Below are 57,613 nucleotides of genomic sequence, written 5' to 3'. Positions count from 1 at the left end.
AAGGTGGGTCACTTCTCGATGAAAACCCCGGGTCACTTCTCAACGGCAATCAACAACCAATCCTATTCCACAACAGGTCATCGAACGAATGGGACAGCTCAAGCGACGGGTCCGCAGCCCACGGGCGGCGCGCGTAAAGACGGCGCTTCCTGCGCATGTGTTTTTTGACGGTGCACAATATCCGGTCGTCGTGCGCAACATCTCGGTCGGCGGCTTGATGATGACCAGCGACCAGCCCGTTCAAAAAGGCAAGCGAAAGCCGATCCGCACCGGGCAGGCACTGATGATTGAGATTGCCGACCTTCTGCCGATCGGCGGCCATGTACGGTGGTCCTGCGGCTCGCAATATGGCGTAATGCTTTCTAAATTTCTGTCGGTTGCCATAGCCGAGGAAATTGGCCGAATGGGTAACCTCAATCCCGCGTGGATCGATGATGTGCGCCTCGCTCACATTGAAGCCGGCACATCTGCAGCGGTCCCGCCACGCTCTTGATTTCAGATCATGGGTGAAACAATTAAGGGTCCGCTTTAGCCGGCGGCGGGTTCACCGCTCAGATCGCGTTGCACATCAACTGGGGCCGAACGGGTGAAGCTCCGGCTTACGAGATAGAGACTGGTACAAGGAGTAATTGAAGTGCCCGCCGCTCCCCGTCCTCATAACGAAGTTGATCGCATTGCCGCGTTGCAGTCCTACGAGATACTGGACACGGCATGTGAGGACGCATTCGATAATATCGCCCATCTCGCGGCCGAACTTACTTCAAGTCCGATCTCGCTTGTCAGCCTGATCGACTCTGATCGCCAGTGGTTCAAGGCACGCGTAGGGCTGGAGGAGACTGAAACTCCTAGAGAACATGCTTTTTGCGCCCATGCGATTTTGAACCCGGATCAGCCGCTGGTTGTGAATGACGCACGTCAGGACGAGCGATTCAGGGACAATCCGCTCGTCCTGGGTGCGCCGGACATTCGCTTTTATGCTGGGATGCCGTTGGTAAATCAGGAAGGAGCGGCGCTTGGCACATTATGCGTGATCGACAGGGAGCCCCGCCAACTGGGAGATAATGAGCTACGCGTCTTGCGCAGACTTGCGGAAACGGTGGTGACGACGCTCGAGCTACGGCGCGCCATGATCAAAATTCGCGAACTTTCTCTCGTCGATCCGCTTACCGGCATAGCCAATCGACCAGCGCTCATGGATGCGTTGGAACGTATTATAGCGCAGCAAATTCGGCATGGTGGCGTGTTTGGGCTATTATATATAGACTTGGACGGCTTCAAAAGGGTCAACGACGAGTTTGGACACGCCGCTGGAGACGAGGTGTTGCGTGTCGTGGCTAGCTCGCTCACGGCCACGCTTCGCCGAGAAGATATCGTCGCCCGGATTGGGGGCGACGAATTTGCAGCGATCCTTGTGGCAGATGAAGGGCAAACCACCTCTGCCGCAGAGCGGGTCCGAAGTGCGATCGAACTTAGCATGCGCGACCGTGGTTGGCAGGTTACTGCTTCGATTGGAGCCGTTTCCTTCCCTTGCCCACCCGGGAATGCTGACGAGGCTTTGGCACGCGCAGACAGATTGATGTATGCCGCCAAACGGCTCGGCAAAAATGCCGTGCAGTATGCCGCCTTGTCCGCCGTCGATGGTGGGGCTGCATGAGGTGAAAACAGAATAGCCAAATTTGTGTCGGTATTCAGCGCGCGCTTTGCATCGACATTCTCAAGCGGGAAAGCCGCTAGGCTCAGCCTGACCGATGTCGCCACGGCGATCGGGCGTGCAAGCATGATCCGCGGCGTGGGCCGGATCGAGGACCGGCATCGCCTCTATCTGGTGCTGGTCGAGAATCGGGCGACGTCAATCGACGATATCGGGAGACTTCCGGTCAAGGCGGCAACCGCATTCCCGGGGTGCCCCGAATCCTCTGCCGAGCCAACCGACCCCTCCGCCGTCGGCCTCGGTGGTAACCCTCGGCCAAATCGCCTCCATCCACCCCCCGACCGCGCCGAACTTCACCCGCGTCACCTCGGGCGGGCACGATGCGGTGCTGATCAACATCCGCCAGTCGCCGACCGGGGACAGCGTCGCGATCGTGACGGCGGTAAACGCGCGTCTGAAGCAGATCCAGCTGCCACGGAGCGTGTCGGTGAGGGCCTTCTACGACCAGTCGGAGCTGGTTACCGGCGCAGCCAACGCGGTGCGCGACGCGATCCTGCTGGGCGCGCTTCTCGCAGGCCTGGTGCTGTTCCTGTTCCTGCGCTCGTTCCGGCTGATGGTGATCACCGGAGTCGCGCTACCCGCCACTCTCGCCGCCACCTGCCTGGTCTTGCTGGCGCTCACATGGGGTTCAACATGATGACCCTGGGCGGCATGGCCGCCGCGGTCGGCCTTGTCGTCGACGACGCCGTCGTGATGCTCGAGCACATGATGCGTCGCATGCAGGAGGGCGCGGCGAAGGACCGCGACAGCTTGCTCGCTGCGGCTGCGGAAATGGGCAAGCCGCTCTACGGCTCGAGCCTTGCAACGATCATCATTTTCCTGCCGCTCGCCTTCGTCAGCGGCGTTACGGGCGGTTTCTTCAAGGCACTCGCGCTCACCATGGCGGCGGCGCTGATCCTGTCGCTGTTCTATGCGCGCTTCGTGATCCCGCTGCTCGCGGCCTCGTGGCTGCGCGACAAGGACGTCGAAGCCGCGGGCAAGGCGGATCGGCTGATGCACCGTCTTCAGGATGGTCACGAATGGACCGAGCGGCGGATGCTCGACAGGCCAGGTCTGTTCGTGCTTGTCACCGCAGTCGCGATGGCTGGACTCGGCTATCTGGCTTGGAGCAACGTGCCGTCGGGGTTCATGCCGGCCATGGACGAAGGCGGTTTCGTCCTCGACTACAAGGCCCAGCCCGGCGCAGCGCTTGCGGACACTGATCGCATCCTGCGACAGGTTGAGCAGATCATCACGGCCACGCCCGAAGTCGCCAGCTATTCGCGGCGGACCGGGGTTCAACTCGGTGGCGGCCTCACCGAAGCCGACGAAGGCGATTACTTCATCCGCCTGAAAAGCGGATCGCGCCGCCCGATCGAAGAGGTGATGACGGATATTCGCACCCGGGTCGAGAAGGAGGTTCCAGGCCTGCAGATCGAGACAATCCAGCTGATGGAGGATTTGATCGGCGATTTGACCGCAGTGCCGCAGCCGATCGAGGTCAAACTGTTCGGCGACGATCCCATCGCACTCAACAAGGCAGCGCAGCAGGTCGGCGCCGCGATCGGCAGGATATCTGGGGTGGTCGAGGTCGTGAATGGCCTTCGTGTTGCCGGCGACGCGATCGACATCCGTGTCCGCCCCGGTGCGCTCGCGCAGCAGGGCCTCGAGGCCGACGCCTTCGCATCGCAGATCGAGGGACTGATCGGCGGAACCGAGGCGACCAAGATGCGCGCGGGAGAGCAATTGGTCTCGATCCGGGTCCGCGCGCCAGCGGACCTGCGCCAACGCGCCGCGCAGATTGCGCGGCTGCCGCTGGTCGCACCGGATGGCCATGGCCTGACGGTGGGGCAGGTTGCCGACGTGGCGGTGCAGGCTGGACAGCAGCAACTAACACGCGAGGACCTGGCTCCGTTTGTCGCGGTCACTGCCCGCCTCGAAGGACGCGATCTCGGTTCCGGAATGCAGGATGTCCGCAAGACCGTGACCGGCCTGAATCTGCCGCACGGCATCCGCGTCGAGTATGGTGGCCTATATGCCGAGCAGCAGAAGAGCTTTGCTGACCTCAGCATGGTATTCGCATCGGCATTGCTGCTGACCGCGCTGCTGCTGACCATCCTGTTCGAGCGGATGGCCTGGACTGTCGCCGCAGTCCTGACGGTGCTGCTGTCCGCCGCGGCCGTGCTGGTCGGGCTATGGATCACCGGCATCGAACTCAACATCTCGGCGTTGATGGGCCTGACGATGGTCGTCGGCATGGTGACGGAACTGGTCATCTTCTACCTGGCCGAACTCGATCCGAAAGTTGGGGTTGGGGAGGAGTCCCTGCGCGCCGCCGGCAGCAAGCGGTTACGGCCGATCCTTATGTCGGCAATGATCGCCATCTTCACGCTAAGTCCGCTGGCACTTGGCTTCAGCCGAGGTGCCGGCCTGCAGCAGCCGCTCGCGACCGCGATCATTTTTGGTCTTACGGCAGCGGTGCCACTCGTGTTGCTGTTCCTCCCCGCTGCCCTGCTGCTGTTCTCCGGTAACGAGAAGCGCGCGAAGATGCCGAGATTAATGCAGTAGGTCGGAAGATCTGCAAACAGCCCCGTTGGCCTTTGAGTTCGCTGGTCCAGCTCTTCACATAGCGCATCTACAGATCGCGTTTTTAACATCCTCCGCTGGGCCAAGGACCTCCTGATGAACTCGGCACGTTCAGACGCGGATGGCTCGCTTGCGCATCGGCTCCGGCAGTCGCACTTTGTGAAGCCTCGATCTTGCGCCTACGCTGCAAGCTGCGCGCCAGCAAAGAACAGGTTGCCGCCCAGCTCGCGCCAATGCACCAACCAGCCAGAACGTCGCTTGGCCAATGCACGCCCAAATAGACCCGAGAGGTGCCGATTGCCAAAGTGAGGAGAATAGCAACCGTGATAATGTAGATCCTGACCCGTCGGTCTTTCTCGGCGCGGGCCAGTAATGCTCCCAACGTAAGATAGGTTATCGCGGAGTTCATGGCGTGGCCGCTGGGGAAGCTGGTCGTATGGACTTCGACCAGATGCGCCACCAGATCCGGGCGGGACCGCGCATAGCCGAATTTGAGCAGGCTGCTAGCCAGAGCGCCTCCGGCTATGGCCAGTAGCAGGAACAACGCCGTGCCGATCCTTCGCGATGCCATCAGATAGCCGGTGATGATGACGGTCAGGAGCGTAAGAATCGTTATACCGCCAAGCGCCGTCACATCGATCATCGTGGTCTGGAGCCAGGCGGGGCCTACCGGTATCGCCGGATCGGTTCCCCGACGTAGGCCTTGGAGGATAAGCCGATCGAGCGCGAACTGATCGCCTTCCATGACTTCCGCTCCCAATTTTAGGAACACAAATCCGCCGACGGCGAGGACCAAAAACACGATCAGGATGCGGCTGTCCATGCGATGTCTGGTGAGCGGGCGGGTAAAGGCGATGGGCATGGACGGGCTCGCTGGTATGTGGACTGGTTGTGAGCAAAACGCGCTAACGGGCTAGAGGATGCCTCTTCGAGCACTGCCAGTCATCCACGCCCGGGTGGGATCTCTGTCTTTGTCCGTGGAGATGCGATAGCGGGCCGCAGCTCGCGACGAAAGGACATTTGGGAGGCGTAGGCTCCCCGCTAATTCCATACAGCCAGTCCCGGACATTCACGGCGACATCGTAAACGACGTGCTTTGGGGCGGAGGGTGGCCTCTGCCAAAGGCAGCTATCTCCGTATCTCGGCTCCTGACCGGACATTCGCCTAGCGGCGCGTTTGTGGCTTGAATTCGTGGCCTGAGGACCGACTAATGAGCGTCGCGTTCTGGCGATGGACCTGCCGTTGGACAGGCCACGCGGGAATGCCCGTAAAGTCCCAAGCGCCCGTGTCCAGCTCTCTACTGGAAACGGGCGCCAAGGGTTCAGATCTCAGTGTTTTCGGCGAGGACAAGCGCGTCCTCCACGTCGATCCCGAGATAGCGCACGGTATTCTCGATCTTGCTGTGGCCGAGAAGGATCTGGACAGCCCGTAGATTGCCAGTCGCCCTGTAGATAATCGATGCCTTCGTTCGCCGAAGCGAGTGGGTGCCATACTCGCTTCGCATCAAGCCGACACCTGTCACCCATTCATCGACGAGCCGAGCATACTGGCGAGTGCTGAGATGCCCATTATGATCAACTCGGCTCGGGAACACATAATCTTCCACCGTGCCGCCCCGGCGTTCGAGCCATGCCAGCAAGCTCGCTCGAGCATCTGGCAGCAATTCGAACTGAACGGGCCGACCGGTTTTCTGCTGCATCATAATCGCGCGTGTTCGGATCTGCCCGGCGCTGACAAGGTCGCCGATTTTCATCCGGACGAGGTCGCAACCGCGTAGCTTGCTGTCGATCGCGAGATCGAACAGCGCCCGATCTCGCAGGCGGCGGCGCTGATTAAGGTAGAAACGGATTTCCCAAATCTGCTTCGGTTTCAGAGCCCGCTTTGCACCTACGGTCCTTCCGGCATTCCAAACTGGGCGCCTGGTGGCGGTGAGTTCTGTTTCAGGCATCTCCATGATCGTTCTCCTATGGCCACATTGGCCATCTGGAGAACGCTTGCCGACGAGGATGCGCAGGATTTGCTATGGGGCTCGTGCCGACCAAACCACGTCGTTCGCGGGAGGCGGTTCGGACGTCCGCATCTGACACAAGCGGTCGTCCGCTCACCATGAACCTGCCGGCCGACAGTCGCTCGAAGCCGGTGATCGCCATGACATTTTGCCTATCTTGGCGGCGAACAATTCGACGCGGACTTCTGAAACCTGCACGCCCTTGCAAATGCTGAACCGGGATACTGGTGTCACAATCGACCGGCTTTGACACCGTTCGGTAGCAGGTGACAGTCTCGGCATATGCCAATCAGACAATTTCGGAGACGGCGCTGACGGGAGACGAGTTGGCCCTCAGGTTAACGCCGTCCTGGCCCGGCGGCTTGCCGAACATCCGGCGATATTCGCGGCTAAAATGCGACGGGCTGTCATATCCAACGGCGAACGCGACCTCGGCGATGTCTTCCCGCATCGCTATCAAGCGTGCGCGCGCCGCCTGGAGGCGGAGCTGCTTCTGGTATTGTATTGGGGTCAGCGAGGTGACGATCCGAAAATGCCGGTGGAGCGACGTGACGCTCATCTGCGCAACTGCCGCCAGTTCCTCAATCCGGATCGTCTCAGCGAAATGGCTGCGCAACCAGCGAACCGCCCGCCCAACCTGCGACATGCGGCTGTCGGCAAGGCCGATCTGGCGCACCATTGCGCCCTGCGGGCTGTTAATCAGGCGCCACAAAATCTCGCGCTCGATCGCCGGGGCCAGGACTGCTATATCGGAGGGCCGATCGAGCAGGCGCAGCAGGCGCACGACGGAATCCACCAAGTCGTCGGTCAGGTCGCTAACCGCGATGCCTGGCCTTTCGTCGCCGAAGGTGCGCGGGCCGCCGGTTTCCAGCAATAGACTGGCGATCGCTTCCGGTCGCAGCGTCAGACCACATCCGAGATGGGGACGCTCGGGCGTCGCCTCGACCACCCAGGCAACGGCCGGCAGATCGACCGACACGACCAGAAATTGCCCCATGCCATAATCAAATGACTGCGACCCGACCTCGATGCGCTTAGCGCCTTGCGCCACGAGCGAGAAAACCGGCTCTACGACTGTCTGGCACGGCTGCGTCGGCTCGGGCCGGGTGGCCAGATATAAATTCGGAATCCGGGGCGACGAGGCGTCGGCATGCGCCTCGATCAGCCCGCTCAATTCGGTGAGGGAAACGGTTGTCATTATGAAATCATCGCACGATTGCGCTTGGTTGTCACATGCTGGCTTATGGAAGGATTGGCAGGATCGGGCATTGATTTGGTAGGATGCGACTACCGCCGCGAATACCATCTGGGGCATTGGGGCTTCTTGTCGTGTCAGACGGACGGCGGGCGGACAATCACCGTTCGCGCAACGCCCTGTCGAATGTCGGCTTGCCTAACTTTCAACGTCGTCAACGCGCTGCGCCCTTGACTGCCTTTCGATGAAGGAAACCACGATGCCGCTTGATCACTATGTCACACTCGGTCGCTCGGGCCTGCGCGTCAGTCCGCTCTGCCTCGGCACGATGACGTTCGGCGAAAGCCGCGGATGGGGTTCCCCCGTCGAGGAATGCCAGGACATCATGGACCGCTTCATCGATGCGGGCGGAAATTTCATCGACACAGCAAACGGCTATACGGCGAGCCAGTCGGAAGCGATTATCGGCGATCATATCGGCCATGATTCCGCGAAGCGCGATCGCCTGGTCCTTGCCACCAAGTTCAGCAACAATCTCTATCTTGGCGATCCCAACGGCGGCGGTTCGGGGCGCAAGGCCATCATCGGTCAGTGCGAACAGTCGCTGCGACGCCTCAAGACCGACTATATCGATCTCTACTGGCTGCATAACTGGGACATCCACACCCCGATCGATGAAACGATGGCGGCGCTGGAAGACCTGATCCGCTCCGGCAAGGTGCGTTATATCGGAGTATCGGATACGCCGGCGTGGAAAGTGGTGGAAGCGAACCTGATTGCGCGCTTCCGTGGCTGGTCGCAATTCATCGGATTGCAGATCGAATATTCGCTGCTGCAACGCACTGTCGAAGCGGAACTGGTGCCGATGGCGCAGGAGATGGGCCTTGGCATCACGCCATGGGGACCCCTCAAAAGTGGTGCGCTAAGCGGCAAATATACCCGCAAAAATGACGGAGACATCAAAGCCGATCGCGGCGCGATGGTCCCGCTCAACGAGCAGACCTATGCGTTGATCGATGAGCTGGAGAAGATCGCCGAGGGGCATGGCAGCACGGTCGCCCGCATCGCGCTTGCCTGGGTGCGCCTGCGGTCTGGCGTGACGTCCACTATCATCGGCGCGCGTAGTGTGAGCCAGCTCGACGACAATATCAAATCGACCGAGATTGCGCTCAGCGCCGAGGAGTTGATCCACCTTGACGAACTGACCAAGCCCGCGCTGCCGTTTCCGCAGAGCATGCTGACCATGTTCCCCGCGCTCCACAACGGCGGAACGACGATCAACGGCGTCGCAGGTGGCCCGTCGATGATCATCAAGCCGGGCGAAAAACCGTATTGAGATGCCGAATCTCGGCGCCGTTGCGGCTGTTCGACCACGTTCGGCCGTTCGGCGGTCCATGCCTGAACGGCTACATACGTCGGAAGCGGTCATTCGCGTCTTGGAATGCGGCGCGGCAACAGTACCCTCAGTCTTGCCGTTCCAGCTTGGTTGGGCGCAATCCGGAAAGCGGCCATTTGTCATCCAGCCCGAAGCGACGGCGGGACCCGCGGGATTGGGACTTCGCGACGGTCTGCTCCGGAGCGCCACTAGGGCGAATCTAGACTTCGCCCGGGGGGCAACGCACTGTCCGGCGGTGCCCACATTGCTGCCGTCCGCAGGCATAAGTCACTCGGGTCGAATACATCGCTGACCCTTTTTCCGCGCCTATTTCCCCTCTCTCGATCCTAAAGAGTGCATTCAGAAGGGCGGCGAGCCGCGGATCGGTTCCGTACCAGTTGGGGTTAAGCATTCTATTTGGCGTATAGGAAACGCCCAGGCGGCGCGCCGGATCGGCAAAAGCCGTGCTGCCCCCAAAGCCGCAGTGACCAAAGGATGCCGAGTTTGATCCGTACCTCGTTTGATCGAGACGAAATCCTGCTGCGTATCGGCCTAGTTCGCCATGAGTCTGGTTTAAGCCGGCTACGCGCGCGCGGGTGGCCTGCTGTAGCGCGGACTTGCTGATCAGCGGCATCCCGTCCGCCTGGTCGACGCGAACGAGATGAGCATAGAGTTTAGCGAGATTGCGGGCATTTGACGTGGCGCCTCCTGCGGGCAAGCCATATGCGCGACCTTGGGCTTGATCTGGTCCCCACAGGCTTGCGCCCTTAATGGCCGAAGCTGCCAACGCTTCCGGATTGGGAGAGTCGAAGCTCAGGCCGTTGGGGTCCATCGCCGACACCATCGTGGCGGCGCGGTGCTCTTCTGTCGCTGGAAGGCCCATGAAGGCGTCGATTCCGACCTTCGACGCCACCTGCTCTGCAAAGAATCGGCTGACCGTTCGACCATCGGTTCGCCGGACCAACTCATCGGCAAGCGTTCCAAAGGTTAATGAATGATAGCCAAAGACGCCGGGTCGAAAGAATGGCTCTTGTGCGGCAAGCCTGGCTGCAAGGGCTTTGTGCTCGTGAAAATCCTCAACCGTCGCCGAACTGCGAGGTCCCGTAAGCCCTGCCTGATGCGACATGAGTTCCCCGACGGTTACTGTCCCCTTGCCATGTGCTGCGAACTCGGGCCAATATTTCGCCACCGGCGCTTCGTAGTCGAGCTTGCCCCTGTCCACCAGCATTGCGACGCATATCGAGGTCAGGCCCTTGGTCGTCGACATCAGCGTGTAGAGCGTATTTTCGGCGATCGGGACCGAGCCAGCTTCGTCCGCGCTCCCGCCCCACAGGTCGACGAGCGGCACCCCATCCCGATACACGGCGAAATGGGCGCCAAGCTCCTTGCCTGACGCGAAGTTGCCTTCGAAAGCGGTGCGGACGGCTTATATCCTGGCGCAACAGTTCCATGGATCGTCCCGCTCAGGCCCCGGCTGTCGGCAACGCGTTCCGGCGAAGGAGCAGCCATGGCCACGCCGGCCAACTGCAGCCCGGCTGCGCCGACGATCACATCCCTGCGAGACAGAAAAGCCGATCCCATATTACTCTCCTCACATCTATACTGATCAATCCAGAACTACCGACATCACGCCGTGCCGATTTCCCGCGCCAAGGTTTCGAATCGCTGCTTTTGATTGCGCACCGCGAAGATCATCAGCACGGAGCACAGGGATGCAATGACGAGGATGCTCGCAGTGAGCAGGAAGGGCAGCCCATATCCACCAGCGCGATCGAACAGGAAGCCGATCAATGGCGCGAAGCTGAAAATGAAAGGCAAGGTAATCGCGTAGCTGATCCCCATCGCCCGACTGATGCTCGCCGGTCCCACCAGCATGCTGAGTGCGGCGCCGTGCATCGTCGTCACGGGGACGACACATATTCCAATCAGGGCGGCGAGCGCGAACAAAGGAAAGCCTGCCACATGCAAAAGGCCCCACCACAGCAGCGCTTGGCCTAAGGTGGCGAGCGCGAGCGCTGAAGGAGGGCCGATGCGATCTGTTATCCAGCCAATCAGCAAGGTGCCGATAATTCCGGCGCCCGCATAGACGGAAAGTAGCCCGGATGCCATTTGCAGGGACAGGTCCCGCTCCATGCCGAAGGGAACGATATGGACGAGGAACGCCGTGCCCGATCCCGATATCACGCCGATCACGATCGATACCAACCAAAAAGGCAGGCTGGCCAGGATTTCGCGCGTCGACAACGGACGATCCTTGATTGCCACCTGCGCACCGGTGCCAGCTAAATCGATATTTGCCCCGCGAGGGACCTGACCGATCCGGTCAGGATGTTCCACGATCAGCATCAGGACGGGGATCAACAGGAGGAAGATTGTCGCGATCCCGCCGAGAACCACGAGCCTGCCATATGCCGGCAGAAGTTCAGCGATGATGAAGGGCGTCAAAAACAGCGCGATTGGCAGGTTGACGACGCTCAGAACCTTGCCCTGCCCGGAGGCAAACCACCGGCTGATCAGCGTCAGCGGACCCAGTATCGCTAACAGGCTCACGCCCGTCCCAATCAGGGCGAACATCACGAGGGCGAGGCCAAAGGACGGCAGAAGGGCGAGACCCAGATAGCCAAGCGCACTGAGCGACGCGCCGCCGATCATTGCGCTTCGCGCCGAGACTTTTTGCAGCAGCCCGCCCAGAAAGGGAGACAGGCCCCCGATCGCCAGCATGATCAGGCTCATTCCCGTTGCCGCTACTGCGCGGGCCACGCCGAAATGCTGCTCTGTACTGGCGAGCAGCGGTCCGAACGATCCGAATGCAAAGCCGGCCGAGAGGGTTTGCGCGAGAAAGCACGGCAGTACCACTCTCCACCCCAAAAATGGGCGAACTGATCGTGTGTGCATCGGAATCCTCTCGATGTTCGGCAGCTACGTAAAGCTCACATGTTTGCGGTGCTGCTCTGATGTAACGGCTAGTCTAGCTGCGAATTCGCCGAAGCATAACGTGCTCAGGTGCCAGTCCTATTGCGGTTTCCAGCATGAAAAGACACAGCGCCCGACTGAATAGGAAGCTATTGAGGGTCGCCCCCCCACGCGGCCGACCAGCATATATGTTCAACATGGCTCATAAAGCTTACATGAAGACGGCCCGGTTCAGTGGAACTAGGAAGTCGGTATCGGGATTGCTTTTCGCGTCGCCGACGCGCTCATGCGCCACTGCGGCGACCAATTCGCGACGGATGGGAAGACGCGCTTTCTCTGCTCGAGGCAGCGCTACCGCCATCTCCGCTGTCGTGAGATCGGTGCAATAGACTGGCGATCCAGGCTGCTGACGCCAGGACTCCGCAATCGACCCCGCATCAAACGGATTGAAACCGGTCTCGTCGACCAGACGCATCGTCACGTCCCGATCGACCGGCCGATCGGCGGCGACGGGAATGGCGATGCGGCCGGGACTGCCCGGCGCCTTGCCATAGACATCGAAAGAGCGGGCGCCAATCGCGTTCCACGCCTTGGCGATCGGCCGGCCCAATTGCTCGACTACCCAAAGGCTTTCGACCTGACCTGCTTCCACAGCGTCGATTGCGCCGTCCCGGGCCGGGTAATAGTTGGAAGTGTCGATCACCACCGTATCTTCAGGCACCCCTGCGAGAACGGGCTTGACCGTCGACAGGCGCTGGAACGGAATAGAGAGGATGATGACATCCACCTCTTTCACCGCGTCCTCAGCCGTTGTCGCCTGCGCGCGGGAGGCAAGTATCTGCGCGTCGATTGTCTCGGGTCCACGCGAGTTCGCGACTTTGATCTCATGACCCGCTTTGGTCAGTTCGCGGACCAACGTCTTTCCGATGTTGCCTGTACCCAGAATTGCTATCTTCATGCTCTTATTCCTGTCGCTCGAATATTGGAATCTGTGGTCGCACGATCTCTACTTCAGGCGTGGATGTAAACATATCCCATTTTTCGCGTCTGCGGAGCGGTAACGGCGCCTGGATCTCGCGCGTAACTAACACATAGGGCGGTTTCACGGCCCGGCCGGGGCCGGGGCGTTGGCGAAGGCGCCCGCGCGATGGATTTTGGCTGAGCGCCCCGGATAATTGCTCGACAGGATATAGAGTTCACGGGTGCCGGGCTTGATGGCCATGCTGGTGGTGAAGAGCAGCTCTCCGCAGTCCCGGTCGGGGATCAGTATCTGGCCGATCGGCACGCCTTTGGGATTGAACACCATGACCCGGCCTTCGCCGGCGAGCGCGGCATAGACGTTGCCGTCGCTGTCGGTCCGCAACGAATCCACGGTCGCGCCGGTGAAATGGTAGCGCATGGTGGTGGCGACGACGGGCGCAATTTGCGTCGGCGTGACCAGATTGATGCGATGGAGAAACCCCGTCCCCACCTCGCCGACCCACAATGTCTTGCCGTCCGGGCTGATCGCGATCCCGTTGGGCTCGGACATACGGATCATGATGGGGGTGACCGTCTTCATGTCCGGGGCGACATGATAGACCCCGCCGGTGCGGTCGGCATTATTGCCCTTGAAATCGGTGAAGTAGAAGCCGCCCTCCTTGTCCATGGCGAGGTCGTTGGGCTTATGGCCCGCCTTGGGATCGATGATGACCTGCTTGTCCGAACCGTCCGGCCGGATCGAGAATATACTGCCTCCGCCACCTGCCACGAGGATGCGGCCGTTCTTGAGAAAGGCCAGACCAGAAGAGTGGGCTTCATTCTTCGGCAGGATCATCGTCAGGTCCTGCTTGGGGGAAAGCCGCATGACCCGCCCCCCTTGCACCTCGACAAACAGGAGGTTGCCCTGCGCGTCGAACAGAGGCCCCTCTATGAAGAGATTCTGGTCCATCCCGCCGAACGCCGACAGGCTGGTCGTCATGCTGTACCATGGTTCAGCGACGATCGTCTGGAGGCCCGCCTCGCTCGGTGGGATCACGGGCGCAGGGCTGTCCGTGGGATAGGCCAGCGTTGGATAGGATGTGGCCCCCGCTTTCGACGGGGACTGCGCCTCACCCTGGCCCGCACAAATCGTGCAGGCCAGGATCATCGACCATTTGGAGGTATTCCGCACCAAGAGACTTCTGATCATCAGAACTTGGTCGACACGCGGAGCATGATTTCCCGACCGCGGCTGACATAAGACTGGAGATCGCCGAGAACCGCGGGGCCAGTTTCGTTGCCTGGCGCCGTGCCCGAATTGGGCACATTGCTGGCCCTGACGAAATAATATTTATCGGTCAGGTTGCGGCCGATCAGCGCGATGTCCCAACGGTCATCCTGCTCCGAGAGGCGCAGCGTCGCATCGAACAGCTGGTAGTTGGGCACTCGTCCCTGCGGGATGGAGCCCGGGTCCGAAAGATAGCTGGCGCTGAACGTCATGTTGGTCGACAGGCCCAGTTTCATGCCGGACCCGATCGGCGTTTCATAATCGAAGCCCACATTGCCCGTCCATTCCGGCGTGCGGACCACCGCTGTGCCGGCCAGATCCTGCAACGATCCGTTGACGCCCGGAGCGGCGGGTACCCCAGATCCCGGCTGGCCAGGCACCGGCACGAACGCGCAACCAAGGGCCTTGCTCTGACCCCGATAGCAATTCGCGAAATAATCGACATAGCGCGCCCTGTTATAGGCCACCGCACCATGCAGGCTCAGCCCCTGCAACGGCGTGCGGTACGAGAAGTCGAACTCCCCGCCCTTGCTCCGCACCTTGCCGACATTTTTGAGTTCCTGAAAAGCGCCGGTGCTGAGCGTGACCTGCAAGCCCTTCACCTCATAGGTGTAAAGCGCGAGACTCGTGCGCAAGGCACCGTCCAGCAAGGATGCCTTGGCCCCGGCTTCGAAGCCCTTGACGGTCTGCTGGTCGTAATCCAGCGGCAAGGCGAAGTTGGCAGCGCCCCCGTTATAACCGCCGGAGATGAAACCGTGCTTGTAGGAACCATAGATGTTCAGTTTACGGTCGGGATGGTATGAAAGCGTGAATTCCGGCGAGAAATCGTTCCAGTGGTCCTTGGAACCCTGAGCGAGAATCGGCACCCGTGGCAGAAGAAGGCCGGTCACCGGATCGACGGCGGTCTGGCTTTCTGCGATCGGCAACTTTTTCTTCTCATAGGAATAACGGCCCCCTCCAGAGAACTGAATCTGGTCGGTGATATCCCACTGCATCTGCATGAAGCCCGAATAGGCGGTGCCCTTTTGCTCGTGATGGGAGTTGGCGACCACCGCTGGAACCAACGGCGGCACCGTCGTGAAATTGGAACCGTTGAGAAAGGCGGCCAGCCCCTGTTTGGCCGTGCTCTTCTGGAAATGCCCGCCGATCATGAAGTTGACCGGCCCGTCGAAATTGCTGGTGAGGCGAAGTTCTTCCGACAGTTCCGTGAAGCTCAGCCGTTGATTGGATGCCAGCATGCGCGAGGGCACATAGGTTGCGGTCACGTTGACGAAGGCATCGGCCTTCATATGATAGAGGCCGGTCACCGAAGTCAGCGTCAGCTCGTCGCTTGGGCGGTAGTTCATTTCATAACCGACCAGCAGCTGCTTTTGCTCCCCCCTCAGCTGGCCATCATTCTCGCCAAAACGCGGGTAGCGCAGGGCGAAGTTCGGGGTCCGCGCGCCCACCGAAACCTTGTCGTCGGCGCGGCAATCGTCGATCTGGCCGGATAGCGGCGCGCCATTGGGACAGGATACGAGCTGAAGGTTTGACGTGTATCCATCATCATGGAGTTCGCCGTAGGTGACCTTGAGGCGGGCGTCGAAATTGTCGGCCGGCTCATATTTGAGCGTACCCCGCACCGCGAATTCTTCCGCCCTGGGCGCATATTGGTGCTTGGGCGCGGTGATTTCCGTGCGCGGCGTGGTGTTGCGAACCCAGCCGCGCATTTTCGAGCCATAAGCCGCGATGCGAAAGCCGAGGCTGTCGGTTATCGGGCCGGCGATATAGCCTTCACCGCGCCACTCATGGGCGTTGAACTCATAGCCGACCGACGCCTTGCCCTGAAGCGTTTTCGTCGGATCGCCCGTGCGGATGGAAATCACGCCGCCAGGGCTGTTCTTGCCATAGAACAGCGCTTGTGGCCCTTTCAGCACCTCGACCTGCTGCATGTCCATCTGGCCCATGCGACGGACCGAGGCGCGCGCGACCTGCACGCCATCGATGTTGAACGACACGGCCTGGTCGGCAAAGGGATTGCCGTCCGAACCGCTGATACCCCGGATCACGATGCTGCCGCCCTGGGCAGTGCCACCGTCGCCGACGATCAGTTGGGGCACGAGGCGGGCGATACCATCCATCGAATTGATGCCGCGTTTTTCCAGCTCGGCGCCAGTTACCGCCGTGATCGCCACGGGCACGTCGATCAGCGTCTCTTCGCGCTTGCGCGCCGTCACGATGATTTCTTCGTCGTTTGTGTTTCGGGCGACGCTTGGCGAAAGAGTGGGAGCGGCTTCCTGTGGGATAGCGGCCGTGAATGCAGTCGCTGTCATTTTGGCGACTTGGGGCCCACGGGCCTTCACTATGGCGAACGCGCCCGAAGCATCCCGCTTCGCCTCGAAGCCGCTATTGGCGAGCAACGCACTCAACGCGTCTTCGGCTGTCATCCGGCCAGAGATGCCTGCTGAACGGATGCCGCGCATCTCGTCAGCACGATAGACGATCTGAACGCCGGACTGGCGCACATAAGTGAAAATCGCCAAACTCAGGTCACCGGCCGGAATCTGAAATGTCGTTGCCCGCGCTACGGCAGGCGCAGCAAAGGCGGCCATGCAGGATGTGGCAGCGAGAATCGTGGTCAAAGATAGATTGGTGCGCATTAGATTCCTCCCCGAGACAAGTTTTTTGCCTTCTTCACTGAAGAGTGTCGGCCGCACCAACCCCCCACGCTATTTCTGCGAAATTTTTATCTGGCTCCCTTGTTCTTCGACCCGCAGCCCGTACGCATCCCGCATAAGCCGCGCAAAGCCGGCGATATTTCCCGTCTTGAACGCGCCGTCGATCCTGATCGCAGCCACGGCGGGATCGGCTATGACCAGCTTTCTGTCATTGTAGCGGTTGAAATCACGCGTCGTTTCCGCCAGCGGGGCGTGGTTGAAGACAATCAGCCCCCTGCGCCATCCGATCATGGCTTCCACCTGACCCAAATCACCGCTGTGCGCATAGGTGGCGCCCCGCCGCGTGACGGCCCAGTCCCCCGGTTTCATCAGATGAGCTTTGCTTACGGTCTTGTCGGCAAGGCCCAGTTCGACCTCTCCCTCCAGCACTGCGGTTCTGATTCCCTCCTCATCCTTGCGAATGACGAATTTGGTGCCCAGATCTGTGACCTGATACACACCGATTCGAACCTCGAAGGGCCTTTTCTCGTCATGATGGACATCGAAAAAGGCTTCGCCGCGGTCGAGCGTGACCAGTCGGCTGCGCCCGTTCATGGCGACATGAACCTGGCTGTAGACGTTGAGTTCGATCTTGCTGCCATCCGCGAAAGACAGCGTTCTGGGCTGGTCCGAACTTGCAAACCGCTCGTAGCGAGGTGCTGACTGCGGCTTCCCGATAATGATGCTCGCGCCCAGTGCAATCAGCAGCGACGCCGCGATCGCCGCGCCCGCACGCCAGGCGAGTGTTCGGGCTGCCGCAGTCAGCTGGGGGGGACGCAGGGGAGCGATCCCAATCGCGGTCACTCGATCAGCCGCCCGCCATCCATGTTCGAGCCTCCAAAAGACCGCCCTGTGCCGGTCCGACAAAGCAAGCCAAGCTTGAAACTCGACTTCCCGCTGGAGCGACCAGTCCGGTTCCTCCCGGCTCAGCAAAAAGAGCGCGGCGCGCTGCTCAACCGATTCAGTCATGCTCTTCCCGCCTCGCCCGGCGCAGGGCGCTGAACCGCTTTTCCCGCTTCACCCGACCGCTGTCGCCCAACATGAAATCGACGAGCGTGCGCATTCCCAGCGTCAGCTGGCGTTCGACTGCGGCGACGCTTACGTCCATCTGCTCGGCAACTTCGCGCACGGTCATCCCCTCGACCTTGCGCAGCCGCACCATTTCCCTGCAACGCGGCGGCAGATGCTCCATCGCCACGATGGCGCGACGCAATTCCTCGCGGGCGGTGGCATAGCGTTCGGGGGTAAGATAATCCTGCTCATTGGTCACCTGATCGAGGTCGGCGATGAAATCGAATGATATGATTTTGTTGCGCTTCGCGCGCGAAATCATCAGGTTGCGCGCGATCGCAAACACATAGGCATGGCCATTGTGAGGAATTCCCTGCCGCGCGCCTGTTAATGCTCTTTCATAAACGTCTTGCAGCATGTCTCGGACCTCGTCCTGGTTCTTCCAACGGGACCGGAAAAAGGAAAGCAGTTGGGCTTCCATCGGCAGAACGAGTGCAGTGAACCACGCCTTGATCTGCTCTTCCTCCATGGTTCCCCCCTACGCTAGGACATGCGAGCGGCCAATTACCCCACGTCGGATATCATTTTTCTACCACATCATCCCTAGCACTAAATGTCGCCTGACCTCAGCGCGACGATGCCTTGCTGCACACTGGTGGCGGAAATGAGCGGAAGCCAGCGTATTAACTGGACATGCAGATAAACAGTTATCTCGCGTCCTTTCCTCGGGCGTCGGCGTCCGATCATCGGACGCGACGCTGACCGCAACCGCCTCCCACGGTCGGCTGGGCGGAGCAGGAAAGCCCCGCAATGCCCGGTTGCATCCCCTCACCCATCGGAGCCATTTCGGATGAAGGCCAGCGAACAGAGCCGTCGAGAAGCGTTGTCTGGGCCAAGTTGTTCAGAAAGGTTTCAGAAGCTCGCCCGATTTAATTGCCTCTCTGCCGCAAATGATGGCATGGACCGAAATCGCAAAAGACGCATATGCCCGTTAGGGCAGAGGAACGATTGATGCCTGATAAGTTGAGCGAGGGCGCTATGCCTACATCGCTCGACCGCCACCGGCGGCACTTTCTTGATAGGCTATACCGTGACCATATAGGCAATCTAGTGGGGTGGTTGCGGCGGCACTATGGTGGTGGCCCGCCGTCGCCTGAGGATATTGCGCAAATCGCCTTCACCAAACTGGCTGCGCTTGACGACATCCAACGGATCGAAAAAATCAAACCATATCTCTATGCCATGGCTGTCAATGTGGCGCTCGACGAGATCAAATGGATTAAACGTACTGATGCTTTCACGGACCATGAACTGCATCGCACCGGCCACGCCCTGGAAGAAATTACGCCCGAACGCGTCTATGAGGGAAGGGAGCAACTGACCCTGCTCTCCCAAGCCATGGAAGGCCTGTCGAGCAAGCAACGCGAAATCATCAGGAGGAGCCGCTTTCTAGGCCAGACCTACGCCCGGATATCCGCGGAAACGGGCTGGAGCAGCGCTGACATTTCACGACAATTAGGCGCCGCCATGGTCGCCGTTCAGGCAGCGATCGCCAACGGACCGACGGAGGATAAATGAGCGACATAGCGAACATTAGGTCTCCCGGAGACGATGCGGGCGCGCCGCAGGATCAAGCTGTGCGCTGGTTGGCCTATTTATACTCAGGTGAGGCGACCAACGACGGTAGAGCGAAATTCTCTTCCTGGCTGGATCAATCGACCATAAATGTCGTCGCCTATCGCAATGTGGAACAGATCTGGCGCGATATGATCTTCGCTGGCGTCCAGAGCATGTTCTCGACGGAAGCATCCGACCACAACTCCGCAAGCAATATCGTTGACTTCGAAAGCCGCGCGAGCGACTTCTCTTCCTGGTCTGGGCGGCGGGGCGCGATCGCGGCGACGATGGCGGTGGCCGCATCACTATTGCTGGCGTTGGGAATCTGGCACCTGGGATTTTTCGATACGCCCACCGTCCAAATCTATCGAACGGCTGTAGGGCAAATAAAGACCGTCTCGTTTTCTGACGGTACGCGGGTTACGCTTGGGGCGGATACCACGATCCGGGCGACATTTTCGAAGCGGCGTCGTGGGGTGGAACTGATCGACGGCAGAGCCTGGTTCGATGTGGCATCCAACCCGGCAAAACCGTTCACCGTCCTCGCCGCTACGACACATATTCAAGTGGTCGGTACGCAGTTCGATGTTGATCGGGCACCAGAAAATGTGCGCGTGGCGGTGGCAAGGGGCGTCGTGCGCGTCGTACCGCTTGCTGGCCGGGCGCCGCGCAATGACGGCGTCCGATTGATCGCCGGTCAGCGCGTCTTATCCGCTGTAGATGGGCGCATTGGTCCCATCGAGCGTTTCGATCCCGCCAATGCGGCGCTCTGGCGGACGGGGCTGCTCATTTATCGTGATGCCCGGCTGAGTGATGTGGTGGCGGAGGTGAACCGTTATCGTGTCGACAAGATCGTTTTGGCCAATGAAAACCTCGGCGATATGAAAATTACGATGGCAGTGCGCGCCGATCAGACCGACACCCTGCTGTCGGGGCTTGAGGCGACGGCTCCGCTACAGATAGATCGCACCCCGTCGCGCGTCAGGATCCGACCTAAAAGATAGACGGAAGGAGGGACGACCGTAGAGAAATATTCTTTATAATGAACAGCTTGCATAAATTTTTCGAAGAACCTGGAATATTTTTTAAGCTGCGCCGTCTCTTCACAGGGGCGTCCGCCGGGGTGACCTCAAATAATTGATAATATTAGGGGAGATCAGGGGCATGCAGAGGAATCATATTTCTCAGAAAACGGTATCGCACCGCGCGAGCAATGGACTGGCAGGCGCGTGTTCGAGGCTGGCGTTGACGCTGGGTATCGCGGCCGCTGCGTGCATGGTGCAACCGGCGGTGGCGCAGGCAGCATCGCAAACCATTTCAATCCCGGCCGGACCGCTGGACGTCGCACTGCTGGAGCTTGCGAGCAGGACAGGGATTTCCGTGTTCGTTCCACCTGCCCTCGCGGCGAAGAAAATCGCACCATCCGTCGATGGCACGATGACGCCGGATCAGGCGCTGAGCAGCCTGCTGCGGGGCAGTGGCCTTGCTTACAGCCGCAGCAGCAATGGGGCCTATCTCATCGTAAGCGCGCAGCCCAGGAAGATTGCTTCGGCCTTCGCCTCGGCGGCGCCTCAAATGGCTTCCCCGTCCACCGAGAGCGCCCCGCGCCAGGCAGCCCCTGTACCCGTCGACGACATCATCGTGACAGCACGCAAGCGTGACGAGACGTCCATAGCCGTTCCGGTCGTTCTGACGGCAGTAAGCGGGGCGGAACTCACGCGGCGGGGCATCAACAGCGCCGACGCGCTGTCTCAGCTCGTTCCCGGCCTGACGATCGCGGGCGCGGGTGGCGGCGCCCAGGGCGGCACGATCGCACTGCGCGGCGTGGCCGGTCCGGACACCAATCCGCTCGGCGACCAGGCGGTGTCGTTCAACATCGATGGCGTTCAGGTGGCGAAGTCGAGCGTCCGCCGTCTGGCCTTCATGGATCTTCAGCAGGTCGAGGTTCTCAAGGGGCCGCAGTCGCTGTTCTTTGGCAAGAACAGCCCCGGCGGCATCATCTCGCTGCGCACGGCCGACCCGACGCCGAACTTCCAGGCCAAGGCATCGGTCGGTTATGAATTCAATGCGCATGAGTGGCGCGGCGAAGGCTTCGTTTCCGGCCCGCTGACCGACACGCTCGGCGCGCGGCTCGCCGTTTATGGCTCGGACATGCGCGGCTGGGTCAAAAGCGTGGTCCCGGCGAACAGCATCAGCCCGCCCTTCCATCGCTATGGCCCCCGCAGCCGCGAACTCGATATGCGCGGCACGTTGAAGTTCGACCCGACCGACGCGTTCAGCGCGCGGCTCAAAGTCTCCTACGGCACGGTCAAGGGCGCTGCTGCCACGGGCAATGCGCAGGTGGTGAACTGCCCTATCGGAAGGTCCCAGCTCACCGGCGTGGTCAGCGACTGCAAGGCCGACGGGCGGATCAACCGTACCGATAATGTCAGCACCGCTTTCACGCCCTATGAGCCGGCCTTCGGCGATGGTCACACCTATTCGAAGCAAAGGCAAATTCTGGTCGGGCTGGAACTCAACTACAAGCCTAGCGATACGATCGATTTGACCTCCGTGACCGGCTTCTACCAGGCCAAATTCAGGAACATCGATCAATTTGCGACATATCCGGTTGTTCCCATCGGACAATTCGGAAGTTTTGGCCTGCCACAGTTTCCATCTTTTCTGACCTATTATAACCGGGAGATTTCGCAGGAACTTCGCGCGAGCAGCAACTTTGACGGGCCGTTGAATTTCACGTTCGGCGGGATCTACTCTGACACCCGATCATCGATCTTCACCCATGCCATGTACAATATGGACGATCCGCGTGAGCTGGTCCATTCTTTCGCCGCTCAGGACGGCGTTGCCTATTCGGGGTTCGGTCAGGCTCGCTTCGATCTGACGCCGCAACTCGAACTGTCGGCTGGCGGGCGCTATTCGCACGAGAAGAAATCGCTTCCCGTCACGCTTGCGGATCTGACCCTTTCGCGTGTCAATTCGGTGACACCCTATGCGACACCCGTGCGCAAGATTTCGTTTAACAATTTCTCACCGGAATTGACGGCTACCTACCGGCCCACCGAGAGATTGACCCTGTTCGGGTCATACAAAAAAGGGTTTCTATCGGGCGGCTTTAACGGCAGCACGGCGACTCCCGGCCTTCCGCTCAACTATGGCCCGCAGAAGATCAAGGGCTTTGAAGCTGGCGTGAAAGCCTCGTTGCTCGACGGCGCGCTGCGCACTAATCTGTCGATATATAACTATAAAGTTGGCGGCCTTCAGATAACCGCCTTCGAGAATGGGATAGGCACGATTCGAAACGCCGGCGGAGTGCGGACCAAGGGCATCGAGTTCGACATGAACTATCGCTCGCCGATCGAAGGGCTGACGCTCAGAGGCGCCATTAATTATAATCGCGCGCGCTACCTTAGCTATTTCGGCCCTTGCTGGCGCGGGCAGTCGCAGGGGCAGGGCTGTAATTTCCGGGCGATCGGCGGCGGCAATGCTCGCCCGATCCTGCCCGGCGAGACTGGCAACAACCAGGATCTGGCCGGACAGCAACTCGTCAACGCGCCAGAATGGTCAGGGAATGCAGGCGCCAACTACGAAACCCCGCTTGGCTCGGCGCTCAAGCTCGGTTTCTCGACCGACGTCACTTTCGCCAGCAGCGTGCCGACCGACGCCGCCATCAACCCGCTCCTGATCTCGCCCAAGCGCGCCCTGCTGGACGCCACCGCGCGGATCGGCGATGCCAAGGGCGCGTGGGAAGTGGCGCTGATCGGTCGCAATCTGACCCAGAAATATTATTGGGCCAGTGGTCAGCAGTTGCAGTTCACGGGATTGACGCCGTCGGGCACCCCTAACGCTTTCACACCGGCTGACACATATGCCGTGATCAACCGGGGACGGGAGATCATGATCCGCGTCACGGTCGCCTTCGGGCAATAAGCAGGGACGCATTAGCCGACGCCCGCACGCATTTGCCATGGGAATGAGAGCATAATACAAGACTCCGTCAAAATGGCGGACCTAATAAGTAAGATCAGGGACTTCGTTCATAAGAAGCGTAGCGAAAGCCTGTCTTAAAATTGAAGGAATTCCCATGGCAAAACGCAAGATGGTTGTGATGCACGGGGCCTGGGTGGCCTGTGCGGCGATTGCTACAGGACTGTTGTTTACCGGTGGCAAGGAACCGATTGCGAGCGCAGCCAGCGAGGCGGGTTCCATCTCGGACTCCGCAACACGGCCCTATTCACCCCCCGTGCGTTTTGCCAATGAGGATATGAACGTTTACTGGGGCAATACCCACCTCCACACCAACAATTCCCTGGACGCCATCGCCTTAGGTGGGGCCACCACCACACCGGATGAGGCGTTCCGATTTGCGATGGGTCAGCAAATCGTCACCGCAAGCGGTGAGCCGGTCAAACTCCGTCACCCCCTCGATTTCCTCGTCGTGTCCGATCATGCGGAATTTCTTGGCGTACTTCCCAGACTTGCCAAAGCCGATAGCTCGAAGATCGACTGGCAACCGGGCCGGGAGTGGAGCGAGTTGCTGCAGTCCGGCGATCCGCAGAAACTATCAGGCATCTATTCCAAGTTTCATTCAGGGGCCTATGTGCCGGCCGAGTTGACACAGTCCATCTGGCAGGAAGTCGCAAAGACCGCAGACCGGTTCAACAATCCGGGTCACTTCACGGCCTTTATCGGCTATGAATGGTCATCGACGCCGAATGGCGACAATCTGCATCGCAACGTGATCTTTCGCGATGGCGCGGCCAAGGCCACGCAAGTCACGCCTTTCTCCGCGCTCGACAGCACGGATGCGGAAAAGCTTTGGGCGTATCTGAGAGCCTATGAAGCCAAGACAGGCGGTCAGGTGCTGGCGATCCCCCACAACGGAAACATCAGCAACGGCCGCATGTTCGCGCCCGAGACCTTCACCGGCCAGCCGCTGACGGCGGCCTATGCCCGCGAACGCGCGCGGTGGGAGCCGGTGGTCGAGGTCACCCAGATGAAGGGGACGAGCGAGGCGCATCCGACCCTGTCGCCGACCGACGAATTCGCCGATTTCGAAATCTGGGATCTCGGCAATTTCACGCAGACTGCGAAGCAGCCCTGGATGCTGCCTTATGAATATGCACGCTCCGCTTTGAAATCGGGGCTGCAATTTGAGCAGAAACTGGGGGTGAACCCGTTCAAGTTCGGGATGGTCGGCGGCACCGACCAGCATAACGGACTCACCACCACGAGCGAAGATAATTTCATCGGGCAGTTCCGCAATTCCGAACCGGCAGTCGGGCGTTACAGCCGCCCGATGGCGCCGGTGAAGAATGTCCGGGAAAACTGGCGTCTGGGCGCGGCGGGTCTCACGGCGGTATGGGCGAAGGAAAATACGCGCGAGGCGATCTTCGACGCGATGAAGCGGCGCGAAGTCTATGCGACAACCGGCTCGCGGATACAGGTGCGCGTCTTTGGCGGATGGAATTTCGCGAAATCCGACGTCTTGCGGCCCGACTACGCTCATATCGGCTATGAGAAGGGCGTGCCGATGGGCGGCGACCTGATGCGACAGGCGGGAGGCAGGGCACCGAGTTTCATGATCGCGGCGGCCAAGGATCCCGACGATGCCAATCTCGACCGGGTTCAGGTCATCAAGGGCTGGCTCGACGCCAAAGGCCAGGCTCATGAGAAAATATATGATGTCGCGCTGTCTGGTGGCCGCAAGGTCAATCCGAGGACCGGAAAGGCGCCGCCGGTGGGCAATACGGTCGACATCGCCAATGCGACCTTCACCAACAGCATCGGCGCCGCTGAACTGGCCACCGTCTGGACGGATCCGGCGTTCGACCCGAACCAGCGCGCCTTCTATTATGTGCGCGTACTGGAAATCCCCAAGCCGCGCTGGACCGCCTATGACGCTCAGTTCTTCAAGGTGAAGATGCCTGCCAACATCCCCATGACGGTGCAGGATCGCGCCTTCAGTTCGCCGATCTGGTACGATCCCGGGAAGTGACGGCGCAATGCACGCCAGTCAGTTCGGAACATCGCGATAAATATGGCATATAGTATCAAACGTTTGCGTGGCGCACTGCTCGTCTGGTCGTTCGTCGGGGAAAGGATGATGAGGTGATGGGGAAGCGCAAGATGGTGTCGAGGGGTGCAAGATGGGCGACTTTGGCGGCCATGTCGGGCGGGCTTCTGCTTGTCGGTGGCAAGGCTTTGTTGGCCGAACCAGCTGAAGCGCCGGCCGCGACTGTGGCTGCGGTGCCCGGTGGTTCGGCCGCACCGGCCTATTCTCCACCGGTACGCTTTGCCAACGAAAACACCAATCTTTATTGGGGGGACACGCACCTCCACACCAGTTACTCCGCCGACGCTTTTGGTTTTGGCAATCACACGGTTAGCCCGGATGAAGCCTATCGGCTGGCGCGAGGTGAGGAGGTGGCCGGCACGAGCGGTCTGCACGTGAAGCTACGCCGTCCGCTCGATTTCCTCGTGGTGGCGGACCATGCGGAATATATCGGCGTTTTCCCGCGGCTGGCCAAGGGCGGCAGCACCGAAGGCCCCTGGGAACAGGGCAAGCGCTGGAGCGATTTGCTGAAAGCTGGCGACGTCAAAACGGCGATGAACGAATTTTTCGGCATTCTTCGTGCGGGCGGGTCCAGTTCTCCGGAGCCTGGGGCGCTGGTGAAGTCGATCTGGCAGGATGTCGTGAACACCGCCGACCGGTTCAATGATCCGGGCCACTTCACCGCACTCATCGGCTATGAATGGAGTTCCACCCCAGGGGGCGACAACCTGCACCGCAACGTCATTTTCCGGGACGGCGCCGATAAGACCCTTCAGGTCGTGCCATTCTCGGCAATGGACAGCACGGACCCGGAGAAATTATGGGCCTATCTCAAGGCATATGAGACAAAGACCGGCGGACAGGTTTTGGCCATTCCCCATAATGGCAATCTCAGCAATGGCCGCATGTTCATGCCGCAGACTTTCACGGGCCAGCCGTTCACCGCATCCTATGCGCGCGAGCGGGCGCGGTGGGAGCCGGTTTATGAGGTCACGCAGACCAAGGGCACCAGCGAAACCCATCCGACCTTGTCCCCATCCGACGAATTTGCCGGTTTCGAACTGTGGGATACCACCAATGTTCAGGGTGCTGTCCGCAAGACTCCCGCGATGCTGCAATATGAATATGCGCGCAAAGCATTGAAGGACGGGCTGCTATACGAGCAGAAGCTGGGCGCCAATCCGTTCAAGTTCGGCATGATCGGCAGCACCGATTCGCATATCGGCGTGACGACCACCGCAGAGGATAATTTTTTCGGGAAATTGCCGAATTCCGAGCCGTCTGCCCGCCGTTACGCTTTGCCTGTGGCGGAGACGAAGATAACGCAGTGGAACTGGCAGATCGGCGCGTCGGGGCTTGCGGCGGTTTGGGCGAAGGAAAATACCCGCGCATCGATATTCGACGCGATCCGGCGACGGGAAGTCTATGCGACCACTGGCTCGCGCATTCAACTGCGCGTATTTGGCGGGTGGAATTTCGCGAAGTCCGACGTACAGCGGCCCGACTATGTACATATCGGCTATGAAAAGGGCGTGCCGATGGGCGGCGACCTGACCCGAAGCCGTGGGGGCAGGGCGCCGATGTTCATGATCTCCGCCGCCAAGGACCCCGACGACGCCAATCTTGATCGCGCCCAGGTGATCAAGGGCTGGGTCGATGCCAAGGGTGTCACACACGAGAAAATATATGACGTCGCTGTATCGGGCGGCCGCAGGGTCGATCCGAAAACCGGCAAGCTGACCGCCGTCGGCAGCACGGTGAACCTGGCCGACGCCTCTTATACGAACAGTATCGGCGCGCCGGAGTTGGCGACGGTGTGGACCGATCCGGATTTCGATCCCAAGCAGCGTGCTTTCTATTATGTGCGGGTATTGGAAATCCCCAAGCCGCGATGGACCGCCTATGATGGGGCATTCTTCAAGCTGAAGATGCCTGCCAATATCCCGATGGTCGTGCAGGATCGCGCCTTCAGTTCACCCATCTGGTATACGCCTTGACCCACGGCGGCATGGGAAGATTGCAGATTGAGACAGGTATAGAGGCATGAATAACATCGTCGCGCGCGTCCGACGGGAACCGCTTGTCTGGTTCCTGCTCGCGGGCCTTTCGCTTTTCGGGCTGCATGCTCTGGTCAGTCCGGGTGAGGATGTCGCCGCCTCGCGGGTGATCGAAGTAGACCGCGACAGGCTGCTGCAATTCATGCAGCTTCGCGCGCGTTCTTTCAATGAACGGGGGGCCGGAAAATTCCTGGAACAGATGTCGCCGCAGGAAGTGGCCACGATGGTCAAGGACCTGGTGCGCGAAGAGGCGATGTATCGCGAAGGATTGCGCCTCGGCCTCGACAAGAATGATTATGTGATGCGCCGGCGGCTGGTCCAGTCGCTGGAATATCTGGCAGAGGGCGCGCCGGAATCGGCCGGACCGCCGGATGACGCCACGCTGAAGCGTTATTATGAATCGCATCGCGATCGTTATGTGGACGCGCCATCGATCAGCTTTTCCCACGCCTTCTTCAGCGCCGATGCGCATGGATGGGATGGCGCGAAAAGGCTGGCGGCCGATGCGCTGGTCAAGCTGAACGCGGGCGGCCAGCAGGCGCGCGTTCCCGCCGCCGACCGCTTCCTCTACCTCAATGATTATATCGAACGCACACCCGAGATCATCGAGAGCCATTTCGGTCAGGATTTTGCCGAGCGGCTATTTGCGATGACGCCGCAGGGCGAGCGCTGGCAGGGTCCTCTGCGCTCGAAATACGGCTTTCATCTCGTGCAAATCGTAGGCAAGGATGCCGGGCGTCCCCTGCCCTTCGCCCAGGCGCGAGCCATAGTCGCGGAGGATGCGGCGAAGGACGCCAGAGCCGCCCGCCGCGAAGCCTTCGCCGATGGCCTGATCGCGCAATTCAAGGTGGATATCGACAGCGACGTACAAAAGCGCATGACCAAATGAGCATGGCCCGCCTGCTGCTGATTTTGGTGTATTTTCTGGCAGGAGTCGTGCCTGCCAATGCCCACGATGCGTTCCCGCTGCTGATCAACATACGGCAGACGGGCGGCGCGCTCTATTCCGTGGACCTGAGGCTGCCGCCGTCCTTCCCCGACCGTTTCGCGCCCGGCGTGCGGATCGATCAACGGTGCAAGCGCATCGCCGGTCGGGAAGATCATGGAACCGATCTTTACCGATGCCCACGCGGCCTCGGCGGCGACTTGCGACTGGTCTATCCCGGTTCGGCGCCCGCGGTGCCGGGCCTCGTCCGGATCAACTGGGCGTCGGGCGAAACCCGGTCCCTGTTGCTCAAGCCCGGCGAAACCAGCGTAACGCTGCCGCAGCCCGAAAGTGCGGCCGGCGTCGCGGGCCAGTATCTGCGTCTGGGCATCGAACATATATTGATGGGGTATGATCATCTGCTGTTTCTGGTGTGCCTGCTGTGGCTGGCCGGTGGCTTGCGGCGCATCCTGCTGACGATTACCGGCTTCACCCTGGCGCATTCGGTCACGCTGGCGCTTTCGGCGCTGGGGTGGGTGCAGGTGGCGGTGCCGCCGGTGGAAGCGGCCATTGCGCTGAGCATCGTCTTTCTGGCGGTGGAAATCTACAAGGGGCAGCGCGACACGCTGAGCTGGCGCTATCCCATCGCCGTGTCGAGCAGCTTCGGCCTGCTCCATGGCTTTGGTTTCGCCGCCGTCCTGGGCCAGATCGGCCTGCCGCAGACGGAACTCGTCACCGGGCTGCTGTTCTTCAACCTGGGCGTCGAGATCGGCCAGTTGATCTTCGTGATCGTCGCGATCGCGCTGTATCTGGTGTTGCGCAGGGCCTGGGCGCATCTGCGCCTGCGCGCCGATGCGCCAGTCATCGCGCGCCATACCAGCGCCGCGATCGTCGGAACCCTCGCCTCCTACTGGCTCGCCGAACGCACGGTCGCGCTGTTCAGCTGATCCCGAGCATCGCAGAAAAATGCCCCCGCGTGCAAACCCGCGCCGCGCGGAAGCAATAAACCTCCACGGAGCATGCGATCAATGTATCCACCTGATGGACGCCATATCCTGGAGCGTCCCATTTCGGCTCTCTTCGGGATCCTGATTCTGACCGCTTCTCCCCTTGTCGCGGCGCAGGAACAGCCCCGCGACGCCGATCACGACATCATCGTCTATGGCCGTGCGCTTCCCCAGATCGGCTCGGCAATTTCCGGGTCGCAAGGCGTCGTGGGCTATCGCGACTTCGAGGACCGGCCCTTGTCCCGCGTGGGGGAACTGGTCGAAAATGTGCCAGGAATGATCGCCACCCAACATAGCGGCGCGGGCAAGGCCAACCAATATTTCCTGCGCGGCTTCAATCTGGATCACGGCACCGACTTTGCCGCCTTCGTCGATGGCGTGCCCGTCAACATGCGCAGCCATGGGCATGGACAGGGCTATCTCGATCTTAACTTCCTGATCCCGGAACTGGTCGAACGCATCGATTATCGCAAAGGCCCCTATTTTGCCGACGTCGGCGATTTTTCGGCCGCCGGCACCGTGATGTTCAAGACGATGGACAGCCTGCCGAGACCGATCATCGAGGCCACCATGGGCAGTTATGGCTATTATCGCGCGCTCGCCGCCGGAAGCGCCGCCATGGGAAGCGGGGACCTGCTCGTCGCGCTGGAAGGCACATTGTCCAACGGACCCTGGACGCTCGACGAGGATCTGCAAAAGGTCAATGCGCTGGTCAGATATTCGCAGGGCACGCCCGATCATGGATGGAATCTGAGCTTTACAGGCTATCATGCGCGCTGGAATGCGACCGATCAGGTGCCCGAACGCGCCATCGCCAGCGGCCTCATCAGCCGCCGGGGGAATATCGACCCGACATTGGGCGGCGAGACGACCCGGCTGGGATTAAATGCCGGCGCTACGCTGGGGGACACGCAAATTACCCTGTACGGCGTATATTACCGCTTTGGACTGACATCCAACTTCACCTTCTTCCTCAACGATCCCGTCAATGGCGACCAGTTCCGTCAACGCGACCAGCGCGGCGTGTTCGGCGGATCGGTGCGGCGCAAGTGGGCGGCCCGCATCGCCGGATTGCCGGTCGACCTGACCATCGGCGGGGATGCGCGGTGGGATCATATCGGCAAGATTGGCCTGTATAGCTCGGTCGGCGGCGTGACCAGCGGAACGATCCGTCAGGACAAGGTCGATGAATATAGCGGTGCCCTGTTCGCTGAGGGCACCGCATCGCTGACCGATCGGCTACGCCTCACGCTTGGCCTGCGTGGTGACCTCTATGGCTATGAGGTGGCCGCGAAGACCCTAGTTGCCAATAGCGGCAAGGGATCGGACTTCATGCTAAGCCCGAAGGTGGCGCTCGCATGGCGCATGCTGGGCCGGCTTGAACTTTATGCCAATTATGGCGAGAGCTTCCATTCCAACGACGTGCGCGGGGCAACGATCAGCATCGATCCCGTAACCGGCGATCCGGTCGACCGGGTGCAGGCGCTGGTCAAGGCCCGTGGTGCCGAGATCGGCGCGCGCATCGAAGCGCCGCGTTTGACGATGTCGCTGGTCGGTTTTTACCTAGGGCTGGCGTCGGAACTGGTGTTCGTCGGTGACGGCGGCGGCACGGAAGCCAATGACGCGACCCGCCGCCATGGCGCGGAAGCCAGCCTGTTCTGGCGTCCGACCGACTGGTTGACGATCGATGCCGCCGCCGCCTTCACCCATGCCCGTTTTCACCATGCCCCTTCCGGCGAGGACCGCATTCCCAATTCAGTAAGTGAGGTAATATCGGCCGGCGCTGCCGTAGAACTAGACCATGGCTTCAGCGGCTCGCTACGCCTCCGCCACTTCGGCGCATCTCCGCTCATTGAAAACGGCAGCGTCCGGTCCAATCCGACGACGCTCGTCAACTTGGGTGCCTATTACCGCGTCGGGCGGACAAAAATCGGTGTGGACGTGCTCAACCTGTTCGATGCCAGCGACGCGGACATCAGTTATTTCTATGCCTCCCGCCTTCGCGGCGAACGCTCAGAAGGTGTGGAAGACCGACACATCCATCCCGTCGAGCCGCGACAGGTCCGCCTGTCGCTGAGAATAGCTTGGTAGTGACCGCTTTAACTTGATGACGAAGAATGGCTCAACGATGTTAGCGGCATTCAAACCCACGAATGGCGGACTCCGGCTGAAGCCGACGCTTTACGGTCCACTCATGGCGTCGGCTTTGTCCCAAGACCCGCCGATTTCGATCCTTCGTGGCTGCTCAGCCGCAGATTTTCCGTCCTCAAATATGGACCGTACGCTTGCTCATTTTGATTGGCCAAGACTGGCTGGTCGCGGAATAGCTGCTTGTAGCAATAGCCAGCGACAGAGCAGAGAAGAACAATCGGCGGCAAGGAAGTGCGAAAATGGTAGGGTGCTGCGCCACTTGGCGGACTTGAAACGTCCGATGCATGGTAGGAATATGTCTGATCTTATTCCTCGACATCCTCACATCCGAGAAAAACGGGATCAGGAGCGTCCAGGCCGAACAATTTAGCCGAGCGCGACTTTGCCCATTTTGCGATGCGCTTGTTATAGCGGCGACGAAGCAGAGCGTAGCATTCGGCAAGGCCATGCTGCGGACTATGCTCGGCTTCCCACAGATCGATACGGCCATCGATAAGCTTTCGAAGCAGTACCGAGGCACACCAGAATTCCTCCAGGCTCAGGGCGCTCGTCATTCTGCGATGCCACTCGCGAGCCCAGACATTCCGGTCATAAGCGCCACGCGCGGCTTCCAGCGTATCACCCAGCAGACCCTGCGCATTTCCGAACCGTGCGAATATCGCTTCGCTCCTGCTATCCTGGTCTCCATAGCCAAGGATCATAAGGGCCCGCGCATTATCAGTCGGCATCTCGCTAGCCAGAAGATAGTCGACGGTCTCTTTTGCCTCAGCCCATTTGCCGGCACGACAAGCGGCGAGCGTCTCGGTGGCAAGTTCCGCATCGTCACTGGCCTGGAGCAGGCGCTCGCGGCGCAATAGCCGCATCGCATCGCCATCGCTGGCTTGCCAGATACAATGCGCCTCTAGCGGTAATTCTCCCAAGCCGATGCGGATATGCATGATCGGGTGGGTGGCACCCACCTTAGCGAAGAGCAATTTAGCGTGTTCAGCGTCGTGACGCGACAAAACACGTGCGAGCTGCAGCGCGAAATTACAGATGCGAGGTAGGTTGAAAGTGTTAAGCGCCAGAATTCGGCGGCTCCACCCCAAGGCGGCCTGAGGGAACTGTTCGACGATGGCCGACAATGCGGTGGCGCTCACATGGTTAAGCACGAGATGCGCGCCTTGTGCGCTCAACGCGCCATTGAGCGCGGCATAGCGCGCATGATAGTTACGCTGCTTTGCCTCGAATTCCTCATCGGTTTCGCGCGTCTGGTCGAAAAACTCTTCGAGAGAGAGTTTCCTCTCCCGTTCCGATACGGACACAAAATGCGGTCCCACCTCCTCGTCACCTTCGAGATCAAGCTCGATCAATGGTGCCGGTGGCAATGCTTGCGCGCCCATTGCCGCGTCGAACGCGGCATTCAGTCGCGCCAGCAGGAACGGCGCGGCTTTGTTCCCGCAAATGGACGCCACAGCCCCGAGATGCGTTGAATCGACGCGGGCCACCAGCTCATCGGGCGGCAGAAGTTCTCGCCGGGCGGCTTCCAGCAAAAGGCGGGAACCATAGGCGGCGACAAGATGAGTCGAAGTCGCGTCGCGCTCTGGTCCCGCGCTCCAATCCGAAGACGCAAATCTTGCAATCGCGCCTGCATCATTGCAACCTTTCAGCGCCGCCAAAGTCAGGGCACGAATGGACGATTCGCTGCGATCCAGTAGCCTCTCCAGTACCGCGACGCCTGCGGGCGATACGGGCGTACCGGAGGTTCAAGCAAAGGCGAGCGCCGCCAAGATGCGGTTCTCGCTTCCGCTTTCGAGTGCATCGCCAAGCAACTTGTGGAGTGACTGGGAGGATGCTGGTCGAAACACCTGATTGAACTGTATCAGCAGCGGGCCGTGGGGCGGCAGGTTCCGTAGAGCCTCGACTTGTGCATCGCCGTCCAGATGGAGGAAGGCACCGAGCAACGTCATCTGCTGAACGATCCAAATATGCGACTTCTGAAGGTCCTCGACATCGGTATCTTCGTAGAGAGCCTGTGAGAGACCGAGCAATTCCGGGACAAGAGGGTGCAATAGCGCGCCATGCCCATCGAGATCGAAGACACCCATTCGCAATGGCTCGCCCGTCCGGCCCAGTACATTAACGGCATGGGCGCGGTGCATCTCTATTGCCGCTTCGGGCGCGAACCTTGCCATACTGGTGGCGCCATCATCGAGAAAATGGTCATGTTCGTTTGTCATGCGCCCTGCCGCAAGCTTTTCGACCGGAATTGCGCGATAGCGCTCGACGGTTTCCTGGAGATTCTCTGGCTGTTGTGACTGAGGGTCACAAGGATCGGTCGCGCAATAGTCCTCCATGAGGCGCCAGCTCTTGGGCCATTCGGAGCGATCGACGAGACCATCGACTAACGCTGCTTCGCGTTCCGCGTCATTTAGCGTCCCAGTCGCACGCAATAAACTAACGAGCGCCCATTTGCCGACAAGCGAAACATCGGTCGCCATCAACGGCTCGGCGGCGCGCAGCAGAGCGGTTCGGGCTTGGGTGAAATCAACGCGGTTGAAACGGATCAGCGCGGCAAATTCCTTATCCGGGTCGCTAAATGAGATGTTGAGTGTGCTGGCGAAGGTCCAGCCGACCAAATCCTCGACAAGGGATGCCAATGGCAGGCCAGCAAGCAGAATAATTGCCTGCGCGGCAAGCCTTGCCGGATCGATCGTGTCATTGCGCTCGAGACGAGCCAATATGGTACGTTCCGCTGGCGACAACGCCGCGATTTTGGCTTCATGCTTCTCCTGTTCCTCTACCCGACGTTTTTCGCCGTCGGGCCGGGGATTGTGCCTGTCCGCGTTGCGATCGGGCTTCAAACTATATAGCTGCAACCATGTCCGCGCATGAGCGATCACTAAAGCGGCGCTGTCACTGTCCTGCCGCGCCGCGCGCAAGGCAAGCGTCAGCCAACGAAGGCGTGGCGGATCGACCACACCTTGGCTGATCACTTTGAGTGCCTCAAGGCCCGCAACAGGCATTGAGCGGATCGCCGCGGCAAAGCCGCGATAGCTTCGCTCATCGACATTCTGGAGACGCAAATAGCCGCGCACTAGCGCAATCCGAACGGCGTCCGCAGGCCCTACGTCGATCGAAACTATAAGCAGAGCCGCCGACATTGCTTCGGTCATTCTATCGAGCGCTGCGACTGGCTCCAGCAGGCGGTCTAGCGTCTCGTAAATGTCGCCTTCACATCGCGCGACATCGGCAAGCGACCTAACGATTGCAACGCCCAACGCCATCGAAAGACCATCCTCAGTGAGCACATAGCGAGTTGGATCGTCTGGCAGGGCGGTGAAATACCGTTCTCCCACAACTGCGTCTAGTTCTGCATACACTGTTCTCGGCGAGGTATGGCTGGCAACTGTGTCGAACACGAGTGAGGCCTTGGCGCCACCATTACCAGCCAGGATGCTCGCGGCATGATCCGAAAGCGAGCGAATAAACAATTCCGGCCGCCGCTCGCTCGCATTGCCCAGTTGACGGATATGCTCGAACAGGAGACGTTCGCGCGATATTTCCTCGGCGGCGCGAAGATCCCCGGCATCAAGCAATTGGACCGCAATGCCGAGGAGGCGCGGATTGAGCAATGCGTTAATGACGCGATAAGCGAGGAGGCTTGCATCAATGCCAAGTTCGGTGAGAAGCGACCCTAATTCCGCACGCGTCCATTCCCGCAAAGGACAAATTACCGCCTTCGTAATGAGGCCAGTCTTGATCCGCAGCGTGAAAAATTTCTCGCGAGATGTAACGATGAGATTGGCGCCATATTCCTCAAGGGCGATCGCGAGGCGATCGAGCAATAGCGCCCAGTTGCGCGCAGGATTCTCATTCAATCCATCGATCACGAGAACGAGGCGAGGCCTGTCCCCGGCCGATGTACGTCGCCACGCGGACAGCCGCCGCTGCCATCTTTCGGCCGCGCCTGGTGCCCTAAAATCCCCCGTTTGCTCAAGCAGGCGCGCGACAAGCAGCGCTTCAATCGCACCTGGCTCATCAAGTGGAGTGGAGATGCTTGCTGCTGGTACGAACAGAGTCAGAGGAGGATTTTCAGCAGCCAGCCAACGCAGCGCTACCGCCCAGGATTTGCCGGTGCCTTCAGGACCGATGATGATGGTAATATCGGTCAAGCGGCGCTCTAGAGCCGCGTCGATCTGCGGATCCACGCCGGGACGGCCCCGCGCTGAAAGACGTATCGTCGCGGCGGGGGCAAGCGCTTGACCAAAGCTGCTCCAGGCGGCCCGGCGGTCTGAGAAAGATTTTCGCAACCAAAGATTGTTGGACTTGAGAGCAGCACCCAAACCTAGCGCTGGCCCTTCCAACTCCGCCCGCACCGCCAGGATCGCTTGCTGCGCTTCCGCAGTTGCTTCGAGTACGCTGAGGGCGGTTTTGATGGCCTCCAAATCCACGTCCAAGCCATGTTCCGCTAGGAAGGCAGTGGTGACTTCAGGCGCGATCATCAAGGCGGCCAGGAGTGGAGGCACCTTAATATGGTCCGGCCAGTCTAGGATCAACGTCGCAAGACCATGGGTTCGCATGCTTTCAAGTGTCTCGCCAATTTGCGCGCGTACTTCGCAACTCGCGGCAAGAATCCATAGGTCGATCGGTACGGCAGACGCCAATAGCAGCGGGATTTTCGCGAGCACTTCGTTGCGCGGCAGTGTGCTGCCGTAGAGCTTCGCTTCAAATGCGATATGATTTTCCGTTCCATGGCCGCCGCCATCGCGTCCACCCTGGGTGCCTGCAGCCGCCAAGCGAAACACGTAGCCAGTTGCGGCGCTGAGCACGCCGGCGATCAGCCCCTCAAAACCGTCAGCCCCTGTCGGCTTAAGCCCTGATAAGGCGTCGCGTAACGCTGCTTTGGATGACGTTAGATCGGGCGCCATGTCGATTATCTTAGCTGAGCAATACCCGCCGCCAAGACTTCTGTTCAAAAGCGATCCAGAAGACAGGAAATAGGACCGTGTTTCTCTCTTGGCGTGGAATTTCCCAACTTACATTGCGGCTTTGCGATTAGCCAGTTTCGGCCTTTTGATGTGCTTCCCGTTCATTCGAAGCCCCTGTCCGCCATGTAGGTGACCTGCGGAGCGCTCGCCACTACCGCCCCCCTTAGGACACCCAGGAGCCAATTTTTGCCGCATAGCTACGGATGGTCAGGTTCGCCCAAGGCGATCTGCGCGCATAGCCGCTTTGCGGGCAGGCGGATATTCAAGAAACAGAGATGGCTATCCCACGGTTTTCGCATGAGTTGGAATTTGATGTAACGGCCGCGTTTCTCCAGCGTGTCGTCGTCGGGGTCGATTGAACATATCTTTCTTCCCTATTAGCTCTTGACGATCCGCACCGCCCATTTTTTCTATTGTTCTGACAGCGTCTATATACATGAGCATTGCTTGCATATCAGGCTGATATCTCGAATTTCATTTTAAGAAAATTTAGAATGTATTTGTTGATATAACAACACGTTACTTTGATTATAAAATTTCGATTACCGTTTTTTGAAATTTACTTAAACCATCATGGCTTGCCTATCTATGACGTTTGCGCCACGATAGCTTATAATATTGGGGCTTGGGGCGGCCAAAGAAGCGCGGGTGTCGGGGCTGATGGACGTAGTAAAGTTTGCCGAGGCTGTTTCTTGGCCGATCGCAACGATCGTTGCATCTATCGTGGCCTTGCTAATCGTGAGAATGATCCTCACCAAAAGCGGCAAGATCGGTTTTAGCGTTAAAGATTGGGTGTCCTTTGAGGCCAATGCATCACAGCAACTTGCCGATAGTTCCACAGCGGTACCAGAGGATGCCGGGCTTCATCAGATCGATCCGCTCTCTTTGGTTTCAGAGACTGTCGTTGAGCCTGAACAACCGACAGACATTCTTTCAGAAGAGGCCGCTGAGAGCGCGGGAGACGATCTCAACAGCCCGGCCCACCAACTCTTGTTCTCGGATAATCTCGGCGCTTTCAAAGTCTTTGAAGCGAGCGACGAAACTACAGAGACCGTGATTTCTGGACGAGCTTCTATGTCGGACGCAAAAGGGAATATGGGGTTGCGGGAACGTCTGAGGAATTGATCGCTCTTGCAGAAGCAAATCCAGGGTGGGTCAATCCTTTGATATCGCTTCTTCGCATTGCAGTGGAATCGCATGATGCGGACCGAGCGACGACCCTGATACAGCAGCTTCTCGCGCGCCGAACCAGGCAAACAAGCTTCAGCGTATTGCCTGCGGTGATCTCAGCCTATTATCGGCTTAATTCCGCCGATCGCGCCTTGCAATTCTTTCAAGAGATGGTCGCACAAGGAGCAAGTTCCGCTGAACGGGCCATTGCCTTCTCAACTCTCGCATCTGAATTTGAAAACTCTACTAATGCGTTTGCATTCCGTGCCGCGACAGAAATATCGATCTTATCTGATCCCGCCCGCGGCGCCGATCGTTTCCAACTCGCCTACAGTTATGGAGACGATATAAAAAGCTGGGCCTTTGCGTTCAACCAATATTGCCAGATTAAGCCAGACAGCCGTCAATTCATCTGGTCACTCAACAACAGAGGCGTCCTTTTCAGCGGGCTGGATAAGTCGATTTCAACGGAATTTTATTCACGAGCGATGGCTGAGGGTAACGCTCTGGCCACCTCAAATCTGGCACGTAATTTAATCCAGGACGGTTATTTTTCAGTCGCCGATAAGCTGCTCGATACCATTGTAGATATGGAGGATTCGGTCGAACATATTTCGTCGACGAAGGCCATGTCTTTGGAGGCCCGTCGGAAAACAACGAAACGATTGGAGGAGTTTGTCGCATTCACTACCGACGAGGCTAATCGCTATCGTTCTGTGATCGCCCGCGCAATGCGTGCTCTCGAACGCAATGCAGCCAAGCCCAAAGGCGTGTTTGGATCGGACGACAGAAGTTATCTCGTCATGTTTGATGGGGCTGGGGCAGCGCTGCGGGTGCTGGTAGGCAATCTGAGCTTTGAGGGCGTCGTAGTGGAAAAGGCTATTGGCTATGACGGCTTAGTGACCGCCGCCGGGCAGGGGCTTCTAGGCAATATGATGGCTACGAGCCTGTATCTTACGGGCGACAATGAAGTGACTGCAGTGATTTGGCCGAATACCAAGTCCATAAATGAACGGGTTCGGATCGTTGAACTAAAGATGCTCCAAGCACCAGCTCTGGCGAGCCTAAAACATGTTCAAGATGATCAAGCCCTTGCCGGCCTATCATTCAAGACAACCTGAGGGTTCTTGAGAACAATTTTCCTCGCTAGCCCTGAGTCGTCTAACGTCATGATCGGAAATAGGGATCGGCTGCCTCAAATTGGTTTTGCCAGCTCGAACACAGGCAGTGGTTAACCTACAACCCTCTGAGGCGGACTAGCAGCAAGGTCGAAGGGTTTCGGGCGCCGGTAGGCGTACGAAAGTCTTACATGTACGACCCGCGGGGCCTCAGGAGCTTGGCTATGGGGATTTCGGATCAGCGCCGTTACGCGCACTGGCACCATCGCTGATTTCGGGCGATCCGTGCGGAGCAGGCGGACGACAATTTGCCCGGCTCAAGCGGGAGGGTCGATGCCGGCGCGCATCATTTCGGCTATGTACGGCGGCATTGACGATGTGCGGCACGAGCGTCACCGCTTTCCGCCACGGTTCCTGGGCAGGATACATATAGGGCAGGCCATGCCCGATCATGGCGCGAACTCCGGGATACGGGTCGGGATGTTTGGCGGTGCCCGCGGCTGTCGCCAGCGCTCGAAGGTCTCGACGATGATCATGTGGCCGCCACAGCAGGGGCAAGGAGGACGCAGATCGGTGGGTGCGTCGGGCATAGGCTCGTCAGGCGGCGCGGCAACTTCCAGCAAGGTCCGTGCGCGAGCGAGGTTGGTTTTGCGGGACGAACTGGCCAGCAGGCCGTAGTGGCGGATACGGTGAAAGCCGCGCGGAAGTACGTGCGCGAGGAACCGGCGGATAAACTCGTCGGTGGCAAGCGTCATGATGCTCTGGCGCTCGGGTCCATCGCGACGATAATCCTTGTAACTTAGCTTGACGCCGGCCTTGTCGAAGGAGATGAGCCGCCGGTTCGAGATAGCAACCCGGTGGGTATAGCGGGACAGGTAGGCGAGCACCGCTTCCGGGCCGGCAAAGGGGGCCTTTGCATAGACCACCCATCGCACCTTCCGGACTGGAGCCAGATGACGCAGGAAGGCACGCCGTTCGGAGAGCGATGCCAATGATCCAAAGAAGGCAAGCTTCCCGGCGTCGTAAAGCTGGATCAGCCGGCTCAGGAACAGTCGGCGGAACAGGTTGCCCAAGACACGCACCGGCAAAAGGAAGGCTGGCCGCGTCGATATCCAGCGCGTCCCGTCGAGTGCGATCCCACCACCCGGCACGACCATATGCACGTGGGGATGGTGCGTAAGCGCGGAGCCCCATGTGTGGAGCACGGCAGTGATCCCGATCCTTGCGCCCAGATGCTTGGGATCGGCGGCAATGGTCAGCATCGTCTCCGACGCTGCCTTGAACAGCAGGTCATAGACCACCGCCTTGTTCTGGAACGCGATGCTGGCGATCTCTGCCGGCAGCGTGAAGACGACGTGGAAGTAGCCGACCGGCAACAGATCTGCCTCCCGCTCCGCCAGCCAGGTGCGCGCGGCCGCGCCCTGGCACTTGGGACAGTGCCGGTTGCGACAGCTGTTGTAGGCGATCCGCCAATGCCCGCAGTCCTCGCAGGCCTCGACGTGACCGCCAAGCGCTGCGGTGCGACAGTTCTCGATCGCCGTCATCACCTTGAGTTGGGTGAGGCTCAGATGTCCGGCATGGGCGGCCCGATAGGCCGGTCCGGCTGCACGGAAGATATCGGCGACCTCGAAAGGGGTGCGCAACGGCTCAGCCGTCTGGCGCCGCCTGTAGTTGGGGTGCGGGGAGCAAGGCCAGCTTGTCGAGTGGACTGATGACAGCCCGAGCAGTTCGGGTCGCAACCTTGGTGTAAAAGGCCGTAGTCTCCAACTTCTCGTGCCCTAGCAGTGCCTGGATTACCCTGATGTTCACGCCATCCTCCAACAGGTGGGTCGCAAAGCTGTGTCGTAAGGTATGAGGACCGACCTTCTTCGCGATCCCGGCCGCGTGCGCCGCCTCCGCGACAATCCGATAGAGATGGCGCGTACTGATCGGCTTGAGATAATGCTGTCCCGGGAACAGCCATCCATCGGCATGCATGACACCCTGCTGCCGCCCAACCTTCCACCACTCGCGCAACAGGATAAGCAGATCAGCTGGCAGGATCGCATTGCGATATCGTCCGCCTTTGCCGCGTTCGACGCGGAGCAGCATACGCTCGCTGTCAATATCGCGCACCTTGAGCATCGCCACCTCAGCCACGCGCAGGCCTGCGCCATAGGCCACCGATAATGCGGCCTGATGCTTGAGCGAGGTGGTCGCGCCGAGCAGGCGCGCGACCTCGTCGGGACTAAGGACCGTGGGCAGCGATCGAGGGTGTTTGACGAAGTAAAGTCTGCGGGAGAGATCGGGCCGATCGAGTGTGCGTGTGAAGAGGAAGCGCAGTGCCGATACAATGCTGTTCATCGTAGGCAGACCGACGCCGGCATCCTGTTGATCAATCTGGAACTGACGCAGATCCTCCGGTGTCGCTGTGTCGGGAGGCCGTCCGAGATAATAGGCAAAGCGCTCTACGTGGCGAACATAGTCGATCTGGGTCTTACGCGCGAACCGGCGCAGGTTCATCTCGTCGATCATGCGCTGGCGCAACGAACTGACTGGAAAGTCGGAAATAATCTCGATCATCGTTCGACTCCTTGGTTGAAAGGAGTCGGAATGGTCTGCCTACCTTGAGCAGGGCTCAATCATGGCGCTGCACCAGAGCGATGAAAGACCTAGGGTCAGGAGCCACTCCCGCGCAGCGGGTTCGTACATGTCCCAACCTTCGCCATAAAGCAGACGGCACCTCCGGTTCCAGTTGTGGACGTGCCGCCTTCGGGGGGCATCGCCAGACTATCTGAAATAATTGGCGGAACCTGAGCGCTCGCCCGCTTCTTCCACATTCCATTCGACTTCCTGTGCACGTCGAGCATTGGTGTTCGTGTGAGTCGGCTTGGCGATAGCCGATGCTGCCCCGGACGCGTGATCCCCGGGGCTCTGGGCAGTGGGGCGGCATAACGCCGCGTCCCACAAGGAGAACGCCCATGACCAAACTTACCGATATGCAGCTTGTGCTGCTGACGACCGCTGCCGCGCGCACCGACGGCAGCCTTCTCCCGCCCGCCGAAAGCCTAGGTCGATATGGCGACCGCATCCGCCGCTCCGTCGAGAGCATGATCAAGAAGACGTTTGCGACCGAAATATCAGTTCAGGACGATAGCCGGTCATGGCGCGAGGATGCCGGCCAGCTGTTTGGCGTTGCGATCACCGACGCTGGCCGAACGGCGATCGGATGTAGTGAGCAAGTTGAATACGCGCCTCCGGCGGCGGTTGAAGATAAGCAGCCATCGGTGTCCCCGGCTCCACGCAACGGGAGCAAGGCTGCGAACGTTCTCGCGCTCCTCACACGTGAGGACGGAGCCACCCTCGTCGAACTCATCGACGCAACCGGCTGGCTGCCACACACGACGCGAGCGGCCCTGACCGGCCTCCGTAAAAAGGGGCATGTCATCGCGAAGAGCAAGCGGGACGAAGCCACCTGCTACCGCATCGAGGCCACGGCCTGATGCAACCGCTGGAGGTGCAACTGGCGCGGCTGACGACATTGTCGTCGGCCGTGCTCCGGGCCGAATGGCGCCAGCTCTATCGGCACCCAGCGCCTGACATGAGCACCGATCTGCTCGGCCGCGGAATCGCCTGGAGATTACAGGAACGGGCGTCGGGCGGCTTGCCTCTCGCGATCCAGCGCGAGATCACTCGGCTTATGCGCGAGGTTGAACGCACCGGTGAGGCCGTGCCTGCATCGGCCAGCCGGATTAAAGCGGGCACATGGCTGGTGCGCGATTGGGGCGGCGACAGTCATCATGTACTGGTTCTTGACGATGGCTATCTCTATCGCGATCAGCGATATCGATCTCTGACCAGCATCGCCTCCGAGATCACCGGCACACATTGGTCGGGGCCACGCTTCTTCGGGCTGAATACCAGAGCGAAGGAGAGCGTCGTTGGCCAGATCGCGTGATACCGCGCGGACTATGCGCTGCGTCATCTATACCCGTAAATCCACCGAAGAGGGCCTGGAGCAAAGTTTCAATTCGCTTCATGCTCAGCGTGAGGCCTGCGCCGCCTACGTCCTGAGCCAGCGGCATGAGGGCTGGACGCTGGTGCCGGACTATTATGATGATGGTGGCTATTCCGGTGGCACCATGGACCGTCCTGCCCTCAAAGCCCTGCTTGGCGAAGTGGCGGCGGGTCGCGTCGATGTCATAGTCGTCTATAAGGTCGATCGGCTCACGCGCAGCCTTTCGGACTTCGCCCGCATCGTCGATGTCCTCGATAAAGTCGAGGCCAGCTTCGTGTCGGTGACCCAGTCGTTCAACACCACAAGCAGCATGGGCCGGCTGACCCTCAACGTCGTACTCTCCTTCGCCCAGTTCGAGCGGGAAGTGACAGGGGAGCGCATTCGCGACAAGATCGCTGCGTCCAAGGCAAAGGGCATGTGGATGGGGGGCCCCGTACCGCTCGGTTATCGGGCCGAGGATCGCATGCTGCACATCGAGCCCGTGGAGGCCGAACTAATCCAGCATATCTTCCAGCGCTATCTCGATCTCGGCTCCGGGCGGCGGGTCGTCGCCGAACTCGATCGTGACGGCCATCGCAGCAAAGAGCGTATCAACCGTCATGGAAGGGTCCATGGCCGACAGCCGATCAGCCGGGGTGCGCTATATGCCATCCTGCAGATCCGGCTTTACATTGGTGAGGTGGTCCACAAGGATAAAATCTATCCCGGACAGCACGCGCCCATCATCGCCATCGAGACCTTCGATGCCGTTCAACAGAAGATTGCGCTTGGTCGCACCGAGAAGCGTCTAGGTAGCCGTGCCACGAACCCGAGCCTGCTCGCCGGCATGGTGTGGGATGCTCATGGTAGGCGTATGACGCCCTCGCATGCGGTGCGGCATCAGAAGCGCTATCGCTACTATGTGTCGCAGGTCGAGAGCCATGCCGACACGACTACGCCAGCGTGGCGGGTATCGGCATCTGATCTGGAAGCTCAGGTGCTGGAGGAGGTGAAGGCAGCGATTATGGATGCCATGCAGCGGGTACCGTCAGCATGCCAACTGAGCGGTGATGCCATCCACGTCCTGCGTGATCGGTGCAGTCACGTGCTGGATGCGTTGGCGCAGACTGCAACCGCTGCGCTCCGAGAGCGGCTGCTCCACTCGTAGAACGCATCGACCTTGCGGAGGACGGCATTCGTATCACCCTATTGCTCGACAGCATCGACCAATGCCTGGCCGGATCATATCAACGAGAGATTGCGATCGCCATCGTTCGCAACGGCCGGCAGGTGAAGATCGTCATTCCCCCGCCGGCCTCGCGCGAGCAATTACCGAATCCATCGCTCCTCAAACTGGTGGCACAGGCATTTGCCGCGCGGGCCGAAATCGACAAGGGTGGCAGCTTCACGGAGGTGGCTAGCCGCCTGGGCTGTGGGCGGGAGAATCTCGCCGACATGTTGCGTACCAGCTATCTCGCGCCGTCCATCATCCAGGCCATCATCGAGGGGCGCCAGCCAGCGAACCTCAGTCGCAAGCAACTCGTGCAGACGAACCGCATCCCGCTCGGCTGGGTTAGCAGGAAGCTTTGTTCGGGTTCAGCTGACCTCCCACCCGATCTGTGAATGCAAAAACACGGGGCCGATCGCCCCGTTTCTCGTTCGGCCTAGGAAAATCTCGGGACCACCATCTTGGCCTTCAGAGATATCGCGGCAGGGCGCGGCATATCCTCGGACGTTATGGGTCTCTGTTTGGGCCGACCTGAAAATCGGAAAGCTAAGCCGCCGAAAACGCGCCACAAATGCGGCGCCACGGCGCCGGTCTCCGGACCACGGGTATATAGGAGGAAGAGTGGTGCCGCTTAGGTGACTCGAACACCTGACCCCATCATTACGAATGATGTGCTCTACCGGCTGAGCTAAAGCGGCATAAACCCGGACTTGCCGCGCGTCCCTAGCGGAAGTGAATTCCAAAAGGAACCTCGCTTTTTGGTAGACCCCCGCATTACGAATGCGATGCTCTACCAACTGAGCTAAAGCGGCGTTGGGCGGGCAGATAACAGTGCTTTGAGCGAAGAACAAGCGGGCAATTGCCCTCGACCGCCCGCGTGGACGCGGCTCGCGTCTTTACGGCATGTTTACCATCGCCTGCCACTGTGAGTCCGCAAGGCAGCTTTCCGCTCAAGGACAATGCGATGGACACTCTGCGGGGGCACGACGGCCCCAGCGACAAGGATGATTTCGATCGTGCCGAAGAATCGGCGATCGAATCCCCGCCCGCCGTCGTGACCGATGAGCGCCGGCTCCAGGTGCGTGCCTATAGCTATTGGGCCTCGCTGCTGGGCGATCGCGCGCTCCCTTCGATCGAGGATCTGTCGACGGACCAGCTTGAGGAATTCGGACCGCGCAGCATATTGCTGGATTTCACCAAGGGCGCGGAAGACCCCGCCATCGTCTATCTGGGCGCCGATTTGCGGCAGGAATGCGGGATTGACGGGACGATCACCCGCATCGGGCAGGTGCCGGCGCGATCGCTGCTGTCGCGGATCACCGAACATTATCGCCCGATCCTCGCCAGTGCGGCGCCGATCGGATTCGAAGCCGATTTCATCAACCAGCGCGGCGCCGACATCCTGTATCGCGGCATTTTGATGCCCTTTTCCTCCGATGGCGATGCGATCGACTTCGTATTCGGCGTCATCAACTGGAAGGAACTGATCGGGCTGGACGAGATGGACGCGCTGGAGCAGGAGGTCGACGCGGCCCTGCAAAGCGCGCCCTCCGTCAGCACGGTCAGGCCGATCTGGGCGAAAATCCCGACACGGGCGGAAGCGCCCGTCGATGACGATCCGCCCGCTCCGCCCCCGCCCGCCCATGGCGCGCCGCTCGCCGACTGGCTGGCGCTGGCACAGGATGTCGCCGAACAGGCGCGCACGTCCGAAGCCCGCAGCCACGGCGCGCTGTATCGCGCAATCGGCATGGCCTATGATTTCGCCCTCGCGGCCCGTGACGCGCCGCAAGATTATGCGGAGTTGCTGAACCGCGCCGGGATCAGGGCGCAGGCGCGCAGCCCGATGACGGCGGTCGTCAAGCTCGTCTTCGGCTCGCAATATGACAAGACGCGGATCACCGAATATGCGACCGCGCTCGATCATGGCTGGGCGGCCGGCCTGGCCGCAGGGCTATTGGGCGATTATCTGGGCGACTATGTCGGCGGGCTGAAGGAACTGGTGCGTCACGAGCGCACCCTGCGCCGCAGCGAAACCCCGCCGAAAATGGACAGCCGCAGCAGTAGCTGCAACGCCATGAAAGCCGCGCCGGCGCTCGATCCGCTGGCCATCGCCACCGATGAGGATGGTCTGGCCGTCGTCGTCGCCCGGCGGGAGGCGGACGGATCGCTCGCGATCGTCGCCGCCCTGCCCGAAGGATCGGATCTGGGGCAGCGCGTCATGGCCGCCGCCGCCGCCCGCTGATCGCGCGATAGCAGGCACGGGGAAACCCGCCGCAGGTTCGCGCGTTCCCGTTCCCGGTCGAGGGCATGTTGCATCGCATCATTATTACAATAGCGCGAAACTATATTTCAACTTTCGGTTGAGCCGTCGCCTGGTCGCGCGCATATAAAGCGTCAGACAGGAAGGCGCATGGCGGCGATCCATGCTCCTCTCCGTTCTCGTACAGGCGGGCTGCGGGTCCGCCTTGAAAAGGTAGGCGCATGACGGCCCCGGTGACGACCAAGACGAACATTGCCGATCCCTCCGTCCGGCAGGCGCTGGAGGCGGCGCTGGCGCAGGGTGCGCTGCCGGGCGAAAGCGAGGGGTTCGATGCCGACGCGGTGACGCTCACCGCCGCCTTCATCGCCGGGGCGGCCGCCATGCGTACGCCCGCTCATCCGGCGATCGCGATCGAGACATCGGGCGAAGGCGCCACCGGCCGCTTCACGCGCATCGCCATCGTCAATGACGACATGCCCTTTCTGGTCGATTCGATCGGCAATGCGCTGGCGGCGATGGACATCACCATCTATCGACTGCTCCACCCTGTCCTGTCGGTCGCGCGCGATGCGGACGGCGCGCTGACCGCCATTCTGGAGGATGATGCGCCGGGCGCTCGCCGGGAATCGATCGTCTATATCGAGGCCGACCGCGTGGATGCGCGGACGCGGCGGGCGCTGGAAGCCTCGCTGCGCCAGACGCTGGCCGATGTCCGCGCCGCCGTGACCGACTGGCCCCGCATGCGCGAGGCGATGGCGGCGGACGCGGACGCCATCCCCGACGAGGAAGGCGCGGCGCTGCTGCGCTGGTTCCTCGCGCGCCACTTCACCCAGATCGGCCATGAGCGCCATCTGCGCGGCGGCCGGGTCGATCATCGGCTGGGCATCGGCACGGTGGAGAAGAAGCCGCTGCTCGCCCCGGCATCGATCGAGGCGGCCTTCACCTGGTTCGAGGAAGGCAAACGCACCCCCCTCGTGCTCAAGTCCAACCTGCTGTCGCGCGTCCACCGCCATGTCCTGATCGACCTTATCATCGTGCCTGTGCGGGATGGCAAGCAGGTCACGGCGCTGTCGGTGCATGCGGGCATGTGGACCAGCGCCGCGCTGGCCGCCACGCCCGACAAGGTGCCGTTGCTGCGGTCGGCGCTGTCATCGCTGATGGACAAGTTCGGCTTCGACCCCGGCGGTCATGCGGGCAAGACGCTGGCCCACGCGCTGACCGCCCTGCCCCATGACATATTGATCGGCTTCGACCGGGAAACGCTGGAGCGGCTCGCGCTCACTTTCATGTCGCTGACCGACCGGCCCCGTCCCAAGCTGGCGCTGGCCACCAGCGCGCTGGCGCGGCATCTCTACGCCTTCGTCTGGCTGCCCCGCGACGAACTGACCACCGCGCGCCGCGTGGCGGTGCAGGACATGCTGTCGGAAGCGGCCCACGGCCATGTGCTCAGCTGGTCGATCGCGCTGGAGGAAGGCGGCCTTGCCCTGCTGCGCTTCACGCTGGATCTGCGCGAAGGCGGCATCATCCCCGATGACGAGCCGCTCGACCGGCAGTTGAAGCAGATGGTGCGCGGCTGGCTCCCCTCGGTCGAGGAAGCGCTGGCCGAGACCGAGGAAGCAGGCCGGGCCGCCGCCCTGGCCCAGCGCTTCGCCCCCGGCTTTCCGATGGCCTATCGCAACGGCGCCGGCCCGGCCGAAGCGGCGATCGACATCCGCCGCCTGCATGGCCTGTCCGGTCCCGGCGACAAATCGATCCGCATCTACCGCAATGAAGAGGATAGTGCGGAACGGCTGCGGCTGAAACTCTACAGCCAGGACGTCGTCGCCCTGTCCGACGCGGTGCCCGCCTTTGAAAATTTCGGATTCCGCATCATCGACGAGATGACGACCCCGGTCGATGGTGGCGCGCTCGGCCATGTCCAGCGCTTCGTGCTGGAACTGCCGCCCGGTGGGGATGCGGAAGCCGTGATCGCCCGCGCCGATATCGTGACCGAAGCGATCGCCCAGGTGCTGGAAGGCGTGGCGGAAGACGACCGCTTCAACGAACTGGTCGTAACCGCCGGGATCGTGCCGCGCTCGGCGGTCCTGTTCCGCGCCCTGTTCCGCTATCTGCGCCAGACCGGCATGGCCTACAGCATGGCGACCTTCGCCGACACGCTGCGCCGCGAGCAGGAGATTGCGCGCCAGCTCGTCACATTGTTCGAGGCGCTGCACGACCCCAAAAGCCGGGCGGATGCACCCGCCCGCGTCGCACAGGCGCAGCAGGCGATCGACGCCGGTCTCGAAAAAGTCTCGGCGATCGATGAAGATCGCGTGCTGCGGCTGCTGCGGGCCGTCATCACCGCCACGCTGCGCACCAATTTCTTCAGCACTGCGGCTGCCGAAGCGCTCGCCTTCAAGCTGGACAGCGCGAAGGTGCCCGGCCTGCCCGCTCCCCTCCCCTGGCGCGAAATCTGGGTCTATTCGCCCCGCGTCGAGGGCATCCATCTGCGCGCAGGCCCGGTCGCGCGCGGCGGCCTGCGCTGGTCCGATCGCCGCGACGATTTCCGCACCGAGATATTGGGGCTGATGAAGGCGCAACGGGTCAAGAACGCCGTCATCGTGCCAACCGGAGCGAAGGGCGGCTTCTACCCCAAACAATTGCCCAGCCCGCAGGTCGATCGCGACGCCTGGATGGCGGAGGGCACCGAAAGCTATCGCATCTTCATCCGGTCGCTCCTGTCCGTCACTGACAATCTGGTGGACGGCAAGGTCATGCATCCCTCGGGCGTCGTCATCCATGACGGCGACGATCCCTATTTCGTCGTCGCCGCCGACAAGGGCACGGCGACCTTCAGCGACATCGCCAACGCCATCGCGCTGGAACGCCACTTCTGGCTGGGCGACGCCTTCGCCAGCGGCGGTTCGAACGGCTACGACCATAAGGCGATGGGCATCACCGCGCGCGGCGCGTGGATCAGCGTCCGGCGCCATTTCGCCGAACTGGGCGTCGATATCCAGATTGAGCCGGTCCGTGTCGTCGGCTGCGGCGACATGTCGGGCGACGTGTTCGGCAACGGCATGTTGCTCAGCAAGGCGATCCGGCTGGTCGCCGCGTTCGACCATCGCCACATCTTCCTCGATCCCGATCCCGACCCGGCGGCAAGCTGGGAAGAGCGCGCCCGCCTGTTCGCCCTGCCGCGCTCAAGCTGGGACGATTATGACAAGAGCCTGATTTCGCCCGGCGGCGGCGTGTTTCCCCGCGCGCTCAAAACCATTCCCCTGACCCCGCAGGTGCAGGCGATGCTGGGCGTCACCGACAGCGCGATGGAGCCTGCCGCGCTCATTTCGGCGATCCTCAAAAGCCCCGCCGACCTGCTGTGGTTCGGTGGCATCGGCACTTATGTCAAAGCGGCCGCGCAAAGCCATGGCGAGGTCGGCGATCCCGCCAACGACCGGCTGCGCGTCGATGCCGAACAGCTTGCGGTGCGGGTGGTTGGCGAAGGCGCCAATCTGGGCGTGACGCAGGCCGGGCGCATCGCCTTCGCGCTGCATGGCGGTCGCATCAATACCGACTTCATCGACAATTCGGCCGGGGTCGATTGTTCGGATAATGAGGTCAACATCAAGATCGCGCTCAACAAGGAAATGGCCGATGGCCGCCTCGGGCTGGAGGCGCGCAACCGGCTGCTGATCGACATGACCGATGCGGTGGCGGAAATCGTGCTGGAAGATAACCGCCTTCAGGCGCTGGGCCTCTCCATCGCCGAAAGCGGCGGCACGGCCGATCTCGCCAGCTATGTCCGCCTGATCGAGACGCTGGAGGAGGACGGCCATCTCGACCGGCAAGTGGAAGGGCTGGCGGCCAATGACCAGCTTTTGCGGCGCGGTCAGGAGGGGCAGAGCCTGACCCGGCCGGAACTCGCGATCCTGCTTTCGACCGCCAAGCTCGCCTTGCAGGATGCGATCGAACATGGCGGTCTCGCGGGCGACCCGAGCATGGCGGGCGAACTGGCCGCCGCCTTTCCGCCCGCGATGCGCGAAAGGGAGGCGGACGCCATCGCCGCCCATGCGCTGCGCGGCGAAATCATCGCCACCAAGGTTGCGAACCGCATCGTCAATCGCCTCGGCATCATCCATCCGTTCGAACTGGCGGAGGAAGAGGGCTGCTCGCTCGCCGACCTCGCCAGCGCCTTCCTGATCGCCGAGCGGCTCTATGATATCGGGCGGCTATGGGCCGACATCGATGAAGCGGACATGTCCGAAGCGGCGCGGCTGGCCTTGTTCAGCGACATTGCGGGCGGCATGCGCTCGCAAATCGCCGATATTTTGCGCAGCCTGCCCGCTGGCGCGCTGCCCGAAGCCGGTCATGCGATTTTGGCGAGCGGCGTCGCGAAACTCGCCGCAGAGGTCGAAGGGCTGCTCACCAGTGAGGCGACCCGCCGAACCGCCGCCGTGACCGACCGCCTGCTGGCGCTGGGCGCGCCGGAAACGCTCGTCCATCGCGCCGCCGATCTGTTCAAGCTGGACGGGGCGGTCGGCATCGCGGTGCTGGCCGGACGGCTGGGCATCGACGAGGTCGCCTTGACCCGCGCTTTCACCCATCTGGGCGAAGCGGTCGGCATCGACTGGGTACAATCGGCCGCCGCGCGCATGACGCCAAGCGATCCGTGGGAGCGGCTGCTCATCTCCGGCGTGGCGCGCGACATGCAGCAGGTGCGGCTGGAATTTCTGGCGCAGGGCGTGGGACAGAGCAATGGCAAGCGCGGCGCGAACGACATCGCCGCCCATGTCGATAGCTGGCTGGAGAGCAAGCAGGCGCGCGTCCGCCAGTTCCGCGCGCTGGTGCAGCGGGCCAAAACCGCCGCCGCGCCCAATGTCGCGATGCTCGCGGAAATCGCCGGGCAGGCGCGCGGGCTGCTCGGGCGGTAGGCGCGGCGCGTTACATTTAAATACAAATTTACGCGCGCGCCGGTTTGCAATTGCGAGTCGTTCGCGTTATTCGAGCGATCCCCGCCGCAGGAATCCCCCTCCCCATGCACGCCCCGGTCGCCGCCAAGCCGAAAAAGAAGAAAAAGGTCCCGACCTTCTGGCTCAAACAGCTCCATAGCTGGCATTGGATCAGTTCGGCGTTCAGTCTGATTGGCCTTTTGCTTTTTGCTTTTACCGGCATCACCCTCAACCACGCCGCCGATCTCGAAGGATCGCCGCAAACGGTATCCAAGTCGGCGACACTGCCCGCGCCGCTGCTGAAACTGATCGCGCCCGACAATGCGCCCGACACGAAAAAGCCGTTCCCCGCCCCCGTTTCCCGGTGGGTAGAGCAGGCGAGCGGGCAGCCGGCGGACGGCGTCGCGGAATGGTCCGCCGACGATGTTTATCTCGCCCTGCCCCGGCCCGGCGGCGATGGCTGGGTCTCGATCGACCGGCACAGCGGCGCGATGACGAGCGAGGCGACCAGCCGCGGCTGGATCAGCTATCTCAACGATCTGCACAAGGGCCGCAACACCGGCGGCGTGTGGCAATGGTTCATCGACATATTCGCCGTCGCCTGCTTCCTGTTCGCGCTGACCGGGCTGCTGCTGCTCCAGCTTCATGCCGCCAAGCGGCCAAGCACCTGGCCGCTCGTCGCCATCGGCCTCGCCATTCCGGCGATCCTCGCCCTCGTCTTCATTCATTAAAGGAAATCATTGCATGCAGACCGGCCAAAAATTCATGCTGGGCGGCGTTGTGCTGGGCGCGATCGCGACGCCCGCCGCAGCCGAAACGCTGACGGTCAATGTCGCCATCCCACGCCTGACCGTCGCCGAATATCACAAGCCCTATGTCGCGATCTGGCTGGAGAAAGAAGGCGCCGCACCGCGCACCCTTTCGGTCTGGTATGATTTCGACAAGGCGAAGGGCGAAGGCACGAAATGGCTGCGCGACGTGCGCCAGTGGTGGCGCGTGTCGGGGCGAACGATGAGCTTTCCCGCCGATGGCGTGACGGGCGCGACCCGCGCGCCGGGTGACCAGAAAATCAGCTTTATCACCGGCAAGGGCCCGCTCGGCGCGCTGACGCCCGGCAATTATACGCTCGTGGTGGAAGCCGCCCGCGAAGTCGGCGGGCGCGAACTCGTGCGCCTGCCCTTCGCATGGCCGGCCAAGCCGGGCGCGACAGTCAAGGCGCAGGGTAACGCTGAACTCGGGGCCGTAAGCCTCACCATCGGCAAATAACAAGGGGATAGTCATATGAAGGCCAGATATTTGATCGCAGCGGCGCTGGGCGCCCTCACCCTGGCGAGCGGCGCACAGGCGCACCGGCAGTGGATGCTGCCATCCTCCACCATCTTGTCGGGCACCGACGGCTGGGTGACGGTCGATGCCGCCGTCTCGAACGACCTCTTCTATTTCGATCACAATCCCATGGGCACCGACAATATCGTCGTGACCGAGCCGGACGGCGCGATCGGCAAGATCGAGAACGCCGCCAAAGGCCATTATCGATCGACCTTCGATGTCCACCTGACCAAGCCCGGCACCTATCGCATCGCATCGGTATCAAGCGGACTGATGGGTAGCTACTCGCTGAACGGCGAGGTCAAGCGCCTGCCGCGCGGCACGACCAAGGACACACTGGCAGCGGCGATCCCCGCTGGCGCGACCAACGTCCAGACCGCCGAAGCATCGAACCGGAACGAGATTTTCGTGACGCTCGGCGCGCCCACCACCACGATCTTCAAGCCGACCGGCGTCGGCATCGAACTGGCCCCCGTCACCCATCCCGATGACCTCGTGGCGGGTGAGGCCGCGACCTTCCAGTTTCTGCTGGACGGCAAGCCGGCCTCCGGCCTGAAGGTCACCGTCATCCCCGGCGGCAACCGCTATCGCGACGCGCTGGGTCAAATCGACCTCATCGCCGACAAAGATGGCAAGGTCGCGATCACCTGGCCGTCCGCCGGCATGTATTGGCTGAATGCAAGCTTGGGTGGCGGCCGCGAAGGCGGCGAAGGGGGGCCGGGCGGCGGACAAGGAATGGGCGGTGCGCAACGCGCCCCCGGTGCTACTCAGGGCGGCGACGGCGGGCCGCGCCCCGCTCCTTCAGGCCCACCACAACGTCGCGCCGGATACAGCGCGACTCTGGAAGTACTCGCGCCCTGAGCGAGCCGCTCCCCGCCGTCCGCATTGCGATTCCGCCGGGCCTGTCCCCCGACCAGTTCGACGGGATCGACCGGCGCGCGCGGATAACCGATCTGTCCGGGCCGACCATGGGAACGACATGGTCGGCCCGCATCGTCGATGCACCGGCGGATTGCGCTGGTGCGATTCACTCCGTCCTGGCGCAGATCATCGGCGAGATGAGCAATTGGGAGCCGGGGTCGGACGTCAGCCGTTTCAACCGGGCGCCGGTAGGCGGATGGGTCGCTCTACCCGACACGTTGCTGCATGTGCTGGGGGCCGGGCTGGACATCGCCCGGCAATCGGACGGGGCGTTCGATCCCGCGATCGGGCGGCTGGTGGATGATTGGGGTTTTGGCCCGTTGGAAAGCGCCGGACGCGCTCCTGCCACTTCATCACCCTCCCCGTGGCAATCGATCGACATCGAACCGGGGCGAGCGAGGCGACGGCGCGATGTTTTGCTCGACCTTTCCGGCATTGCCAAGGGTTTCGCCGTCGATGCGCTGGCCGGAGCGCTCGGGCAAATGGGCCTCAGGCATTTTATCGTGGAGATTGGCGGAGAGTTGCGCGGCTCGGGGGTGAAGCCCGACCTTCAGCCGTGGTGGGTCGATGTGGAAGCGCCGCCGGGCCTCGCCGTCCCTGCGTTGCGGGTCGCGCTGTACGGCCTGTCGATCGCGACATCCGGGGACTATCGCCGCTTCAGGATCGAGGACAACGCACGCCTGTCGCATAGTATCGACCCCACCACTGGCAGGCCGGTCGCCAATGACATCGCGTCCGTCACGGTACTGCATGACAGCGCGATGCTCGCTGATGCATGGGCCACCGCGATCACGGTCATGGGGCATGATCGCGGCATGGCGCTGGCAACGCGGCAAGGACTTGCCGTCCGGCTGGTGCGCCGCATGGACGACGAAGCGCAGGAATATATGACCCCTGCCCTCGCGGCGATGCTGGATTAGGCGATGGCCCTCATGCGTCGGCCCAACGGCGCAGCAGATTATGATAGACGCCGGTCAGCCGGATGACCGCGGCATCATCCTGCCCCAACTTCGCCGCCACCGCCTGAATGCTGCTATCGAGATCGAACAGCGTCTGGCGCGCCGCATCGTCCCGCACCATCGACTGGATCCAGAAGAAGCTGGCGACCCGCCGCCCCCGCGTCACCGGCTCGACACGATGCAGCGATGAAGAGGGATAGAGCACCGCATGTCCGGCGGGCAGCTTGACCTGCTGGACGCCGAAACTGGTTTCCACCGTCAGTTCACCACCATCATAGGCGTCGGGATCTTCGAGAAACACGGTCATCGAAAGGTCCGATCGCACCCGGAAGGTCGTGCCCTTCTGGATGCGGATCGCATTATCGACATGGGTGCCGAACGCCTGTCCGCCCGCATAGCTGTTGAACAGCGGCGGAAAGATGCGCTGCGGCAGGGCAGCGGCGATGAACAGCGGATTTTTTCCGACCGCGCCGAATACGATCTGCTGGGCCTGCCGCGCCGCTTCGCTGTCTTCGGGCAGTTGCAGGTTGCGCTTGGCGAGGGCGGACTGGTGGCCGGATGTGATGTTACCGTCGACCCACTCGGCGGCGTCGATGAGCGATCGGATGGCAACGACGTCGGCCGCGTCGAGGAGGTCGGGAATGGCGATCAGCATGGTAGCGGGCTTACGCTCTCAGCCCTTGAGGACGAAGGGGATTTCAACCACCCCCTTGACCATCACCGGCTGCCCATTCCGAATGATCGGCGACCAGCGCCATCCGCGCACCGCATCAAGCGCGGCATCGTCGAGCCGGGCAAAGCCGCTGCCGCGCGAAACCGAGATGCTCGCGACCCGTCCGTCCAGTCCGACGACCAGCGAAAGCAGCACGGTGCCCTGCTCGTGCTTACGCCGGCTTTCGACCGGATAGCGGGGCGGCTTGCCCGACAGCATCTGGGCGGAAATGTCGCCGGCCTGCACTGTGCTGGGCGCGGCAGGAGCGCTAGGCGCGGACGCGGGAGGCAAAGGCGCGGCGACGGCGATCTTCGCGGTCACAGGCGAAGGCTCCGGCGTGGTCATGACCGGCGGCGGTGCGAGGGGAGTCTGCACGATCGGCGGTGGTGCGACGATCTCCGGCCGGGCGGGCGGTGGTGGTACGTCTTCCGCAGGGGGCGGTGGGGGCGGCGTGAGATTCACGACCGTCAGCTTTTCTTCCTGGTGGCGGATATAATGGCTGCGCACCTGGATCATGGCGAAGATCGCGACCGCATGTACCAGAAGCACAAGGAGGATGGTGCCGATACTGACGGAGCGATGGGAACCGTAGCGGCCACTCGTCGGGGCCGGGGTCAGCGGCCGAATGACGGGGTCGGTAAGAGGCGAATCGAAGATGGCGTCCGCGCTGCTGGCGTCCTCTTCAAACCTGTCGGCCACTCTCAGCATGGTGCTGCACCCCCTTCGACATCGGCGTCGAGCACAAGCCCATAGCTTATGCCCTAATGCGAATCAATTGCACACATGCCGTGACCACAAATTGGTCGAACGGGCGGCGATCCGAGGAGGAGGCCCGCCGCCCGTTCGTGCCCCCGGCAAGGGACGAATGCCGGGGGAATACAGCGTTAGAAGCTATAGGCGAGTGTCAGCGTGGCCGACCGCGCTTCCCCCGGAGTCGCCCAGCCATTGTTGCGGATGCGGGTGTAATATTTTTCGTTGGTGAAGTTCTGGACGTTCACCTGCGCCGTCAGCCCATTGTTAAAGGCGTAGGATAGGAAGGCGCGATGGGTCAGATAATCCTTCGACCGATAGATCGGCGTCAGCGTGCTGGAAGGCACTGGCGTCGCGGCGGTCAGCGCGCTGTTATTGAGCGCGAACGACCCCTGATAGGTGAAGCCATAACCGACCTGAAGCCCGAACGGCAGCTGGTAGGTGGTGAACAGGCTGCCCGAATATTTGGGCGTGTTGTTCAGCTCGTTGCCTGCCTGCGGATCGGGGATGGCCGCCGAATTGCCGCAAGGGTTGGTGGACGCACCGCCCGGAGTCGCCGGCGGTTGGAGGCCGGGATTGGCGAGGCAATAGTCGGACACGCTCTGGATGACCTTGCTCTTCAGATAGGTGAAGTTGGAGAAGATCGTCCAGTTTTTCGTGATATTCCCGGTTGCGCCCAGTGCGATGCCGTCGACCCGCGAACGCCCGTCGAGCACCTGAATATCGGGCAGCCCCGGCTCGAACGGCGACACCCGGTAATTGGTGCGCTCGTTGCGGAAGAAGGCAGCGGTCAGTTGCAGGCGGCTGTCGACCAGATCCCATTTACCGCCAATCTCGTAATTCTTCGCGCCTTCCGGCGCCACGACGCAGTTGGCGTCCGTGCAGGCGCCGTTGACCGATGCCTTGGACGGCGTCTTGCTGTTGCCGAATGCGGCGTAGATGCTGGCGTTGGGCGCCGGCTTTACGACCACGCCGATGCGGTAAGAAAAGAGATTATCCTTGTTACGGAACGTCTTGCCTACCAGATGATCGCCACGCTGATAAGCGACACCCCGCGACAATATGCCATTGAAGGGCGCGACCGCGTCGGTCCGGTTATGGCCTTCGTTCTTCTCGTAGCGGACGCCGCCGTTGAGTTCGAGCCAGTCGGTCAGCTTGATCGCATCGAACAGATAGACCGCATAATTGGTCTGCTCGCCGACCGAATAGGATGTCTGGGTGAAATTATAGGGACCGGTATAGACGTTGGCGCTCGCCGGATCGGCGATATTGCCGAACGGCAGACGGCGCAACAGGGTCGAGCGATCATAAGGGTTGGTGCCGTCCGCATTGCGCAGGACGCCGCCACCCGTAAGATCGAATTTCTCCCAGGTCGCAGACGCGCCCAGAACAAGCGAATGTTCGATCCCGCCGGTGTTGAACGTCGCCTTCAGGTCGAGTTGGTTATAGGCGAGCTGATTGCGGGTATCACGGACATTGCCCTGCGGACCCGTCAGCAGATAGGAGCCGGTCGGGACCGGAATGGCCACCGCTGCGGGCGCGGCGAATGCGGTCGCGCTACCCGCCGACGCAGCGGACGTCGCCGTTGTGCAAGCCCCGCCCGTCGGCGTCAGCCCCGATGCGAGGCAGAATGTACCCTGCGGCGCGGTCGCGATCGTTGTCTGGCGGACATCCTGCCAGCGGGTCAGGTTGCGGATCGACACCTTGTCGCTGAAATCATGATCGAAGATCGCGGTGAAGGAATCGAGGTTGATCTTC

The 57,613-nt window shown here is 61.2% G+C and carries 38 protein-coding genes, 1 tRNA gene and 3 pseudogenes (1 of these 42 running past the window's edge); 24 read left to right on the top strand and 18 right to left on the bottom strand.

Features of this window, described 5'->3' with window-relative positions; translation table 11 throughout:
* Nucleotides 1-88 precede the first annotated feature (88 nt).
* The 3 genes and pseudogenes from ACODSN_RS09410 to ACODSN_RS09400 all read left to right on the top strand — a co-directional run bounded on the left by ACODSN_RS09410 (nucleotide 89) and on the right by ACODSN_RS09400 (nucleotide 4,258).
* Nucleotides 89-493, top strand: coding sequence for a PilZ domain-containing protein (locus tag ACODSN_RS09410; protein WP_489054868.1), 405 nt, complete (start codon nucleotides 89-91; stop codon nucleotides 491-493).
* A 141-nt stretch (nucleotides 494-634) separates the two neighbouring features.
* The gene (locus tag ACODSN_RS09405; protein ID WP_489054866.1) at nucleotides 635-1,654 is read left to right on the top strand and encodes a GGDEF domain-containing protein; all 1,020 of its coding nucleotides are present in this window, start codon (nucleotides 635-637) and stop codon (nucleotides 1,652-1,654) included.
* A gap of 298 nt (nucleotides 1,655-1,952) precedes the next feature.
* A pseudogene (locus ACODSN_RS09400) lies at nucleotides 1,953-4,258 on the top strand (efflux RND transporter permease subunit).
* A gap of 82 nt (nucleotides 4,259-4,340) precedes the next feature.
* On the opposite strand, the gene ACODSN_RS09395 reads toward ACODSN_RS09400, so the two are convergent.
* From ACODSN_RS09395 to ACODSN_RS09385, 3 genes are all read right to left on the bottom strand, one after another.
* The gene (locus ACODSN_RS09395) at nucleotides 4,341-5,138 is read right to left on the bottom strand and encodes a phosphatase PAP2 family protein (RefSeq protein WP_489054865.1); all 798 of its coding nucleotides are present in this window, start codon (nucleotides 5,136-5,138) and stop codon (nucleotides 4,341-4,343) included.
* A gap of 459 nt (nucleotides 5,139-5,597) precedes the next feature.
* Nucleotides 5,598-6,230 (bottom strand): tyrosine-type recombinase/integrase, encoded by a 633-nt coding sequence (locus tag ACODSN_RS09390; RefSeq protein ID WP_489054864.1) that lies wholly within the window; start codon nucleotides 6,228-6,230, stop codon nucleotides 5,598-5,600.
* Between the two features lie 343 nt (nucleotides 6,231-6,573).
* Entirely contained in the window at nucleotides 6,574-7,590 is a 1,017-nt protein-coding gene (locus tag ACODSN_RS09385) for an AraC family transcriptional regulator (protein WP_489054863.1), read from the bottom strand.
* Between the two features lie 148 nt (nucleotides 7,591-7,738).
* Here ACODSN_RS09385 and ACODSN_RS09380 point away from each other — a divergent pair, with 148 nt between their 5' ends.
* The gene (locus tag ACODSN_RS09380; RefSeq protein ID WP_489054861.1) at nucleotides 7,739-8,815 is read left to right on the top strand and encodes an aldo/keto reductase; all 1,077 of its coding nucleotides are present in this window, start codon (nucleotides 7,739-7,741) and stop codon (nucleotides 8,813-8,815) included.
* Between the two features lie 259 nt (nucleotides 8,816-9,074).
* On the opposite strand, the pseudogene ACODSN_RS09375 reads toward ACODSN_RS09380, so the two are convergent.
* The 7 genes and pseudogenes from ACODSN_RS09375 to ACODSN_RS09345 all read right to left on the bottom strand — a co-directional run.
* Nucleotides 9,075-10,253: pseudogene (locus tag ACODSN_RS09375) on the bottom strand (serine hydrolase domain-containing protein); the annotation flags it as partial.
* Between the two features lie 227 nt (nucleotides 10,254-10,480).
* Nucleotides 10,481-11,749 (bottom strand): MFS transporter, encoded by a 1,269-nt coding sequence (locus ACODSN_RS09370; protein ID WP_489054860.1) that lies wholly within the window; start codon nucleotides 11,747-11,749, stop codon nucleotides 10,481-10,483.
* A 229-nt stretch (nucleotides 11,750-11,978) separates the two neighbouring features.
* A pseudogene (locus ACODSN_RS09365) lies at nucleotides 11,979-12,740 on the bottom strand (NADPH-dependent F420 reductase); the annotation flags it as partial.
* Nucleotides 12,741-12,869: 129 nt separating this feature from the next.
* On the bottom strand, nucleotides 12,870-13,919 hold the full coding sequence (locus ACODSN_RS09360) for an SMP-30/gluconolactonase/LRE family protein (protein ID WP_489054859.1): 1,050 nt from the start codon (nucleotides 13,917-13,919) through the stop codon (nucleotides 12,870-12,872).
* Between the two features lie 17 nt (nucleotides 13,920-13,936).
* Nucleotides 13,937-16,654: a TonB-dependent receptor gene (locus tag ACODSN_RS09355; RefSeq protein WP_489054858.1), complete on the bottom strand. Its 2,718-nt coding sequence runs from the start codon at nucleotides 16,652-16,654 to the stop codon at nucleotides 13,937-13,939.
* A gap of 69 nt (nucleotides 16,655-16,723) precedes the next feature.
* A complete protein-coding gene (locus ACODSN_RS09350; protein ID WP_489054857.1) occupies nucleotides 16,724-17,680 on the bottom strand; it encodes a FecR family protein in 957 nt (318 codons plus the stop codon).
* Entirely contained in the window at nucleotides 17,673-18,203 is a 531-nt protein-coding gene (locus tag ACODSN_RS09345) for an RNA polymerase sigma factor (RefSeq protein WP_489054881.1), read from the bottom strand. Before ACODSN_RS09345 ends, ACODSN_RS09350 begins: the two co-directional genes overlap by 8 nt.
* 530 nt (nucleotides 18,204-18,733) lie before the next feature.
* Here ACODSN_RS09345 and ACODSN_RS09340 point away from each other — a divergent pair.
* The 8 genes from ACODSN_RS09340 to ACODSN_RS09305 all read left to right on the top strand — a co-directional run bounded on the left by ACODSN_RS09340 (nucleotide 18,734) and on the right by ACODSN_RS09305 (nucleotide 31,474).
* A complete protein-coding gene (locus ACODSN_RS09340) occupies nucleotides 18,734-19,300 on the top strand; it encodes an RNA polymerase sigma factor (protein ID WP_489054856.1) in 567 nt (188 codons plus the stop codon).
* Nucleotides 19,297-20,343, top strand: coding sequence for a FecR family protein (locus ACODSN_RS09335; protein WP_489054854.1), 1,047 nt, complete (start codon nucleotides 19,297-19,299; stop codon nucleotides 20,341-20,343). Before ACODSN_RS09340 ends, ACODSN_RS09335 begins: the two co-directional genes overlap by 4 nt.
* Before the next feature lie 241 nt (nucleotides 20,344-20,584).
* Entirely contained in the window at nucleotides 20,585-23,269 is a 2,685-nt protein-coding gene (locus tag ACODSN_RS09330) for a TonB-dependent receptor (protein ID WP_489054853.1), read from the top strand.
* A gap of 154 nt (nucleotides 23,270-23,423) precedes the next feature.
* A complete protein-coding gene (locus tag ACODSN_RS09325) occupies nucleotides 23,424-25,337 on the top strand; it encodes a DUF3604 domain-containing protein (RefSeq protein ID WP_489054851.1) in 1,914 nt (637 codons plus the stop codon).
* A gap of 209 nt (nucleotides 25,338-25,546) precedes the next feature.
* Nucleotides 25,547-27,391 (top strand): DUF3604 domain-containing protein, encoded by a 1,845-nt coding sequence (locus ACODSN_RS09320; RefSeq protein WP_489054850.1) that lies wholly within the window; start codon nucleotides 25,547-25,549, stop codon nucleotides 27,389-27,391.
* A 46-nt stretch (nucleotides 27,392-27,437) separates the two neighbouring features.
* A complete protein-coding gene (locus tag ACODSN_RS09315) occupies nucleotides 27,438-28,340 on the top strand; it encodes a peptidyl-prolyl cis-trans isomerase (protein WP_489054848.1) in 903 nt (300 codons plus the stop codon).
* Nucleotides 28,337-29,323: a HupE/UreJ family protein gene (locus tag ACODSN_RS09310; protein WP_489054847.1), complete on the top strand. Its 987-nt coding sequence runs from the start codon at nucleotides 28,337-28,339 to the stop codon at nucleotides 29,321-29,323. The genes ACODSN_RS09315 and ACODSN_RS09310 overlap by 4 nt, the downstream gene beginning before the upstream one ends.
* Before the next feature lie 81 nt (nucleotides 29,324-29,404).
* Entirely contained in the window at nucleotides 29,405-31,474 is a 2,070-nt protein-coding gene (locus ACODSN_RS09305) for a TonB-dependent receptor (protein WP_489054845.1), read from the top strand.
* A gap of 365 nt (nucleotides 31,475-31,839) precedes the next feature.
* On the opposite strand, the gene ACODSN_RS09300 is transcribed toward ACODSN_RS09305, so the two are convergent.
* Both ACODSN_RS09300 and ACODSN_RS09295 read right to left on the bottom strand, forming a co-directional pair.
* Entirely contained in the window at nucleotides 31,840-33,192 is a 1,353-nt protein-coding gene (locus tag ACODSN_RS09300; RefSeq protein ID WP_489054843.1) for a hypothetical protein, read from the bottom strand.
* A gap of 87 nt (nucleotides 33,193-33,279) precedes the next feature.
* A complete protein-coding gene (locus ACODSN_RS09295; RefSeq protein ID WP_489054842.1) occupies nucleotides 33,280-36,444 on the bottom strand; it encodes a hypothetical protein in 3,165 nt (1,054 codons plus the stop codon).
* 708 nt (nucleotides 36,445-37,152) lie between these two features.
* Here ACODSN_RS09295 and ACODSN_RS09290 point away from each other — a divergent pair.
* Both ACODSN_RS09290 and ACODSN_RS09285 read left to right on the top strand, forming a co-directional pair.
* Complete coding sequence (locus ACODSN_RS09290) at nucleotides 37,153-37,629, top strand: hypothetical protein (protein ID WP_489054840.1); 477 nt, start codon at nucleotides 37,153-37,155, stop codon at nucleotides 37,627-37,629.
* Nucleotides 37,626-38,795: a hypothetical protein gene (locus ACODSN_RS09285; protein ID WP_489054838.1), complete on the top strand. Its 1,170-nt coding sequence runs from the start codon at nucleotides 37,626-37,628 to the stop codon at nucleotides 38,793-38,795. Before ACODSN_RS09290 ends, ACODSN_RS09285 begins: the two co-directional genes overlap by 4 nt.
* 446 nt (nucleotides 38,796-39,241) lie before the next feature.
* Here the strand turns inward: ACODSN_RS09285 and ACODSN_RS09280 are convergent, their stop codons facing one another.
* Both ACODSN_RS09280 and ACODSN_RS09275 read right to left on the bottom strand, forming a co-directional pair.
* Nucleotides 39,242-40,435, bottom strand: coding sequence for an IS91 family transposase (locus ACODSN_RS09280; RefSeq protein ID WP_489054837.1), 1,194 nt, complete (start codon nucleotides 40,433-40,435; stop codon nucleotides 39,242-39,244).
* Nucleotides 40,436-40,439: 4 nt separating this feature from the next.
* Nucleotides 40,440-41,354: a tyrosine-type recombinase/integrase gene (locus ACODSN_RS09275; protein WP_489054835.1), complete on the bottom strand. Its 915-nt coding sequence runs from the start codon at nucleotides 41,352-41,354 to the stop codon at nucleotides 40,440-40,442.
* Between the two features lie 398 nt (nucleotides 41,355-41,752).
* On the opposite strand from ACODSN_RS09275, the gene ACODSN_RS09270 reads away from it, so the two are divergent.
* The 4 genes from ACODSN_RS09270 to ACODSN_RS09255 are packed head-to-tail and all read left to right on the top strand — an operon-like array spanning nucleotide 41,753 to nucleotide 44,391.
* Nucleotides 41,753-42,274: a DUF3489 domain-containing protein gene (locus tag ACODSN_RS09270; RefSeq protein WP_489054834.1), complete on the top strand. Its 522-nt coding sequence runs from the start codon at nucleotides 41,753-41,755 to the stop codon at nucleotides 42,272-42,274.
* Nucleotides 42,274-42,729: a DUF2924 domain-containing protein gene (locus ACODSN_RS09265; protein ID WP_489054833.1), complete on the top strand. Its 456-nt coding sequence runs from the start codon at nucleotides 42,274-42,276 to the stop codon at nucleotides 42,727-42,729. Before ACODSN_RS09270 ends, ACODSN_RS09265 begins: the two co-directional genes overlap by 1 nt.
* Nucleotides 42,713-43,936, top strand: a complete 1,224-nt coding sequence (locus ACODSN_RS09260) for a recombinase family protein (protein WP_489054831.1) — start codon at nucleotides 42,713-42,715, stop codon at nucleotides 43,934-43,936. Before ACODSN_RS09265 ends, ACODSN_RS09260 begins: the two co-directional genes overlap by 17 nt.
* Nucleotides 43,937-43,977: 41 nt before the next feature.
* On the top strand, nucleotides 43,978-44,391 hold the full coding sequence (locus tag ACODSN_RS09255; RefSeq protein ID WP_489054830.1) for a hypothetical protein: 414 nt from the start codon (nucleotides 43,978-43,980) through the stop codon (nucleotides 44,389-44,391).
* A 227-nt stretch (nucleotides 44,392-44,618) separates the two neighbouring features.
* On the opposite strand, the gene ACODSN_RS09250 is transcribed toward ACODSN_RS09255, so the two are convergent.
* A tRNA-Thr gene (locus tag ACODSN_RS09250) sits at nucleotides 44,619-44,694 on the bottom strand.
* A 266-nt stretch (nucleotides 44,695-44,960) separates the two neighbouring features.
* On the opposite strand from ACODSN_RS09250, the gene ACODSN_RS09245 reads away from it, so the two are divergent.
* From ACODSN_RS09245 to ACODSN_RS09220, 6 genes are all read left to right on the top strand, one after another.
* Nucleotides 44,961-46,238 carry a PAS domain-containing protein gene (locus ACODSN_RS09245; protein WP_489054829.1) on the top strand — a complete coding sequence of 426 codons (1,278 nt, stop codon included), beginning with the start codon at nucleotides 44,961-44,963 and terminating at the stop codon, nucleotides 46,236-46,238.
* Between the two features lie 239 nt (nucleotides 46,239-46,477).
* Entirely contained in the window at nucleotides 46,478-51,166 is a 4,689-nt protein-coding gene (locus tag ACODSN_RS09240) for an NAD-glutamate dehydrogenase (RefSeq protein ID WP_489054828.1), read from the top strand.
* A 104-nt stretch (nucleotides 51,167-51,270) separates the two neighbouring features.
* Nucleotides 51,271-51,915: a PepSY-associated TM helix domain-containing protein gene (locus tag ACODSN_RS09235; RefSeq protein WP_489054826.1), complete on the top strand. Its 645-nt coding sequence runs from the start codon at nucleotides 51,271-51,273 to the stop codon at nucleotides 51,913-51,915.
* A 13-nt stretch (nucleotides 51,916-51,928) separates the two neighbouring features.
* Nucleotides 51,929-52,450: a DUF2271 domain-containing protein gene (locus ACODSN_RS09230; protein WP_489054824.1), complete on the top strand. Its 522-nt coding sequence runs from the start codon at nucleotides 51,929-51,931 to the stop codon at nucleotides 52,448-52,450.
* A 15-nt stretch (nucleotides 52,451-52,465) separates the two neighbouring features.
* The gene (locus tag ACODSN_RS09225; RefSeq protein WP_489054823.1) at nucleotides 52,466-53,374 is read left to right on the top strand and encodes a DUF4198 domain-containing protein; all 909 of its coding nucleotides are present in this window, start codon (nucleotides 52,466-52,468) and stop codon (nucleotides 53,372-53,374) included.
* Between the two features lie 107 nt (nucleotides 53,375-53,481).
* The gene (locus ACODSN_RS09220) at nucleotides 53,482-54,354 is read left to right on the top strand and encodes an FAD:protein FMN transferase (RefSeq protein ID WP_489054822.1); all 873 of its coding nucleotides are present in this window, start codon (nucleotides 53,482-53,484) and stop codon (nucleotides 54,352-54,354) included.
* 10 nt (nucleotides 54,355-54,364) lie between these two features.
* Here the strand turns inward: ACODSN_RS09220 and ACODSN_RS09215 are convergent, their stop codons facing one another.
* The 3 genes from ACODSN_RS09215 to ACODSN_RS09205 form a co-directional block, all read right to left on the bottom strand.
* A complete protein-coding gene (locus tag ACODSN_RS09215) occupies nucleotides 54,365-55,048 on the bottom strand; it encodes a Fe2+-dependent dioxygenase (RefSeq protein WP_489054820.1) in 684 nt (227 codons plus the stop codon).
* An 18-nt stretch (nucleotides 55,049-55,066) separates the two neighbouring features.
* The gene (locus ACODSN_RS09210; protein WP_489054818.1) at nucleotides 55,067-55,813 is read right to left on the bottom strand and encodes an energy transducer TonB; all 747 of its coding nucleotides are present in this window, start codon (nucleotides 55,811-55,813) and stop codon (nucleotides 55,067-55,069) included.
* A gap of 176 nt (nucleotides 55,814-55,989) precedes the next feature.
* A protein-coding gene (locus ACODSN_RS09205) for a TonB-dependent receptor (RefSeq protein ID WP_489054816.1) crosses the window boundary here: on the bottom strand, nucleotides 55,990-57,613 show its 3' portion. Its footprint extends 866 nt past the window's final position; 1,624 of the gene's 2,490 nt are visible here — the last part of the coding sequence; the start codon falls outside the window, past its right edge; it ends in the stop codon at nucleotides 55,990-55,992.

The sequence above is a fragment of the Sphingobium sp. FG11 genome (genome assembly GCF_057809915.1).
Note: the sequence above shows the minus strand (reverse complement) of the source record. Positions and strands in the feature narration are given on the sequence as shown.

What these genes read in the sequence shown, in the direction of transcription:
- ACODSN_RS09410 (WP_489054868.1), top strand. Translation starts at nt 89, where the DNA reads ATGGGACAGCTCAAGCGACGGGTCCGCAGCCCACGGGCGGCGCGCGTA.
- ACODSN_RS09395 (WP_489054865.1), bottom strand. Translation starts at nt 5,138, where the DNA reads ATGCCCATCGCCTTTACCCGCCCGCTCACCAGACATCGCATGGACAGC.
- ACODSN_RS09390 (WP_489054864.1), bottom strand. Translation starts at nt 6,230, where the DNA reads ATGGAGATGCCTGAAACAGAACTCACCGCCACCAGGCGCCCAGTTTGG.
- ACODSN_RS09385 (WP_489054863.1), bottom strand. Translation starts at nt 7,590, where the DNA reads ATGGTATTCGCGGCGGTAGTCGCATCCTACCAAATCAATGCCCGATCC.
- ACODSN_RS09380 (WP_489054861.1), top strand. Translation starts at nt 7,739, where the DNA reads ATGCCGCTTGATCACTATGTCACACTCGGTCGCTCGGGCCTGCGCGTC.
- ACODSN_RS09370 (WP_489054860.1), bottom strand. Translation starts at nt 11,749, where the DNA reads ATGCACACACGATCAGTTCGCCCATTTTTGGGGTGGAGAGTGGTACTG.
- ACODSN_RS09355 (WP_489054858.1), bottom strand. Translation starts at nt 16,654, where the DNA reads ATGCGCACCAATCTATCTTTGACCACGATTCTCGCTGCCACATCCTGC.
- ACODSN_RS09350 (WP_489054857.1), bottom strand. Translation starts at nt 17,680, where the DNA reads ATGACTGAATCGGTTGAGCAGCGCGCCGCGCTCTTTTTGCTGAGCCGG.
- ACODSN_RS09345 (WP_489054881.1), bottom strand. Translation starts at nt 18,203, where the DNA reads ATGGAAGCCCAACTGCTTTCCTTTTTCCGGTCCCGTTGGAAGAACCAG.
- ACODSN_RS09340 (WP_489054856.1), top strand. Translation starts at nt 18,734, where the DNA reads ATGCCTGATAAGTTGAGCGAGGGCGCTATGCCTACATCGCTCGACCGC.
- ACODSN_RS09335 (WP_489054854.1), top strand. Translation starts at nt 19,297, where the DNA reads ATGAGCGACATAGCGAACATTAGGTCTCCCGGAGACGATGCGGGCGCG.
- ACODSN_RS09325 (WP_489054851.1), top strand. Translation starts at nt 23,424, where the DNA reads ATGGCAAAACGCAAGATGGTTGTGATGCACGGGGCCTGGGTGGCCTGT.
- ACODSN_RS09315 (WP_489054848.1), top strand. Translation starts at nt 27,438, where the DNA reads ATGAATAACATCGTCGCGCGCGTCCGACGGGAACCGCTTGTCTGGTTC.
- ACODSN_RS09310 (WP_489054847.1), top strand. Translation starts at nt 28,337, where the DNA reads ATGAGCATGGCCCGCCTGCTGCTGATTTTGGTGTATTTTCTGGCAGGA.
- ACODSN_RS09305 (WP_489054845.1), top strand. Translation starts at nt 29,405, where the DNA reads ATGTATCCACCTGATGGACGCCATATCCTGGAGCGTCCCATTTCGGCT.
- ACODSN_RS09295 (WP_489054842.1), bottom strand. Translation starts at nt 36,444, where the DNA reads ATGGCGCCCGATCTAACGTCATCCAAAGCAGCGTTACGCGACGCCTTA.
- ACODSN_RS09275 (WP_489054835.1), bottom strand. Translation starts at nt 41,354, where the DNA reads ATGATCGAGATTATTTCCGACTTTCCAGTCAGTTCGTTGCGCCAGCGC.
- ACODSN_RS09270 (WP_489054834.1), top strand. Translation starts at nt 41,753, where the DNA reads ATGACCAAACTTACCGATATGCAGCTTGTGCTGCTGACGACCGCTGCC.
- ACODSN_RS09265 (WP_489054833.1), top strand. Translation starts at nt 42,274, where the DNA reads ATGCAACCGCTGGAGGTGCAACTGGCGCGGCTGACGACATTGTCGTCG.
- ACODSN_RS09245 (WP_489054829.1), top strand. Translation starts at nt 44,961, where the DNA reads ATGGACACTCTGCGGGGGCACGACGGCCCCAGCGACAAGGATGATTTC.
- ACODSN_RS09240 (WP_489054828.1), top strand. Translation starts at nt 46,478, where the DNA reads ATGACGGCCCCGGTGACGACCAAGACGAACATTGCCGATCCCTCCGTC.
- ACODSN_RS09235 (WP_489054826.1), top strand. Translation starts at nt 51,271, where the DNA reads ATGCACGCCCCGGTCGCCGCCAAGCCGAAAAAGAAGAAAAAGGTCCCG.
- ACODSN_RS09230 (WP_489054824.1), top strand. Translation starts at nt 51,929, where the DNA reads ATGCAGACCGGCCAAAAATTCATGCTGGGCGGCGTTGTGCTGGGCGCG.
- ACODSN_RS09225 (WP_489054823.1), top strand. Translation starts at nt 52,466, where the DNA reads ATGAAGGCCAGATATTTGATCGCAGCGGCGCTGGGCGCCCTCACCCTG.
- ACODSN_RS09220 (WP_489054822.1), top strand. Translation starts at nt 53,482, where the DNA reads ATGGGAACGACATGGTCGGCCCGCATCGTCGATGCACCGGCGGATTGC.
- ACODSN_RS09215 (WP_489054820.1), bottom strand. Translation starts at nt 55,048, where the DNA reads ATGCTGATCGCCATTCCCGACCTCCTCGACGCGGCCGACGTCGTTGCC.
- ACODSN_RS09210 (WP_489054818.1), bottom strand. Translation starts at nt 55,813, where the DNA reads ATGCTGAGAGTGGCCGACAGGTTTGAAGAGGACGCCAGCAGCGCGGAC.